This is a genomic window from Pseudomonas sp. NY15372 (genome assembly GCF_048068215.1).
Lineage (GTDB): Bacteria > Pseudomonadota > Gammaproteobacteria > Pseudomonadales > Pseudomonadaceae > Aquipseudomonas > Aquipseudomonas guariconensis_A.
The window spans coordinates 1-55,748 of the sequence record NZ_JBLUPY010000024.1 but is presented as its reverse complement, the minus strand read 5'-3'; the positions used below and the strand labels follow the sequence as shown (position 1 = coordinate 55,748).

Annotated in this window: 51 protein-coding genes and 1 riboswitch (1 of these 52 running past the window's edge); of the genes, 19 read left to right on the top strand and 32 right to left on the bottom strand. The window is 64.7% G+C overall.

All coding sequences use genetic code 11. The annotated features are described in order from the left end of the window. From cobT to ACNFG0_RS16335, 9 genes are all read right to left on the bottom strand, one after another. Positions 1–1,006, bottom strand: the 5' portion of a protein-coding gene (gene cobT / locus ACNFG0_RS16375) for a nicotinate-nucleotide--dimethylbenzimidazole phosphoribosyltransferase (protein WP_416765630.1). 50 nt of this gene lie to the left of the window's left edge; only the first 1,006 of its 1,056 coding nucleotides appear in the window; its start codon is at positions 1,004–1,006; its stop codon lies beyond the left edge, outside the window. Next, a complete protein-coding gene (gene cobU / locus ACNFG0_RS16370; RefSeq protein ID WP_196146272.1) occupies positions 1,003–1,524 on the bottom strand; it encodes a bifunctional adenosylcobinamide kinase/adenosylcobinamide-phosphate guanylyltransferase in 522 nt (173 codons plus the stop codon). Before cobU ends, cobT begins: the two co-directional genes overlap by 4 nt. 1 nt (position 1,525) lies before the next feature. Next, positions 1,526–2,980, bottom strand: a complete 1,455-nt coding sequence (locus ACNFG0_RS16365) for a cobyric acid synthase (protein WP_416765629.1) — start codon at positions 2,978–2,980, stop codon at positions 1,526–1,528. Next, positions 2,977–3,969: a threonine-phosphate decarboxylase CobD gene (gene cobD / locus ACNFG0_RS16360; RefSeq protein WP_416765628.1), complete on the bottom strand. Its 993-nt coding sequence runs from the start codon at positions 3,967–3,969 to the stop codon at positions 2,977–2,979. The genes ACNFG0_RS16365 and cobD overlap by 4 nt, the downstream gene beginning before the upstream one ends. Continuing rightward, positions 3,962–4,870, bottom strand: coding sequence for an adenosylcobinamide-phosphate synthase CbiB (cbiB, locus tag ACNFG0_RS16355; protein ID WP_416765627.1), 909 nt, complete (start codon positions 4,868–4,870; stop codon positions 3,962–3,964). The genes cobD and cbiB overlap by 8 nt, the downstream gene beginning before the upstream one ends. Next, entirely contained in the window at positions 4,867–5,517 is a 651-nt protein-coding gene (bluB, locus tag ACNFG0_RS16350) for a 5,6-dimethylbenzimidazole synthase (protein ID WP_196146268.1), read from the bottom strand. The genes cbiB and bluB overlap by 4 nt, the downstream gene beginning before the upstream one ends. Then, positions 5,514–6,809 (bottom strand): cobyrinate a,c-diamide synthase, encoded by a 1,296-nt coding sequence (locus ACNFG0_RS16345; RefSeq protein WP_416765626.1) that lies wholly within the window; start codon positions 6,807–6,809, stop codon positions 5,514–5,516. The genes bluB and ACNFG0_RS16345 overlap by 4 nt, the downstream gene beginning before the upstream one ends. Then, entirely contained in the window at positions 6,806–7,417 is a 612-nt protein-coding gene (gene cobO / locus ACNFG0_RS16340; RefSeq protein WP_196146266.1) for a cob(I)yrinic acid a,c-diamide adenosyltransferase, read from the bottom strand. The genes ACNFG0_RS16345 and cobO overlap by 4 nt, the downstream gene beginning before the upstream one ends. Before the next feature lie 120 nt (positions 7,418–7,537). After that, a riboswitch (cobalamin riboswitch) is annotated at positions 7,538–7,763 on the bottom strand. Further along, positions 7,764–10,349, bottom strand: coding sequence for a dermonecrotic toxin domain-containing protein (locus ACNFG0_RS16335; RefSeq protein WP_416765623.1), 2,586 nt, complete (start codon positions 10,347–10,349; stop codon positions 7,764–7,766). A 154-nt stretch (positions 10,350–10,503) separates the two neighbouring features. Between ACNFG0_RS16335 and ACNFG0_RS16330 the strand changes: the two genes are divergently transcribed. Then, on the top strand, positions 10,504–11,811 hold the full coding sequence (locus tag ACNFG0_RS16330) for a PQQ-dependent sugar dehydrogenase (protein ID WP_416765634.1): 1,308 nt from the start codon (positions 10,504–10,506) through the stop codon (positions 11,809–11,811). A 408-nt stretch (positions 11,812–12,219) separates the two neighbouring features. Here the strand turns inward: ACNFG0_RS16330 and ACNFG0_RS16325 are convergent, their stop codons facing one another. The 5 genes from ACNFG0_RS16325 to ACNFG0_RS16305 form a co-directional block, all read right to left on the bottom strand. Further along, complete coding sequence (locus tag ACNFG0_RS16325) at positions 12,220–12,756, bottom strand: C40 family peptidase (RefSeq protein ID WP_196146263.1); 537 nt, start codon at positions 12,754–12,756, stop codon at positions 12,220–12,222. A gap of 139 nt (positions 12,757–12,895) precedes the next feature. Continuing rightward, the gene (locus ACNFG0_RS16320; protein WP_196146262.1) at positions 12,896–13,534 is read right to left on the bottom strand and encodes a C40 family peptidase; all 639 of its coding nucleotides are present in this window, start codon (positions 13,532–13,534) and stop codon (positions 12,896–12,898) included. A gap of 127 nt (positions 13,535–13,661) precedes the next feature. Beyond that, positions 13,662–14,366, bottom strand: coding sequence for a DnaA regulatory inactivator Hda (gene hda, locus ACNFG0_RS16315; RefSeq protein ID WP_084858700.1), 705 nt, complete (start codon positions 14,364–14,366; stop codon positions 13,662–13,664). A 182-nt stretch (positions 14,367–14,548) separates the two neighbouring features. Next, entirely contained in the window at positions 14,549–15,622 is a 1,074-nt protein-coding gene (locus ACNFG0_RS16310) for an AI-2E family transporter (RefSeq protein ID WP_196146261.1), read from the bottom strand. A 12-nt stretch (positions 15,623–15,634) separates the two neighbouring features. Next, complete coding sequence (locus tag ACNFG0_RS16305; RefSeq protein WP_416765620.1) at positions 15,635–16,693, bottom strand: DUF2066 domain-containing protein; 1,059 nt, start codon at positions 16,691–16,693, stop codon at positions 15,635–15,637. A gap of 341 nt (positions 16,694–17,034) precedes the next feature. Here ACNFG0_RS16305 and purM point away from each other — a divergent pair, with 341 nt between their 5' ends. The 4 genes from purM (at position 17,035) to ACNFG0_RS16285 (ending at position 19,933) form a co-directional block, all read left to right on the top strand. Further along, positions 17,035–18,093: a phosphoribosylformylglycinamidine cyclo-ligase gene (gene purM / locus ACNFG0_RS16300; protein ID WP_196146259.1), complete on the top strand. Its 1,059-nt coding sequence runs from the start codon at positions 17,035–17,037 to the stop codon at positions 18,091–18,093. Continuing rightward, the gene (purN, locus tag ACNFG0_RS16295) at positions 18,093–18,746 is read left to right on the top strand and encodes a phosphoribosylglycinamide formyltransferase (RefSeq protein WP_196146258.1); all 654 of its coding nucleotides are present in this window, start codon (positions 18,093–18,095) and stop codon (positions 18,744–18,746) included. The genes purM and purN overlap by 1 nt, the downstream gene beginning before the upstream one ends. Before the next feature lie 8 nt (positions 18,747–18,754). Continuing rightward, entirely contained in the window at positions 18,755–19,465 is a 711-nt protein-coding gene (locus tag ACNFG0_RS16290; protein WP_196146257.1) for a DUF3108 domain-containing protein, read from the top strand. A gap of 285 nt (positions 19,466–19,750) precedes the next feature. Further along, positions 19,751–19,933, top strand: a complete 183-nt coding sequence (locus ACNFG0_RS16285; protein WP_196146256.1) for a hypothetical protein — start codon at positions 19,751–19,753, stop codon at positions 19,931–19,933. Between the two features lie 91 nt (positions 19,934–20,024). Here ACNFG0_RS16285 and ACNFG0_RS16280 read toward each other — a convergent pair whose 3' ends face one another. The 7 genes from ACNFG0_RS16280 to ACNFG0_RS16250 all read right to left on the bottom strand — a co-directional run bounded on the left by ACNFG0_RS16280 (position 20,025) and on the right by ACNFG0_RS16250 (position 28,328). Continuing rightward, the gene (locus ACNFG0_RS16280; protein ID WP_196146255.1) at positions 20,025–20,564 is read right to left on the bottom strand and encodes a DUF2058 domain-containing protein; all 540 of its coding nucleotides are present in this window, start codon (positions 20,562–20,564) and stop codon (positions 20,025–20,027) included. Positions 20,565–20,588: 24 nt separating this feature from the next. After that, positions 20,589–21,422: a nucleoside triphosphate pyrophosphohydrolase gene (mazG, locus tag ACNFG0_RS16275; protein WP_196146254.1), complete on the bottom strand. Its 834-nt coding sequence runs from the start codon at positions 21,420–21,422 to the stop codon at positions 20,589–20,591. Positions 21,423–21,542: 120 nt separating this feature from the next. Further along, positions 21,543–23,783 carry a GTP diphosphokinase gene (gene relA / locus ACNFG0_RS16270; protein WP_084858691.1) on the bottom strand — a complete coding sequence of 747 codons (2,241 nt, stop codon included), beginning with the start codon at positions 23,781–23,783 and terminating at the stop codon, positions 21,543–21,545. Between the two features lie 97 nt (positions 23,784–23,880). After that, a complete protein-coding gene (rlmD, locus tag ACNFG0_RS16265) occupies positions 23,881–25,239 on the bottom strand; it encodes a 23S rRNA (uracil(1939)-C(5))-methyltransferase RlmD (protein WP_416765617.1) in 1,359 nt (452 codons plus the stop codon). Continuing rightward, positions 25,239–26,138: a cysteine synthase CysM gene (cysM, locus tag ACNFG0_RS16260; RefSeq protein WP_416765632.1), complete on the bottom strand. Its 900-nt coding sequence runs from the start codon at positions 26,136–26,138 to the stop codon at positions 25,239–25,241. Before cysM ends, rlmD begins: the two co-directional genes overlap by 1 nt. A gap of 94 nt (positions 26,139–26,232) precedes the next feature. After that, entirely contained in the window at positions 26,233–27,609 is a 1,377-nt protein-coding gene (locus ACNFG0_RS16255; RefSeq protein ID WP_416765615.1) for a histidine kinase sensor domain-containing protein, read from the bottom strand. A gap of 2 nt (positions 27,610–27,611) precedes the next feature. Next, the gene (locus ACNFG0_RS16250; protein WP_416765614.1) at positions 27,612–28,328 is read right to left on the bottom strand and encodes a response regulator transcription factor; all 717 of its coding nucleotides are present in this window, start codon (positions 28,326–28,328) and stop codon (positions 27,612–27,614) included. Between the two features lie 239 nt (positions 28,329–28,567). Between ACNFG0_RS16250 and ACNFG0_RS16245 the strand changes: the two genes are divergently transcribed. From ACNFG0_RS16245 to ACNFG0_RS16230, 4 genes are all read left to right on the top strand, one after another. Beyond that, the gene (locus tag ACNFG0_RS16245) at positions 28,568–31,324 is read left to right on the top strand and encodes a response regulator (RefSeq protein ID WP_416765612.1); all 2,757 of its coding nucleotides are present in this window, start codon (positions 28,568–28,570) and stop codon (positions 31,322–31,324) included. A 111-nt stretch (positions 31,325–31,435) separates the two neighbouring features. Then, on the top strand, positions 31,436–32,425 hold the full coding sequence (locus ACNFG0_RS16240; protein ID WP_196156073.1) for a 2-hydroxyacid dehydrogenase: 990 nt from the start codon (positions 31,436–31,438) through the stop codon (positions 32,423–32,425). Positions 32,426–32,456: 31 nt separating this feature from the next. Continuing rightward, positions 32,457–32,894 carry a hypothetical protein gene (locus ACNFG0_RS16235; protein WP_416765610.1) on the top strand — a complete coding sequence of 146 codons (438 nt, stop codon included), beginning with the start codon at positions 32,457–32,459 and terminating at the stop codon, positions 32,892–32,894. Then, a complete protein-coding gene (locus tag ACNFG0_RS16230; RefSeq protein ID WP_196146247.1) occupies positions 32,891–33,295 on the top strand; it encodes an META domain-containing protein in 405 nt (134 codons plus the stop codon). The genes ACNFG0_RS16235 and ACNFG0_RS16230 overlap by 4 nt, the downstream gene beginning before the upstream one ends. Positions 33,296–33,447: 152 nt before the next feature. On the opposite strand, the gene ACNFG0_RS16225 is transcribed toward ACNFG0_RS16230, so the two are convergent. After that, positions 33,448–33,915 (bottom strand): TlpA disulfide reductase family protein, encoded by a 468-nt coding sequence (locus ACNFG0_RS16225; protein WP_196146246.1) that lies wholly within the window; start codon positions 33,913–33,915, stop codon positions 33,448–33,450. 85 nt (positions 33,916–34,000) lie between these two features. On the opposite strand from ACNFG0_RS16225, the gene arsC reads away from it, so the two are divergent. From arsC to ACNFG0_RS16210, 3 genes are read left to right on the top strand one after another with little or no spacing between them, the layout of a single operon-like run. Next, on the top strand, positions 34,001–34,354 hold the full coding sequence (gene arsC, locus ACNFG0_RS16220; RefSeq protein ID WP_416765608.1) for an arsenate reductase (glutaredoxin): 354 nt from the start codon (positions 34,001–34,003) through the stop codon (positions 34,352–34,354). After that, on the top strand, positions 34,351–34,956 hold the full coding sequence (gene wrbA, locus ACNFG0_RS16215; RefSeq protein ID WP_196146244.1) for an NAD(P)H:quinone oxidoreductase: 606 nt from the start codon (positions 34,351–34,353) through the stop codon (positions 34,954–34,956). Before arsC ends, wrbA begins: the two co-directional genes overlap by 4 nt. Continuing rightward, positions 34,949–35,362, top strand: coding sequence for a DUF2069 domain-containing protein (locus tag ACNFG0_RS16210; protein WP_196146243.1), 414 nt, complete (start codon positions 34,949–34,951; stop codon positions 35,360–35,362). The genes wrbA and ACNFG0_RS16210 overlap by 8 nt, the downstream gene beginning before the upstream one ends. Before the next feature lie 111 nt (positions 35,363–35,473). Here the strand turns inward: ACNFG0_RS16210 and ACNFG0_RS16205 are convergent, their stop codons facing one another. Both ACNFG0_RS16205 and ttcA read right to left on the bottom strand, forming a co-directional pair. Then, entirely contained in the window at positions 35,474–36,145 is a 672-nt protein-coding gene (locus ACNFG0_RS16205) for a DNA-3-methyladenine glycosylase I (protein ID WP_196156077.1), read from the bottom strand. 4 nt (positions 36,146–36,149) lie between these two features. Continuing rightward, positions 36,150–36,974, bottom strand: a complete 825-nt coding sequence (gene ttcA, locus ACNFG0_RS16200) for a tRNA 2-thiocytidine(32) synthetase TtcA (RefSeq protein ID WP_196146241.1) — start codon at positions 36,972–36,974, stop codon at positions 36,150–36,152. A gap of 254 nt (positions 36,975–37,228) precedes the next feature. On the opposite strand from ttcA, the gene ACNFG0_RS16195 reads away from it, so the two are divergent. Continuing rightward, positions 37,229–37,828 (top strand): Yip1 family protein, encoded by a 600-nt coding sequence (locus ACNFG0_RS16195; RefSeq protein WP_070091748.1) that lies wholly within the window; start codon positions 37,229–37,231, stop codon positions 37,826–37,828. A 128-nt stretch (positions 37,829–37,956) separates the two neighbouring features. After that, positions 37,957–38,451, top strand: coding sequence for a SprT family zinc-dependent metalloprotease (locus tag ACNFG0_RS16190; protein ID WP_196146240.1), 495 nt, complete (start codon positions 37,957–37,959; stop codon positions 38,449–38,451). A gap of 260 nt (positions 38,452–38,711) precedes the next feature. On the opposite strand, the gene ACNFG0_RS16185 is transcribed toward ACNFG0_RS16190, so the two are convergent. The 4 genes from ACNFG0_RS16185 to ACNFG0_RS16170 all read right to left on the bottom strand — a co-directional run bounded on the left by ACNFG0_RS16185 (position 38,712) and on the right by ACNFG0_RS16170 (position 43,167). Continuing rightward, positions 38,712–40,034 carry a dicarboxylate/amino acid:cation symporter gene (locus tag ACNFG0_RS16185; protein ID WP_196146239.1) on the bottom strand — a complete coding sequence of 441 codons (1,323 nt, stop codon included), beginning with the start codon at positions 40,032–40,034 and terminating at the stop codon, positions 38,712–38,714. A 376-nt stretch (positions 40,035–40,410) separates the two neighbouring features. Beyond that, positions 40,411–41,757 (bottom strand): ATP-binding protein, encoded by a 1,347-nt coding sequence (locus ACNFG0_RS16180; protein WP_196167311.1) that lies wholly within the window; start codon positions 41,755–41,757, stop codon positions 40,411–40,413. Further along, positions 41,754–42,431: a response regulator gene (locus ACNFG0_RS16175; protein ID WP_416765605.1), complete on the bottom strand. Its 678-nt coding sequence runs from the start codon at positions 42,429–42,431 to the stop codon at positions 41,754–41,756. Before ACNFG0_RS16175 ends, ACNFG0_RS16180 begins: the two co-directional genes overlap by 4 nt. A 133-nt stretch (positions 42,432–42,564) precedes the next feature. Continuing rightward, positions 42,565–43,167, bottom strand: coding sequence for a hypothetical protein (locus tag ACNFG0_RS16170; protein WP_416765604.1), 603 nt, complete (start codon positions 43,165–43,167; stop codon positions 42,565–42,567). Between the two features lie 134 nt (positions 43,168–43,301). Here ACNFG0_RS16170 and ACNFG0_RS16165 point away from each other — a divergent pair, with 134 nt between their 5' ends. Both ACNFG0_RS16165 and ACNFG0_RS16160 read left to right on the top strand, forming a co-directional pair. Continuing rightward, positions 43,302–44,093, top strand: a complete 792-nt coding sequence (locus ACNFG0_RS16165) for a dienelactone hydrolase family protein (protein ID WP_416765603.1) — start codon at positions 43,302–43,304, stop codon at positions 44,091–44,093. Positions 44,094–44,151: 58 nt separating this feature from the next. Then, positions 44,152–44,853, top strand: a complete 702-nt coding sequence (locus ACNFG0_RS16160; RefSeq protein ID WP_416765601.1) for a 4'-phosphopantetheinyl transferase family protein — start codon at positions 44,152–44,154, stop codon at positions 44,851–44,853. 3 nt (positions 44,854–44,856) lie between these two features. Here the strand turns inward: ACNFG0_RS16160 and ACNFG0_RS16155 are convergent, their stop codons facing one another. Both ACNFG0_RS16155 and ACNFG0_RS16150 read right to left on the bottom strand, forming a co-directional pair. Next, the gene (locus ACNFG0_RS16155; protein WP_416765600.1) at positions 44,857–46,461 is read right to left on the bottom strand and encodes an ATP-binding protein; all 1,605 of its coding nucleotides are present in this window, start codon (positions 46,459–46,461) and stop codon (positions 44,857–44,859) included. After that, on the bottom strand, positions 46,458–47,171 hold the full coding sequence (locus ACNFG0_RS16150) for a response regulator (RefSeq protein ID WP_416765598.1): 714 nt from the start codon (positions 47,169–47,171) through the stop codon (positions 46,458–46,460). The genes ACNFG0_RS16155 and ACNFG0_RS16150 overlap by 4 nt, the downstream gene beginning before the upstream one ends. Before the next feature lie 683 nt (positions 47,172–47,854). Between ACNFG0_RS16150 and ACNFG0_RS16145 the strand changes: the two genes are divergently transcribed. From ACNFG0_RS16145 to ACNFG0_RS16135, 3 genes are all read left to right on the top strand, one after another. Then, positions 47,855–50,734, top strand: coding sequence for a ribonucleoside-diphosphate reductase subunit alpha (locus tag ACNFG0_RS16145; protein ID WP_196146231.1), 2,880 nt, complete (start codon positions 47,855–47,857; stop codon positions 50,732–50,734). A 162-nt stretch (positions 50,735–50,896) separates the two neighbouring features. Then, positions 50,897–51,031 (top strand): hypothetical protein, encoded by a 135-nt coding sequence (locus ACNFG0_RS16140; RefSeq protein ID WP_268867039.1) that lies wholly within the window; start codon positions 50,897–50,899, stop codon positions 51,029–51,031. A 555-nt stretch (positions 51,032–51,586) separates the two neighbouring features. Then, complete coding sequence (locus ACNFG0_RS16135; RefSeq protein ID WP_084858667.1) at positions 51,587–52,840, top strand: ribonucleotide-diphosphate reductase subunit beta; 1,254 nt, start codon at positions 51,587–51,589, stop codon at positions 52,838–52,840. A gap of 172 nt (positions 52,841–53,012) precedes the next feature. Here the strand turns inward: ACNFG0_RS16135 and ACNFG0_RS16130 are convergent, their stop codons facing one another. Beyond that, positions 53,013–53,564 carry a UPF0149 family protein gene (locus tag ACNFG0_RS16130; protein ID WP_416765596.1) on the bottom strand — a complete coding sequence of 184 codons (552 nt, stop codon included), beginning with the start codon at positions 53,562–53,564 and terminating at the stop codon, positions 53,013–53,015. A gap of 140 nt (positions 53,565–53,704) precedes the next feature. Further along, entirely contained in the window at positions 53,705–55,348 is a 1,644-nt protein-coding gene (locus ACNFG0_RS16125; protein ID WP_196146229.1) for an acetolactate synthase large subunit, read from the bottom strand. Between the last annotated feature and the right edge of the window lie 400 nt (positions 55,349–55,748).

Sequence of the window (55,748 nt, the reverse complement as noted above, 5' to 3'; positions counted from 1 at the left end):
CGTGCAGGGCACAGGCCAGGCGCATCAACGGGACCGCCAGCGCGGCCCCGCTGCCTTCGCCCAGGCGCAGGCCCAGGGCCAGCAGCGGGCTCGCCTCCAGTGCTTCGAGCACTGCCCGGTGGCCGGGCTCCGCGCCCTGATGGGCGAACAGCAGCCAAGGGCGGCACTGGGGATTCAGGTGCACAGCCACCAGGGCGGCGACGCTGCAGATGAAGCCATCCACGAGCACGGCCACCCCCTGTTGCGCGCAGGCCAGGTAGGCACCTGCCAAAGCGGCGATCTCGAAGCCGCCGACACAGCCCAGCGCCTGCAACGGGTCGTCGGCGCGCAGCCCGTGCAGCACCAGGGCACGCTCGATCACCTCGGCCTTGTGGCGCACGCCGACCGGGTCCAGGCCAGTGCCCGGGCCGCTCAGCTCACGGGCCTGACAGCCGAGCAGGATACTGGCCACGGCCGCGGCCGCGGTGGTATTGCCGATGCCCATTTCGCCACCGATGAACAGCCGGGCACCTTGTTCGGCCGCACGCTGGGCGCTGTCACGCCCGGCGCCGAGGGCTGCCTGCAGCTGTGCGTCGGTCATCGCCGGCTGGCGGGCGAAGTTGGCGGTACCGGCGCCCAGGCGCAGATGATGTACGCCTGGCAATGCCAGGCCAAGATCGATCGTACCCAGGTCGACCACTTCCAGGCTGGCGCCCAGCTCGCGCGCCAGCACACTGATCGCCGCGCCACCGCCGACGAAGTTGTGCAGCATCTGCCCGGTCACGGCCTGGGGATAGGCCGAGATGCCCTCCTCCACCACGCCATGGTCACCGGCGAAGATCGCGATGGCGACCTGCTCGAGGGATGGCCGTTCACAGCCCTGCAAGCCGGCCAGATGCACGGCCAGGCCTTCCAGCTGGCCAAGCGAGCCCGCCGGCTTGGTCAACTGTCGCTGGCGGGCACGCGCCTGCTCCATGGCAGCGGTATCGAACGGTTGGCAGGGGGCGCGCCACCAGGGTTGGTTCATAGGGCAGGTCCTTTGAGCATGAGAGGTAGGCCGGCGACCGTCAGCACCACACGTTCGCAGCGCTCGGCCACGGCCTGGTGCAGCCAGCCGGCCAGGTCGACATAGCGGCGGGTCAGCTCGCCCATGGGCACCACGCCCAGGCCGGTTTCGTTGCTGACCAGGATGAGGGTGCCGGGCAGGGTCTGCAGGCAGTCGAGCAGTGCATCGCGCTCCTGGGCCAGGCGCTGGTCGTCTTCGAGCATCAGCAGATTGGTCAGCCACAGGGTCAGGCAATCCACCAGCAGGCAGCGGCCGGTATCGGCGTGCGCGCGCAGCACCGCGGCCAGGGCCAGGGGCTCCTCGAGCAGCCCCCATTCGGCGGGGCGGCGCTGGCGGTGCAACTGCACACGTTCGTTCATCTCGCCATCCAGCGGCTGGCTGGTGGCGATGTAGGTGACCGGCAGGCCGCTGGCCACGGCCAACTGTTCGGCCAGGCGGCTCTTGCCGGAGCGGGCACCGCCGAGGATCAGGTTGCGCATGTCAGGCGACTCCACACAGTTCACGCAGGCGCGTGGTGTCCAGGTGGCGTTCCACCAGGTCGGCCAGGCGCTCGATGTCCCGTTCGCGCAGGGCTTCGTAGTCGATGACCTGGGCATCGTCCAACCCGGCCCAACGCAGCAGCGCGGCGCACGAGTGGCTGCCTTCGAACAGGCCGTGCAGATAGGTGGCGAGGATCTGGCCGTCGGCACTGATCGCGCCATCGCAGCGGCCATCGGCCAGCTGAACCGCCGGGCGTTCCAGGGCTGGGCCACGGGTGACGCCGGCATGGATTTCATAGCCGCTGACCGCAGCCTGCTCCAGGCCCAGGGTGCCGCAGACGTTACGCAACTGCTTTTCGGCCTCCAGCACGGTGGCGTAGTCCAGCAGCCCCAGCCCAGGGCTGGAGCCGGCCTCCCCTTCCAGGCCGAGCGGGTCGTGCACCTGCTGGCCGAGCATCTGCAGGCCGCCGCAGATGCCGATCAGCTTGCCACCGTAGCGCAGGTGCCGGGCAATGGCGGCGTCCCAGCCACGCGCGCGCAGTTGCGCCAGGTCGCCGCGCACGCTCTTGGAGCCCGGCAGGATGATCAGGTCGGCCGGCGGGATCGGCTGGCCTGGGCCGATGAACTGCAGGTCGACCTGCGGATGCAGGCGCAACGGGTCGAAGTCCGTATGGTTGCTGATGCGCGGCAGCACCGGCACGATCACCTTGAGCAAGCGCCCCTGCTGGGTTGCCTGGCGTACATCGATGGCATCCTCGGCTTCCAGGTGCAGGTCGGTGACGTAGGGCAGCACGCCCAGCACCGGTTTGCCGGTGCGCTGTTCCAGCCAATCCAGGCCCGGTTGCAGCAAGGCGATGTCGCCGCGGAAACGGTTGATGACGAAGCCCTTGACTCGCGCCTGCTCGCTCGGCGACAGCAGTTCGAGGGTGCCGACCAGGTGGGCGAAGACCCCACCACGGTTGATGTCGGCCACCAGGATCACCGGGCAGTCCACCGCCTCGGCGAAGCCCATGTTGGCGATATCGCCGGCACGCAGGTTGATTTCCGCCGGCGAGCCCGCGCCCTCGACCATCACCACCGGGTAGGCGGCGCTGAGGCGCTGATGGGAAGCCAGCACAGCCTGCATGGCGATAGCCTTGTAGTCGTGGTAGGCCACGGCATTCATGCAGGTCACTGCACGGCCGTGGACGATCACCTGCGCCCCAGTGTCGCTGTTGGGCTTGAGCAGCACCGGGTTCATGTCGGTGTGCGGCGCCAGCCGGCAGGCCTGGGCCTGCACCGCCTGGGCGCGGCCAATCTCGCCGCCGTCGGCGGTCACCGCGCTGTTGAGCGCCATGTTCTGCGGCTTGAACGGCACCACACCGATACCCTGGCGCAACAGCCAACGGCACAGGGCGGTGACCAGCGTACTCTTGCCGGCATCGGAGGTGGTGCCTTGCACCATGAGCGTGGTCATGCCGATTCCTTCTGGTAGTCCGCCAGGGCCTGACGCAGGCGCTGCTCATCCGCAGCGCTGGCAGGCAGGCCAAGGCGCACGGCCGCTGGCTGCTCGAACAGACGCACCAGGATGCCGCGGTGGGCGAGAAAATGCTGCAGGTGCGCGGCCCGCTCGCTGCGCACGTACTGGAACAGGTCGCAGCCGCCAAGGGGCGAGAGGCCAGCGTCGACCAGCAATGCAGCCAGGCGTTGGCTGGCCTGGGCGCAGCGGGCGATTTGCAGCGCATGCGCCGCGCCGTCGCGGAAACAGGCCTGCCCTAGCACCCGGGTGGGCCCGCTGATGGTCCAGGGCCCAAGCAGGTCGGCCAGACGCTGCAACAATGCTTGCTCGGCCATCACGAAGCCCAGGCGCACGCCGGCCAGGCCGAAGAATTTGCCAAACGAGCGCAGCACGATCAGCCCAGGGCGCGTGGCGCACTCGACCACGCTGTGGGCGGGCGTGTTGTCCATGAAGGCCTCATCGACCACCAGCCAGCCGCCACGCCGCGCCAGCCGGCCATGCCAGTCGAGCAGGCGTTCGCGCTCGATGCGCCGCCCCGTGGGGTTGTTGGGGTTGACCAGCACCAGCACATCCAGGCTGTCGAGCCTCTGCTCGACCTGCGCTTCGTCCAGTTCGACCAATGAATGCCCTGCCCGTCGCCAGGCATGGGGATGCTCGGCATAGCACGGCCAGAGCACGCCGACCCGCCCGGCCGGGCGCAGGCAGGGTAAGGCCTGGATCGCCGCCTGGGAGCCGGCGACCGGCAACAGTTCAGCCGCGCCGTAATAGGCGCGCGCAGCCTGCTCCAGGCCGTCCTCGATCTCCGGCAGGCGCGCCCAAGCGTCCAGCGGGATCGGCGGGATTGCATAGGGCCAGGGGGCGATACCGCTGGAGAGGTCGAGCCAATGTTCGCGGGCGATGCCGTATCGGCGCACCGCACGCAGCAGGCGACCACCGTGTTCAAGCATTCCAGTAGGCTCCCAGGCAGATCAGCAACAGCCATAGCCACACGCCCCGCTGGACCAGGCTCCAGCCCCGCTCGATGGCGTCGACATCGGCCATGGGGCCTTCGCCCAGGCGCGGGCGCTCATGCAACTCGCCGTGGTACACCGCGGGGCCACCCAGTTCGACGCCCAGGGCGCCGGCACCGGCAGCCATCACCGGGCCGGCGTTGGGGCTGTCCCACAGCGGCGCCTGGTTGCGCCAGCAGGCCAGGGCCAGGCGGGTCTTGCCCAACAGCGCATAGGTGAGTGCCACCAACCGGGCGGGCAGGTAGTTGAGCACATCGTCAATCCGTGCCGCAGCCCAACCGAAGCGCTCGAACCGTGCATTACGATAACCCCACATGGCATCGAGGGTATTGCTCAGACGGTACAGCACCACCCCGGGCGCACCGGCCACGACGAACCAGAACAAGGCGGCGAACACCGCGTCGCTGCCGTTCTCCAGCACCGACTCAGTGGCCGCGCGCGCCACGGCGGGCTCGTCCAGCTCGCGGGTTTCGCGGCTGACCAGGTAACCCACGCGCCGGCGTGCCTCGCCCAGGTCACCACGGCGCAAGGCCTCGGCCACCGGCAGCACGTGCTCGCCCAGGCTGCGCAGGCCCAGGGCGCAATACAGCGCCAGCACATCCACCAGCCAGCCGATACCCGGCAGCCAGGAAAGGATCAGCGCCAGCAATGTCAGCGGCACCACGGCCAGGAACCAGGCGCTGACGCCGTGGCTGCGCCAGCCCCGCCCGCCCGCATTTAAGCGCTGTTCCAGGCGCGAGGCGAAGTTGCCGAAGGCCACCAGCGGGTGCCAGCGCCTCGGTTCACCCAGCAAGGCATCCAGGGCCACCCCGGCCACGGTCAGCAAGGCCACGCTCATCGGCGTTCTCCCCATTGGTTCTCGAAGAGCATTTCGCTCAAAGGCTGCTCCTGCGCCCACTGCTCCAGCACCAGCATCGGCGCCGGGTAGAACTCGACCACCGGGCCCAGGCACAGCACCGCCACCGGCTTGGCGCCCGCCGGCATGCCCAGCAGCAGGCCCAAGGCCTGGGGGTCGAACAACGACACCCAGCCCATGCCCAGGCCTTCCGCGCGGGCCGCCAGCCACAGGTTCTGGATGGCGCAAGCCAGGGAGGCCAGGTCCATTTCCGGCAAGGTCCGCCGGCCGAAAACGTGGGCTTCGCGGTGGTCCATCAGCGCGGCCACCAGCACTTCGGCGCAGTCCTGGATGCCTTCGACCTTGAGCTTCATGAATTCATCGGAGCGCTGGCCCAGGGCCTGGGCGGTACGCTGGCGCTCCTGCTCCACCAGCGCCTGGATACGCTCACGCAGGGTTCGTTCGCTGATGCGAATGAAGCGCCACGGCTGCATCAGGCCGACGCTAGGGGCCTGGTGGGCCGCCGCCAGCAGACGGGCAAGCAACTCGGGCGCCACCTCGCCGCCGGCGAAATGGCGCATGTCGCGACGCTCACCGATGGCCCGGTAAACCGCGGCGCGCTCGGCATCGGAGAAGGCGTGCTCGCTCATGGTCGCAACAGCGCCGCCGCCGCGTCGGGGTTGGAGGGGAAATAGAAGTGCACGTAGGACGCGGTCAGGCGGCCGATGCGATACACCGCCTCGTTGCCGCGCCCGCCGTTGGGGCTCTGCCCGCGGGCGATCGGCTCTAACGCCGTGGTGGTCAGCGAATGATGGTAGGTATGGCCGCGCAGGGTGCCTTCGGGCAGCTCCACCGCTTGCAGCGCCAGGGCTGCCAGGCGCTTTTGCATCACCGCCTCGCCCGGCAGCAGGCCGAGCAGTTCGGCCCGCTCGCCGGCCACGTCGGTCAGGGCGTCGAGCAGGTAGAGCATGCCGCCACATTCGGCCAGCACGGGTTTGCCCTGGGCGTGGTGGGCGCGGATCGCCTCCAGCATCGGGGCGTTGCCGGCCAGAGCACGGTGGTGCAGCTCCGGGTAGCCGCCGGGCAGGTAGAGGCTGTCGACGGGCGGCAGCTCAGCATCATGGACCGGCGAGAAGAACACCAGCTGCGCGCCCTGTCTGCGCAGCAGATCGAGGTTGGCCCCATAGGTAAAGGCGAATGCTTCGTCCCGGGCGACGCCGATGCGCACACCGGCCAAACTCGCGGCGCTGGCCGCCGACACAGGTGCGTCGAACGCCACCGGTGGCGGCAAGGTGGCGTCACAGCTGGCCCCCAGGGCATCGGCGGCAGCGTCCAGGCGCATGTCCAGGTCGTTGAGTTCGCTGGCCTGGACCAGCCCCAGGTGGCGGCTGGGCAACTCGATGCCGCGCTCACGGGACAAGCCGCCGTACCAGCGCAGGCCCTCGCTCAGGCTGCCTTCGAGCAATTGTGCGTGGCGCAGGCTGCCGACCCGGTTGGCCAGCACCCCGGCAAAGGGCAGGTCGGCCTGGTAGCGCGCCAAGCCCAGGGCCAAGGCGCCGAAGGTCTGGGCCATGGCCGTGCCGTCGATCACCGCCAGCACCGGCACGCCGAAATGACGTGCCAGGTCAGCGCTGGACGGAGTGCCGTCGAACAGTCCCATGACCCCTTCGATCAGGATCAGGTCGGCCTCGCCCGCCGCCTCCCAGAGCAGGCGCCGGCTTTCCTCGGCACCGATCATCCACAGGTCGAGCTGGTACACCGGCGCGCCGCTGGCGCGTTCGAGGATCATCGGGTCGAGGAAGTCCGGCCCGCACTTGAAAACCCGAACCTTGCGGCCCAGGTTGCGATGCAGACGCGCCAGGGCAGCGGTGACCGTAGTCTTGCCCTGGCCGGAAGCCGGTGCTGCGATCAGCACCGCCGGGCAATGCCGGGGTTGGCTCATAGCTCCACGCCCTTCTGCGCGCGGATACCGGCCTGGAAGGCATGCTTGACCACGCCCATCTCGGTGACGGTGTCGGCCAGCTCGATCATTTCCGGCTTGGCGGCACGGCCGGTGACGATCACGTGCTGCATCGGCGGGCGCGCCTGGATGTCGGCCAGTACCTGGTCGAGGTCGAGGTAACCGTGCTTGAGGGCGATGTTCAGTTCATCGAGCACCACGAACTGCACCGAAGGGTCCTGCAGCATCTGGCGCGAAACTGCCCAGGCGGCTTCGGCGGCGGCGATGTCACGCTGGCGGTCCTGGGTTTCCCATGTGAAGCCCTCGCCCATCACGTGATAGCGCACCTGTTCAGGGAAGCGGCGGAAGAACAGCTCTTCGCCGGTGCTGTTACGCCCCTTGATGAACTGCACCACGCCACACTGCATGCCGTGGCCCAGGGCACGGGCGAGCATGCCGAAGGCCGAGCTGCTCTTGCCCTTGCCGTTGCCGGTAAGCACCAGCAGCAGGCCGCATTCGTTGGGGGCATTGGCGATACGCTCGTCGATGATCGCCTTCTTGCGCTGCATACGCGCCAGGTGACGCTCGTCGCGTTCGGTGGTTTCGCTCATCAGGGTTCTCCGCAGGCTGTCGCCGCGCACAGGGCGAGGACAGGTCGATAGGCAGGCAGCCGGAGAACGCGCAGGAGCCGTGGCAGACGCGCCACAGTGCACCGCGCATCACCCTCCGTGATGCCGTTGGCAGTGACAGGCCGGTCTCCGGGCTCGTGAGCAGGGCCTTGGGCCCGTGGACCGCGCGCCTTCCCGGGTGCATGCACCCAGTGGCCCTGCGCGGCCTTTGACTCACCTACCGTTGCGGGGGCAGCGCCGGAATCGCGCCTTCGCTGGCGCCCACCGGCTTCCCAGTTTCACCCTGCCCAGCGTTGGCTGGCAGGGCACCTGAAACACGTCGCGAAGGTTAGAGGGTTGGACCGGGAGCGTCAAATGATGCAGGGGCTGTCGACAAAGGAAAGAAGCGATCCACCAGGTGAGGCGCGCCCAAACGCTCGACATAGGCGCTTCTGTCGAACGACTCACCGCTGCGCAAGTCATACACCGCGCCGCTTCGAGGCTTGCTCACCTGGTTGAGCCTGACCTTGACGAATCGGTAATCGACGCCGATGACCTCGGTGATTTCATCGATCTGGAAGTACGCCCCTGGCAGGAAAAGGGTCTCGACTTCATATTTATGCGCAGAGAACGGCCCGATCTGTTTGCCACTGTGGTAGCGGCCAGCCGGCAGCTCGAACACCACGGAGGTATCGTCGAAAACCCCTTCCAGGCCCCGGGTCGAAAGCTTGTCCGGATCGGCCGAAAATTTACGAATGATGTAGGGGTTTTCAGTGAAGGACGTCAGGTCGGTATTGACCAGAATGTCACCTGTATTGAAGCGCCCACTGCGAAAGTGCACACCACTGGTACCGCGCTCACCGCAACCACCCCGGTACAGAGGCACCTGGGCGTCGGCGGGTAGCTGCTCCAGGGAGTCGGCCAGCTTGTCCAGATAGCTGACCTCGTCGGCATAGTCGAAATGCCGCTGCCCCTGGCGCAGGTAATCATTGATGGCGTCATCCGCGGTGTAGATATCGATCAGGTGGTTTCTGAAAAGGCCATCGTGTTTGTAGGTATAGGTAGCGGCGCCATGGTCGTCGATGTAGTCGAACCCTTCATCGTCTACCAACGGTTCGGCGTCGCTCGCAAGTTCAGGTATGCCGGCCTGCTCGAGCAGATGTTCCTGGCGCGCCAAGGCGGCGTCCGACAAGGTCTCGCTGCGCTGTTCATCGGTGAGCATGTACTCATCCCAAAAGGCCGACGACTGCTGGGCAAGCCCGTCTCCTGGCGCGCCCGCCGCCAGGCGAGGCGCGCCCAGCAACTCCCATTCCCCCGCATCGTTCAGGCGTACAGGGCGTATCGGCCCGAAGGCGAACGGGTTGTCGGGGGGCACGATGAGCCAGGTTTTCAACTCGGTGCCATAGCGCACGCGATACGGCAGGCCCTGCAGTTCGATCCAGCATCCTCCCGTGGCATCGAGGCGGATGCCACGCAGCGCCTGGCTGCCTTGTTGCAGGCCATCCAGGATGTCATTAGCCTCCTGGGCTTCGAGCAAGCCCTGGGGCTGCGCAACTGGCTGCCAGCTGCCCAGCGACACGTCCGTTTCATGGAACGGCGCTCGGTAGGCCAAAGCGGCATGGCTGGCGCCGAAGCCGAGCTCGATCATGTTCAATGCGGCGAAAATCGAATCGACGATGGCGGCGCGCAAGGCCCCTTGCCGCGCCATACGGCTGCGTGCATGGGTAGCCGCATCCACGTCCAGCCAGAGCTTGGTCACCGACGCCGCCAGCAGTGCCAGGCTGATACCGGGCGACAATGGCACCAGCAAAGCGCCAACTTTGATGAAGGCCGCGAGATAACCGGTGAGCATGGCCTTGCGCAATTGCCGGTTGTCGACCATCAGCTGGGCGTTGTGGCGCATGTCGCTTCTGGCATCTTCCTGCAATTGGGAAAACAGCTGACTGTTGCCCGCCGTACTGGATTGCTGGAGCAGTTTCAGGGCCGCAGCATCGCTCGGGCTGTTGGCGAGCTGCTGCAGGGCATCCGCGGCCGCCTCGCGCCCATCGCCCAGATGCTCGTCGAAGATCACCGCCGCCCTCAATCGTCGCATGCCCTCGGCAGTGCCCGCCCAACCACGCAACCAGTGCGCCATGGCCTGCTCGGAGGCGAACCCGCGCAAGGCCTGCTCGTCGTAGGGCATGTATAGCCACACGCGCCCGCCGGTAGGGCGCAGGATATACAGGCAAGCTCTACCCACGCGCGGGCGATAGACGGTGATGGTGACCTCCCCCTCCCCGGCTACCTGGCGCAGCTCCTCCAGCGTCGGGGTTCGCCCGGAGCGCGCGAGCACGCTCGAGACGAGGGCGCGCACTTGCGGGGCATCCTGCGCTGTGATCCTTCCGTCCTGCTCGGCCTCCTTGCATTGGGCCAGCAGGCTGATCTTGGCCAGCACCCGGAAATCGTCGGCGCGCGCTCTCCAGAACCTCTCGATGTCGTCACGCACGACCTGGGCGAAGTCCAGTTTCCAAAAGTCCTTCTGGACATCCCGGGCGAGCATGGGCACTTCGTTGCGCTCGTCGAACCGCTGCGCATGCGGGCCCTGGGAATAGAATCCGCCATACAGGTCCAGTTCGTCCGTGGCGTCTTGAAAGCCCACATCGAAGCGCTCGATCATCAGCTCGGTGAAGCGCTGAGACTTGATGGGGCGTTGGTAATGAGCCCAACCCGTGAAGCTCCGACTGCTGGACGCCGCATCGGTGAACTGGTGCCACCAGACCTGGTCCGGATCCCAGTCCTTGCCGGTATGACGCCGCAGGACCTGTTCGGCGTGACGCTGGGCGAGTCGATAGGGGTCGGGGAAATGGTCCAGGAAATCGTCAGTCAGCCGTGTCAGCGCGCGCCCGGTATCGAGTACTTGGAGGTTGTGCAGCAATGTCTGTTGGATGTTGCGCATGGGAAGAAGGCCCTGGTGATCTAGAGCCCGCCATGGTTGCCAATGCCCCATTCGGCCGGTGGTAGATAGATCTGCACGCAGCGAATGAACCTACTCCAACGCATCCGACTCTCAATTTTCACAAGCTCCGCTGAGGATTCTGAGCATGGACAGGATGCGAACTTCGATACTGCTGGCCCTGGTCTTGAGCCTCGGCGCCTGCGGCGAGTCCGCTCGCCTGGATGTGAGCGATGGCAGCGGCCCTTCGCCGCAACTGCCGGAGCCGCGCAAGACGCTGCTCCCCACCATCAATATCGCGCCCGCGACCGGCTGGCCGGAAGGTGCCACGCCAAAGTCGGCGACCGGTACGCAAGTCGTTGCCTTTGCCAGGCAGCTGGACCACCCGCGCTGGCTGTATGTACTGCCCAATGGCGATGTGCTGGTAGCCGAGACCAATGCCCCACCCAAGCCTGAGGATGGCAAGGGGATTCGCGGCTGGGTGATGCGCAAGGTCATGGAGCGCGCCGGCGCTGGCGTGCCCAGTGCCAATCGCATCACCCTGCTGCGCGACGCCGATCACGATGGTGTGGCAGAGATTCGGACGACGTTCATCGAAGGGCTCAATTCGCCGTTCGGCATGGCGTTGGTGGGCAAGGACCTGTATGTCGCCAATACCGATCGGTTGCTGCGTTTTCATTATGAGCCGGGCGCCATGCAGCTACGCCAGGAAGGCCGCAAGGTGATAGACCTGCCTGGGGGTCCGCTGAATCACCATTGGACCAAGAACGTGATCGCCAGCCGTAACGGCAAGAAGTTGTATGTCACGGTCGGTTCCAACAGCAACGTGGGCGAGAACGGGCTGGACAAGGAGCAGGGCCGGGCGGCGATCTGGGAGGTCGACCCGGCCAATGGCGAACATCGGATCTTCGCGTCGGGCCTGCGCAACCCCAACGGGTTGGCCTGGGAACCGCGCACGGGCGTGTTGTGGACGGCCGTCAACGAGCGTGACGAGATCGGTAGCGACCTGGTGCCGGACTACATCACATCGGTCAAGGATGGAGGGTTCTATGGCTGGCCGTACAGCTACTACGGGCAGCATGTGGACTTGCGGGTCGAGCCGCAGGACCCGGCGAAGGTCGCACAGGCCATCGTGCCGGATTATGCGGTGGGGCCGCATACGGCGTCGCTTGGGCTTGAGTTCGCCCAGCCGGGGGGGCTGCCGGCGCCGTTCGAGCAGGGGGCATTCGTGGGGCAGCATGGGTCTTGGAATCGCAAGCCGCACAGTGGGTACAAGGTGATTTTCGTGCCGTTCAATGATGAGGGGAGGCCTGCCGGGAAGCCGGTGGATGTGTTGACGGGGTTTGTGGATGGTGAGGGGAAGGCGATGGGGAGGCCAGTGGGGGTGGTCAATGATGGGCGGGGTGGGGTTTTGGTGGCGGATGATGTGGGGGATGTGGTTTGGCGGGTTAGTCGGGGGTCTTGAGGGTTTGGGTTTGGTTTTTTGGATCGTGCGGGGTTCGTTTTTTGGTGGTGGCGCCACTAACGCTTTTCGCCTTTACGGCGACCTACTTTTGCACGCGGGCAAAAGTAGGCAAAAACCGCTGGCTCCTGCATCCGGCCCCGACGCTGCGCGCCGGGGTTCCCTCGCTCCGGCATTGCTCCCGGTGGGGCGCGGCGAAAAATAGACTGAATTGGTTGGCTGTTCTGGCCTAATCGCGGGACAAGCCCGCTCCCACAAGGACGGCGCGGGCGCAAGAATTGCGCGGTCCCCCTGTAGGAGCGGGCTTGTCCCGCGATTGGCCCGTGAGTTCACCGCCAATCTCACTCACCAGCCCAGGCGCCATCCGATACTTGCGCCAATTTCAACAGTTGCTGGCCCCAGAACCAAACCTCAGGGATTTTGCGCCAGGTGCCCTGCCGACAACACCCGCTTGGCCTGCAGGTAAGCCCGCGCCCAGTAGCTGTTGGACAGATAATCCAACCGCACCGTCCCGCCGCTGGACGGCGCATGCACGAACCGCCCCTCCCCCACGTAGATCCCCGCATGGCTGACCTGCGACCCACCGCCTGTGGCAAAGAACACTAGGTCACCCGACTGCAACGCATTGATATCCACGTTAGGCGCGCGCATCACGATCATCTCCCGCGTCGAACGCGGCAGCTTGATTCCCGCCGCGTCCCGGTACACATAGCCGATCAACCCGCTGCAATCGAACCCCGAGTCCGGCGTGTTGCCACCCCAGCGGTAAGGCGTGCCCACCAAGCCGATGGCGCGGAACAACACATCCTCCGCCACTGGGGAAAAAGCAGGTTGCTGGTTGAAGGTCACCACCGGCTTGGCCACCGGTGCAGGCGCCGGAGCTCGGCTGGAGCAGGCCGCGAGCAGTGCCGCCAGGGAAAGGAATGCGAAGCGCGCCAACATCGCCATGGTCAGAACATCCTGTCTGGAACCGTCCGGCCGCAGCCGAAGCCAAAAGAGTTGAGGAATTAGATTAGACGCTTTCTATAAATGCGCACGGCGGCGAGCTTTTCAGCATCGCCGCCGCGGAGGGTACAGCATTTTGATATCAGTTGCGCGAGATCGTGGTCGGTGCCATGGCCAGGGCGCGTTTGGCCTCGATGAACGTCTTGCTCCAGTAGCGATCGCCCAGACTGTCGATGCGCACGCCACCGCTGCGGCGGCTGCTGGAGTGGATGAACTGGTTGTCACCCAGATAGATGCCGGCATGGCTCACACGGCCACGGCCATTGGTGCTGAAGAACAGCAGGTCGCCTGGCTTGAGTTTATTGCGGGCAACCTTTGGTGCGTCGACGTTGATCATCTCGCGGGTCGAACGCGGCAGTTTCATTCCCGCTTCCTCACGGAACAGGTAGCCGATGAAACCACTGCAATCGAAACCGGACTTCTCCGAGGTACCGCCGTAACGGTAACGGGTGCCGATCAGCGACATGCCACGCTCCAGGATACTGTCGGCCAGGGCCGGCAGCTCATAGGGCTTGCTGTTGCTGGAAAAGGCTTCCAGGTCTTCTTCAGTGGCCAGCGGCGCTTCACCGAAAACGGAAGAGGCAGATGGCTTGATCAGCTCGGCGGTATGCGCCGCGAGCGATTGTTGATCCTGTGGCTGGGAAACAGGGCCTTGGGAGGCGCAGCCAAAAAGCAGGGTCACGAGTGCAAGTGGCACGAGGGGTGCGAAGCGCGTCAGCATGGGCACGACCGTGTCTGTAATCCTTTAGAAGGGGGAAACTATGCCCTCTATCATGGCCATTTGCAAATTTTATCGAAAAAAATGTGACTTTTCTGTTTTCAGGCTCTGGGGCGCTGTTTTCAGGGGGTTACCAACCCAGGGTTTCCTTGAGGAACGGGATGGTCAGCTTGCGCTGCGCTTGAAGGGAAGCCTGGTCGAGACGCTCGAGCAGGTCGAACAGCGCACTCATGCTGCGAGCGCCACGGGTGAGGATGAAATGGCCGACCTCATCGGTCAGGTGCAGCCCGCGACGTGAAGCGCGCAGTTGCAGGGCGCGCAGCTTGTCTTCATCGGACAGGCCGCGCATCTGGAAGATCAACGCCAGGGTCAGGCGCGACTTGAGGTCGGGCAATTTGATCGGCAACTCGCGCGGTGAGCTGGACGCCGCCAGCAACAGCCGCCGGCCACTGTCGCGCAGGCGGTTGAACAAGTGGAACATGGCCTCTTCCCAATCGGCCTTGCCGGCGATCACGTGCAGATCGTCGATGCACACCAGTTCGTATTGCTCCAGGTAATCGAGCAACGTCACGCCACGGTCGAGCAATTGGGCCAGGGGCAGGTAGACGGCTGGTTCGCCCAGTTGCTGGAAACGGTGGGTAGCGGCCTGGAGCAGGTGCGTGCGGCCAACACCCTGCTTGCCCCATAGGTAGATGAGGCTCTCGGTCCAGCCGGCGTCGGCTTCGCAAAGCCGCTCGACGTAACCCAATGCCGCGGCATTGGCGCCCGGATAGTAGTTGATGAAGGTGGCGTCATCGCGCAGACGCACACCCAGGGGCAACTGGATCGGTTTCATGCTGGCGGGCGGTCGCGAGGACCACAGGGGGCCTTTGGTGAACAGTGTGCAAAGTCTATACCCGCAACGCGGGCGGCACAATCTGTGAGGGTAATAGGGCAAGTAAAATCAATGGGTTGCATGATGTTCTGGCCTTGCCGGCACGGTTGCATGGCAAGGGCCGCGACGCGGCCCCTACTCTTCTAAAGCTTCGGGTCGATATCCCCGGCATACATGTCCGATTCCTTGTAGAGGTCATGCACATGCCGCAGCAATACCATGATCACCGCAGCCACCGGCAAGGCCAGCAGCACACCCGTGAAGCCGAACAGCTCGCCACCGGCCAGGATCGCGAAGATCACCGCCACCGGGTGCAGGCCAATGCGGTCGCCCACCAGCAATGGCGTCAGCACCATACCTTCGAGCGCCTGGCCGACCATGAACACCGCGACGATGCCGAGCATGGCATAAGGATCGCCGCCGAACTGGAACAGGCCCGCGATCAATGCCGCGCCGATGCCGATGATGAACCCCATATACGGCACGATGGCCGCAAGCCCGGCCAACAGGCCGATCAGCAGCCCCAGCTCCAGGCCCACCAGCATCAGCCCACCTGCATAGATCAAGCCGAGCGCCAGCATCACCAGCAACTGGCCGCGAACGAAGGCGCCCAGCACCTCATGGCACTCCCCCGCCAGGCCCATGACCTGGGTTTCGCGATTGCGTGGCAAGAGGCTGCGCAGCTTGGCCATCATCAGATCCCAATCGCGCAGCAAATAGAAACCTACCACCGGAATCAGCACCAGGTTGGCCAGCCAGGCGAGCAAGGCCAGCCCCGAGGCCGTGGCCTGGGACACCACCACACCGACGATGTCAGTGGTTTGGCCCATGTGCGCGCCGATGGCGGCCTTGATCTTGTCGAACTTCCAGAAGCCATCGGCCAGGCCCAACCGGCCCTGCACCCAGGGCAGCGCCACATGCTGCAGCCAATCGAGCATCTGCGGGGCCAGTTCGTACAAGCGCACCAGCTGTTTGGCCAGCATCGGTACCAACACCAGCAGCAGGGCCAGGAACAGCAAGGCGAACAGGCTGAACACCACCACCACGCCCCAGGTCCGCGACAGGCCCAGGCGCTCCAGGCGATCGACGAGGGGGTCGGCGAGGTAGGCAAGCAGGATGCCGACCAGGAACGGCGACAGGATGTTATGCAGGCAATAGAGCAGCACGGCGACCAGCAACGCCACACCCAGCCACGCCCAACGGCGCATATCGATCATGCGTGGCACTCCTTACCAGCGAAAGCGCAGGCCGTCGAACGGCTTGGGCGCCGCCGGCTGGGGCGTGCCCGGTGGCTGCGACGCCGCGGTAGCATCGGGCTGCGGCGCAGGCGCCTGCTCAGGCGGCAGCTCCTGGAGCTTGGCCAGGCCCAGCTGGGCGCGCAGTTGCTCGCGGTTGCCAGTGACGCTGTAGGTCAAGGTATCGCCTTCAGCCTGGCGCAGGCGTGGGCCGTAGGGCTCGAGCACGCGGCTGAGCTCGGCATAGCGCGGCAGGTTCATGCCCTGCACCTGGAGCTGCAACTGGCTGCTGGCACCCGGGCGGGTGACGTAGCGCGGTGCCAGGCGGCTGCTGACCGCCAGCATCACCGCATCGGCCAGGGCAGCCTGGTCGGCTGCCTCGACGTTGCCTTGCTCGCGCTGGTCACCCAGCCACAGTTGCCACTTACCCTGCCACTTGCCGTCCGTTTCCTGGGCATGCACCGCCAGCATGGCATCGGCGTTATAACGCTCGGACGCCTCACGCAAGGGGGCCGGGTCGTTGCCCTCCAATTGCTGGGCATTGGCCACCAATTGTTCTTGCAGGTCGCCCAGCGGCAAACGCAGCGGCAGGCCTCGGTGCTGGGCGGCACGTCGCAACGGCCCGGCGGCGGACTGCCCGTCGCCTACCAGGTTGCTGCCTTCGACGCTGTCGTTCAGCCACCAGCCGAGGACCGACGGCCGGTTGCTGCCCCACAGGGCAAGGCCGGCCTGGCGCAGGGCGCGTTCGGTACTGCCAGGGTCGAATTCCACCACCAAGGCCTCGGGCGGACCTGCCTCAGTGCCTACCTGGTTGATGATTTGCTGCGGGTCCTTGCGCAATGCTGCAAGGCCCGGGCTCTGGGCTGCCTTGGGGTCGCCGGTCAGGCGCAGTACCAGGGTGTCCAGAGCCTTGCTGGTGGCCTGGGCGCGTGCTTCGCTACCCTGCCCGTCGATAGGCTCACGGACCTGGTAGAGCCCGGAGACGGTTTCGGCCTGTGCAACGGCACTGCCCACGACCAGGCAAGCGACCGCCAGGTGATTGAGAAAACGCATGAAGGATTCCTGTCCAGATGTCCAAGGGGCGTCGGATACCCAATGTGCCGGTTTGACCCCGGCACGGCGAAAACGCTCCGCCGCGCCAGCCGATTCGGCCCGCCGCCTTTCCTATTACCTTATACAGGCACCGGCCCGGCAACCAGTCACAGCCTGTGAAAGGATGTTTTTTGCCAGATTCACGCCCTGCCCGTCGGCCTGAGGATGGCCGCTGCCCGGCAACCCTGATAAAATCGCGCGCCTTCGCAGACCAGTGACGTACAGGCAGCCGCCGCCCTTCGAGCCGGCCTTGGCCGTCGCGGTCGTTTTCCCGAATCCCTCCCTCCTAAAGGCCTGGATCAATGAGCAAGCAACCCTCCCTGAGCTACAAGGACGCCGGTGTAGACATCGACGCCGGCGAAGCACTGGTCGAACGCATCAAGGGCGTGGCCAAGCGCACCGCACGCCCTGAAGTCATGGGTGGCCTGGGCGGCTTCGGCGCCCTCTGCGAGATCCCGGCCGGCTACAAGCAGCCGGTTCTGGTCTCCGGCACCGACGGCGTGGGCACCAAGCTGCGCCTGGCGCTGAACCTGAACAAGCACGACAGCATCGGCCAGGACCTGGTGGCCATGTGCGTCAACGACCTGGTGGTCTGCGGTGCCGAGCCGCTGTTCTTCCTCGACTACTACGCCACCGGCAAGCTCAACGTCGACGTGGCCGCCACCGTGGTCACCGGCATCGGCGCCGGCTGTGAGCTGGCAGGCTGCTCCCTGGTCGGTGGTGAAACCGCCGAAATGCCAGGCATGTACGAGGGCGAGGACTACGACCTGGCCGGCTTCTGCGTCGGCGTGGTGGAAAAGGCCGAGATCATCGACGGCTCCAAGGTCGCCACCGGTGATGCCCTGATCGCCCTGCCCTCCTCCGGCCCGCACTCCAACGGCTACTCGCTGATCCGCAAGATTCTCGAAGTGTCCGGTACCGACATCGAGAACACCCAGCTCGACGGCAAGCCGCTGGCCGACCTGCTGATGGCGCCGACCCGCATCTACGTCAAGCCGCTGCTCAAGCTGATCAAGGACACCGGTGCGGTCAAGGCCATGGCCCACATCACCGGCGGCGGCCTGCTGGACAACATCCCGCGCGTGCTGCCCGACAATGCCCAGGCCGTGATCGACGTGGCTAGCTGGCAGCGCCCGGCGGTGTTCGACTTCCTGCAGGAGAAAGGCAACGTCGACGAGCACGAGATGCATCGCGTCCTGAACTGCGGCGTCGGCATGGTCATCTGCGTCGCGCAAGACAAGGTCGACAGCGCCCTGCAGGTGCTGCGTGACGCTGGCGAGCAGCCATGGGTCATCGGCCGCATCGCCGAGGCACCCGCCGGTGCCGCCCAGGTCGAGCTGCAGAACCTCAAGGCGCACTGATGCCAAGCAAGACCTGTAATGTCGTGGTACTGCTGTCGGGCTCCGGCAGCAACCTGCAAGCGCTGATCGACGCCAACCGTGGCGACGATAGCCCTGTGCGCATTCGCGGCGTGATTTCCAATCGCGCCGACGCCTACGGCCTGCAGCGGGCCCAGGCGGCCGGTATCGAAACCGCCGTGCTGGCCCACGGTGGCTTCGAGGGCCGCGAAGCCTTCGATACAGCGCTGATGGCGCTGATCGACGGCTTCGAGCCGGACCTGGTGGTGCTCGCCGGTTTCATGCGTATCCTCAGTGGCGGGTTCGTCCGCCACTACCAGGGCCGCCTGCTCAACATCCACCCGTCACTGTTGCCCAAGTACAAAGGGCTGCACACCCATCAGCGGGCGCTGGAAGCGGGCGACGCGGAACATGGTTGCAGCGTACACTTCGTCACCGAGGAACTCGATGGCGGCCCCTTGGTCGTACAGGCAGTGGTACCGGTTGAGCCAGGCGATACACCCGACAGCCTGGCCCAGCGTGTTCATCGCCAGGAACACCAGATCTACCCGCTGGCGGTGCGCTGGTTCGCCGAAGGACGCTTGTGCCTGGGCGAACAGGGTGCATTACTGGATGGCCAGCCCTTGGCGGCCAGCGGTCACTTGATTCGACCCTAGGAGAATTTATGCGTCGTGCCCTGCTCTTGGCTCTCGCCGTGCTCGCCCTGCCGCTCCAGGCAGCTGATCTGAAGCCTTTCTCGGCCAGCTATACCGCCGACTGGAAGCAGCTGCCCATGAGTGGCACTGCCGAGCGCAGCCTGGAAAAGAACGCCAACGGTACCTGGAACCTTAATTTCAAGGCTTCCATGATGATCGCCAGCCTGACCGAGCAAAGCACTCTGCGCCTGGACAACGACACCCTGCTGCCACAGAAGTACCACTTCGAACGTGGCGGCTTGGGCAAAGCGAAGAAGGTCGACCTGACCTTCGACTGGGACAGCAAGAAGATCACCGGTTCCGACCGTGGCGATGCCGTCAGCCTGCCACTCAACCGTGGTGTGCTGGACAAATCTTCTTACCAACTGGCCCTGCAGCATGACGTGGCCGCAGGCAAGAAGAGCATGACCTACCAGGTGGTCGATGGCGACGAGATCGACACCTACGACTTCCGCGTGCTCGGCACCGAGAAGGTCACCACCAAGACCGGCCAGGTCGATGCCGTGAAGGTCGAGCGCGTGCGCGACCCGAGCCAGAGCAAGCGCATCACCGAGCTGTGGTTCGCCAAGGACTGGGACTACCTGCTGGTACAGCTGCGCCAGGTCGAGACCGATGGCAAGGAGTATGTGATCGTGCTGCAGGACGGTACGGTCGATGGCAAGTCGGTGAAGGGTAACTGATCACCGCTGCCTGCAATGCCCGAAGCCCCGCTTGATGCGGGGCTTCTTTTTGCCTGGAATCTGTTCGCGGCCTGGGCCGCCCCAATCGCGGGGCAAGCCCGCTCCCACAGGCTACCGCCGCTTCCTAGGACTGCGGCAAACCTTGGGAGCGGGCTTGTCCCGCGATTGGGCCAGGCCTGGATGAAACTTGTTTCATCGTCGTTTTAATTTACTTAGCCTGCTAACAAACTCTATAAAAGAGACCTGCGACACGTTGCCGCAGCCAATCGAAAGTGGAGTTTAACGATGACAGTCCAAGTAACCGAACGCGACGAATCGAAAATGTCCCACGAAAGCCAGGCCCACGGCCTGCGGATCTGGGACGTGCACCAGCAAGGCGAACTGGTGGGCATGTTCCACTCCGAGCAGGAGGCCCAGCAGTATCGCAGCGAGCTGGAGTGCCTGGAAAACCAGCGTAGTACGCAGTGAACCCCAGTACACAGTGGGGCCGCTTCGCGGCCCTATCGCGGCACAAGGCCGCTCCTACAGGGATCGTGCGAGTCCTGTAGGAGCGAGCCAATTACCACATGAGGTCGTCAGGAATCTTGTAAGCGGCGTACGGATCGTCCTCGTCCGCTTCCTCGACATGGGTATTGAGCAGCAGGATGCGATGCGGGTCGCGCTCCTGGATCTTCACCGCGGCTTCACGCGGGATCACCTCGTAGCCGCCGCCGAAGGAGACGATCGCCAAGGCGCCGTTGCTGAGCTTGCTGCGCATCAGGGCGTTGACGGCAATGCGCTTGACCTTCTTGTCGTCGACGAAGTTGTAGTAGTCCTCGGTGTTGAGCTTGGGCAAGCGGGTCGCTTCGATCAATTGCTTGATTTGCGCGGCACGGGCCTTCTGCTCGGCCTTTTCCTGCAGCTGGCGGTTCAGCTCCTGGTCTTTTTTGGCCTTCTCGGCCATGGCTTCCTTGGCCTGACGCTGCTGGGTGTCGTCGACCTCGACCTGGCCCTTGTGCTCCAGGCGTTTCTGTTTCTTCTCGGCTTTGTTGACCTGCTTGACCTGTTTCTGGTTGACCAGACCGGCCTTGAGCAATTGGTCGCGAAGGGAAAGGCTCATGTATTCACTCACTTATGCAACAGCTCAGCCGCAGCTGGGCAGGTTCTTTTCCTGACGCTTGGCTTCGCCCCACAGGGCGTCCAGTTCATCAAGGGTACAATCTTCGATCGGGCGGCCACTGTCACGCAATGCCTGTTCGATGAAGCGGAAACGTCGTTCGAACTTGCGGTTGGCCCGGCGCAGGGCGTTTTCCGGGTCATGCTTGAGGTGTCGAGCGAGGTTGACGGTGGCGAACAGCAGGTCACCGATTTCGTCCTCCAGGGCATCACCATCGCCGTCGGCCATGGCCTGCAGCACTTCATCGAGCTCTTCCCGGACTTTGTCCAACACCGGCAAGGCGTCAGGCCAGTCGAAACCGACGGTGGCCGCGCGCTTTTGCAGCTTGGCCGCGCGCGACAGGGCTGGCAATGCCGCCGGCACGTCGTCGAGCAGCGACAACTGCTCGGGCTCGCTCTTCTCGGCGCGCTCCTGGGCCTTGATCTCTTCCCAGCGTGACTTGACCTGGGCCTCGCTCAGGCGGGGGGTATCCAAGGGTGCGTACAGGTCACCGGTGGGGAAGACATGCGGGTGCCGGCGGACCAGCTTGCGGGTGATGCTGTCGACCACGCCATCGAAGGCGAAGCGCCCTTCTTCTCGGGCCAGCTGGCTGTAGTAGACCACCTGGAACAGCAGGTCGCCCAACTCGCCCTGCAAGTGTTCGAAGTCGCCGCGTTCGATGGTATCGGCGACCTCGTAGGCCTCCTCGAGGGTGTGCGGGACGATGCTCGCGTAGTTCTGCTTCAGGTCCCACGGGCAGCCGTGTTGCGGGTCGCGCAGGCGGGCCATGAGGTGCAGCAGGTCGTCGAGGGTGTAGGTCATGTCAGTCGGTTCCTGGGCGAGGGCTTCGCCCTCGATCGCCGGCAGCCGGCTCCCACCGGGTATCAGGCTATTGTGTGGGAGCCGGCTTGCCGGCGATGGGCCGCACAGCGACCCCGGTGTTCAAGGGGTGCGATTACGCCGCGTCTCGATGATGTTCGGCAACTGCGAGATCCGCCCCAGCAGGCGCCCGAGGGCATCCAGCCCGGGGATTTCGATGGTCAGCGACATCAAGGCGGTGTTGTCTTCCTTGTTCGAGCGGGTGTTGACCGCCAGTACGTTGATCTTCTCGTTGAGCAGTACCTGAGACACGTCGCGCAGCAACCCCGGGCGGTCGTAGGCACGGATGATGATGTCGACCGGGTAGGTCTGCACCGGGATCGGCCCCCAGCTGACCTGGATCATCCGCTCCGGCTCCTTGCCGGCCAGCTGCAGCACCGAGGCACAGTCCTGGCGGTGGATACTCACGCCTCGGCCCTGGGTGATGTAGCCGACGATGGCATCGCCCGGCAGCGGCTGGCAGCAGCCGGCCATCTGCGTGAGCAGGTTGCCGACGCCCTGGATCTGGATGTCGCCACGCTTGCCGGAACGGGTGCCGCTGGCCTTGCGCGGGATCAGCTCGATCTGCTCGTTGCGCTCGGGCTCGAGCAGCTGCTGGGCGGCGTTGACCATGTGGGCCAGGCGCAGGTCGCCAGCGCCCAGGGCGGCGAACATGTCCTCGGCGGTCTTGACGTTGGCCTTCTCGGCCAGGCGCTCGAAGTCGACCTGGGGCAGGCCCAGGCGGCTCAGCTCGCGCTCGAGCAAGGTCTTGCCGGCGGCGACGTTCTGGTCGCGGGCCTGCAGTTTGAACCAATGGACGATCTTGGCCCGCGCCCGAGACGTGGTGACATAGCCCAGGTTGGAGTTCAGCCAGTCGCGGCTCGGGCTGCCGTGCTTACTGGTGATGATCTCCACCTGCTCGCCGGTCTGCAGGCTGTAGTTCAGCGGCACGATGCGCCCGTTGATCTTGGCGCCACGGCAGTTGTGACCGATCTCGGTGTGCACGCGGTAGGCAAAGTCCAGCGGCGTGGCGCCCTTGGGCAGGTCGATGGCATGGCCGTCGGGGGTGAACACATAGACCCGGTCCGGCTCGATATCGACCCGCAACTGCTCGGCCAGCCCGCCGATGTCGCCCAGCTCTTCGTGCCACTCGAGCACCTGGCGCAGCCAGGAAATCTTCTCTTCGTAGTGGTTGGAGCTGGACTTGACGTCGGTGCCCTTGTAGCGCCAGTGGGCACAGACGCCCAGCTCGGCCTCCTCGTGCATGGCGTGGGTGCGGATCTGCACCTCCAGCACCTTGCCCTCCGGGCCGATCACTGCGGTGTGCAACGAGCGGTAGCCGTTCTCCTTGGGGTTGGCGATGTAGTCGTCGAACTCCTTGGGGATGTGCCGCCAGAGGGTATGGACGATACCGAGCGCGGTGTAGCAGTCGCGGATCTCCGGGACCAATACCCGTACCGCACGCACGTCATAGATCTGGCTGAACTCCAGGCCCTTGCGCTGCATCTTGCGCCAGATGGAATAGATATGTTTCGCCCGGCCGCTGATGTCGGCATTGACGCCGGTGGCCAGCAGCTCGTTCTGCAGCTGGTTCATCACGTCGGTGATGAAGCGCTCGCGGTCGAGGCGGCGCTCGTGCAGAAGCTTGGCGATCTGCTTGTACTGATCGGGTTCGAGGTAGCGGAAGGATAAGTCCTCCAGCTCCCACTTGATGTGACCGATGCCCAGGCGGTGGGCGAGCGGTGCATAGATGTCGAACACCTCGCGTGCCACGCGCAGGCGTTTTTCGTCATCGGCGGCCTTGACCGCACGGATGGCGCAGGTACGTTCGGCCAGCTTGATCAGGGCGACGCGAACGTCGTCGACCATGGCCACCAGCATCTTGCGCAGATTCTCCACCTGGGCCTGGGAGCCGAGCACCAGCGACTGGCGCGGGCTGAGGCTGGCGCTGATCGCCGCCATGCGCAGCACACCGTCGATCAGCTTGGAGACCACCGGGCCGAACCGCTGGCCGACCTCGGCCAGGGTCACCTTGCCTTCGCGCACCGAGCGGTAGATCACCGCCGCCACGAGGGAGTCCTGGTCGAGCTTGAGGTCCGCGAGGATTTCGGCGATCTCGAGGCCGGCCTGGAAGCTGGACGTGCCATCGGCCCAGGAATGCTTGGCCGGGTTGCCCTTCTTCTCGACCTCCTGGGCGAAATCGCAGGCCTCCTTGAGCGCCTTGCGGTCCAGCGCCGAGTCGACGCTCACCACATGATCCAGCCATGCTTCGAGATTGATACTACCGTCGGTATTGACCGGCTGGTGCACTCTCACCTGTACCATCTTTCTTTTACCTTTCCATACAGCGCACCCCACGGATGCGCTGGCAATCACCGTACGACGCCCAGTCCCTGGACACCGCACCAAGGGGCCAGCCTGGCTAGCCCGCTTCGAATAACGCCATGGCCTCGACATGCGCCGTCTGAGGAAACATGTCGAGAATCCCGGCCCTTGTTAACCGGTACCCCTGCCCTACCAGCACCTGGGCGTCTCGCGCCAGCGTGGCCGGGTTGCAGGACACATAGACCAACCGCCTGGCCTTCAGGCGTGCGATGTTTTGCACCACCTCGAAGGCACCGTCGCGCGGTGGATCCAAGAGTACCGCAGAAAAGCCCTCGGCGGCCCATCCGGCGCCGTCCAAAGGCTGAGATAAATCGGCCTGAAAAAAGCGTGCATTATGCACTTTGTTGGCCTGGGCGTTGGCCGCCGCCCGCTCGACCATGGCCTGGACACCTTCCACCGCCACCACTTCACGGGCCTGCCGGGCCAACGGCAGAGCGAAGTTGCCCAGGCCGCAGAACAGGTCCAGCACCCGCTCCTCGGGCTGCGGCGCAAGCCATGCCAGGGCCTGCTCGATCATCGCCGTGTTGACCTGAGCGTTGACCTGCACGAAATCCCCCGGCCGCCAGGCAAGTTCCAGCCCCCAGGGTTCGAGGGCAAAGCCCAGCGCCTGGCCTGCCCGTACCGGCGCCGGCTCGCCTTCGCCCTGCAGCCACAACTGGGCACCGACTTCTTCGCAGAAGGCCTCCAGGCGCGCCAGGTCATCTGCCGGCAACGGCGCCACATGCCGCACCAGAACCGCCTCGGCGGTACCGCTGAACAGCTCGACATGCCCCAGCGCCTGAGGTTTTCCCAGACTGCGCAGCACACCCGGCAAACGGCGGAAGATCGTTTGCAAGGGCTGTACCAGGACCAGGCATTCGTCTATGGCGACGATATCCTGGCTGGCCTCGGCGCGAAAACCTACCTCCAGCTGGCGTGCCTTGGGGTCCCAACGCACCGCGACCCGCGCCCGCCGCCGGTAGCCGAATTCAGGCCCCACCAGCGGTTCGGCCCAGTGTTCGGGCTGCACGCCTGCCACGCGCTGCAGCTGCTCAGCCAGCAAACGCTGCTTGAGCGCCAGCTGCCCCTCGTGGGGCAGGTGTTGCAGGTTGCAACCCCCACAGCGGGCGTAATACCGGCAAGGTGCCTCGCGCCGTTCGGAGCTGGCCTGCAGCACCCGCTCCAGGCGCGCCTCGACCACTTTGCCGCGTGCACCGAGCACCCGGGCTTCGACAGCCTCGCCCGCCAGGGCACCGCTGACGAACCAGGTACGCCCTTCCAGAAAGGCGATGCCCCGGCCGTCACCGGCCAGACGTTCGATGTCCAGGCGTTGTTTCTTGCCTACCGGCACCTGGGGCGCGCGGTTGCCGCCGGCCGGTTGGAAACGCAGGCCGCCGTTGCTTTTCTTTCTGGACATCAGGTTGCGTCGAACAGGCCGGTGGACAGGTAACGGTCGCCACGGTCGCAGATGATCGCCACCATGACCGCATTTTCGACCTCGCGAGACAGGCGCAGCATGGCCGCGACCGCACCACCGGAGGACACACCACAGAAAATGCCCTCTTCACGGGCCAGACGGCGGGTAGTCTGCTCGGCTTCTTCCTGGGACATGTCGACCACGCGGTCGACACGGGTCGCATCGAAGATCTTCGGCAGGTATTCCTCGGGCCAGCGACGGATACCGGGGATGGCCGAGCCTTCCATCGGTTGCAGGCCGACGATCTGCACCGCCGGGTTCTGCTCCTTGAGGTACTGCGAGCAGCCCATGATTGTGCCAGTGGTGCCCATGGAGCTGATGAAGTGGGTGATGCTGCCCTGGGTCTGCTGCCAGATCTCCGGGCCTGTGCTGGTGTAATGGGCGATCGGGTTGTCGCCATTGGCGAACTGGTCGAGCACCAGGCCACGGCCTTCGGCCTGCAGTTTGTCGGCCAGGTCGCGGGCGCCCTCCATGCCCTCCTCCTTGCTGACCAGGAGCAGTTCGGCGCCATAGGCGGTCATCGCCGCCTTGCGCTCGGCGGTGGCGTTGTCGGGCATGATCAGGATCATCTTGTAGCCCTTGATCGCCGCCGCCATGGCCAGGGCGATGCCGGTGTTGCCGGAGGTGGCCTCGATCAGGGTGTCGCCCGGCTTGATCTGGCCGCGCAGCTCGGCGCGGGTGATCATCGACAGCGCCGGGCGGTCCTTCACGGAGCCTGCCGGATTGTTGCCTTCGAGCTTGAGCAGGAGGGTGTTGCTGGTGGCACCTGCGATGCGCTGCAGGCGAACCAGGGGCGTATTGCCGACGCAATCGGCGATGGTTGGGTACTGCAAGGTCATGGCGTAGTTCACAATCCGGACGGCAGGGGCGACTATCATACCGGCAAACGTTTCCTCGCCATATCACGCAATCTGTAGTCGCTATAGCTACAAGCTATAAGACGACGCGCCGCCCCGTGTAGGGGGACGGCGCCGTGGCGGGCAAGCGCATGCACAGGCGCAGGCCCTGCTTTCCGTTCTCAGCCCACAACGTCCCGCCCTGGCGCTGGATCGCGCTGCGGGCGATGCTCAGTCCGAGGCCGAAACCTCCATCGCCCGGGCGGGAGCCGTCCAGGCGCGAGAACGGGGCGAAGATGCGCTCCAGGTCTGCTTCGGCCACTCCACCCCCCTGGTCTTCCAGGAAGATGCGCCAATACCCGCCCTCGCGCTGGCCTCCCAAGCGTACCAGCCCTTGTTCGGGGGAGTGGCGGATCGCGTTGCGCAGCATGTTCTCCAGAGCCTGGGCCAAATAGTTGAGATTGCCTTGCACCCAGCAGTCGACGGGCAGTTCGCAGCGCAACCGCGCCGGTGACCAGCCGCTTTCGTAGCAGGCGTCTTCGGCCAGCATGTCCCACAGGGCCTGGAGCTGGATCGGCTCGAGGTTCATCGGCGTGCGCTCGGCGTCCTGCCACGCCAGTTGCAGGGTGTTCTCCACCAACTGCTGCATGCAGTCCACTTCACGCCCTACACGCTCGGCCAGGCGCTGCCGGTCAGTTTCCCCGTCACAGGCCACGCGTAGGCGGCTGAGCGGTGTACGCATTTCGTGGGACAGGTCGCGCAGCATCTGCTGCTGCATGGCCACGGTGCCCTGTAGGCGCTCGGCCATCTGGTCGAAGGCCCGGGCCAGCTCGCCCAGTTCGTCGTGGCGGCCGATGGTGCGCGAGTCCAGGCGCGCCGAGAGTTGGTCGGCGCGCCAGGCATTGGCCTGCTCGCGCAACTGGTTCAACGGCACGATCAGCATGCGGTACAGACCCACGCACAGCAGCAAGGTGAACAGGCCCGGGATGACGCCGTTGGTCAGCACCTGCCAGAACAGTCGGTAGCGGCCGGGGTTGAGGCGCTCCGGCAGCTCTATCACCAGCATGCCCTGCTCCGGCGCGCCGGGGAACGGCAGGCGCAGCCAGGGCTGGGTGACGCTGCGGCGGCTCATGGGCCAGTCGACACCGCGCAGGTGCGTCAGTTGCTGGACCTCTTCAACGGACAGGCTGGCGCTGCCCAACGGCCTGAGCTCTGCATCGAGCACGCCAACCCAGCCCGCGCCCTGTTCGCGCATCCGGGCCAGCCACTGGTCGACGCCGGAGCGGCCGCCTTCGCGCCAGGCACGCTCGGCTTCGCCGGCCCAGGCCAGCAGTTCTTCGCGGGCCGACGCGTCGAGGTAGGCATTGCGGGTTTCCATGTGCCGGCCCCAGGTGTAGCTCAGGCCGATCATCAGCAAGCAGAAGCCCACTAGAAGAATGGAGAGTCTCCAGAACAACGAGTGGCGGTCGAGCACCGTCAGTCCGCCTCACCGGCGCAGAGCATGTAGCCCTTGCCCCAGACCGTGCGGATCTGCCGCTCGTGGTAGCCGATCACCTTGAGCTTGCGGCGGATCTGGCTGACGTGCATGTCCAGGCTGCGGTCGTGGCGCGAATAGCCTCGCTGCAGCACCTGCTGGTAAAGGAACGGTTTGCTCAACACTTCGTCCTGGCTGCGGTTGAGGGTATCGAGCAGGCGGTATTCACTGGGCGTCAGCCCGGCCCACAGACCATCGAGCCAGACGTCGCAGGCGCCGTCATCGAAGCGCAGCTGCCCGTTGGCCACCTCGCGCGAACCCTGGTGACGCCGCTCGAGGGCGACGCGCCGCAGGATCGCCTCGATGCGCACACGCAGTTCGGCCATGCTGAAGGGTTTGGGCAAGTAGTCGTCGGCACCGCGCTGGAAACCGGTAATGCGGTCGGCCTCGGCCCCCAGGGCCGACATCAGGATCACCGGGGTGGCGCTGTGCCTGCGCAATTGGGCCAGTGCATCCAGGCCATTGAGGCCGGGCAGCAGGATGTCCATCAGGACCACATCGAACACTTGGCGACCGGCGGCCTTCAGGCCCTCAAGGCCGTTGCGGCACCAGGTCACCTGGAAGCCGTCACGCTGCAGCTCCTCGTTCAGGTAGGCGCCAAGTACAGGGTCGTCCTCGATGACGAGAATGGAGGACTGGTTAACAGCTACGGGATTCATTGGCTTGTGACATTGATTCTCAGTTGCGCAATTATTGGCCATGCTAGCGCACCAAGGCAACCGGGTTTCGACCGGTGACGGCTTTTGGCCACCCTTGCCGGAGCTGCATTTGCATTGAATGAGGGCCCTGGCTGCATTAAACAGATACAAATAAGTGCATCAGGCCGCCTACCGGGGTAACGTTCGGCCTGGGGCCGTCCCTATGATGACGGCATGCAAGCACATGACAGGAGACAGATGTGCTCGATCGCTTGGGAATCAGAAGCCGGGTCCTGCTGTTGGCCCTGCTGCCCGCCGGCCTGATGGCGCTGGTGCTGGGGAGTTATTTCACCTGGCTGCAGCAGAACGAGCTGCGCACCCAGCTGTTCCAGCGCGGCAAGATGCTCGCCGAACAGTTGGCCCCGCTGGCGGCGCCAGCCCTCGCCCACCCGGCCCAAGCCCAGCTCGAACGGATCGCCGCCCAGGCCTTGGAGCAAACCGACGTGCGCGCCGTGGCATTCCTCGCCCCAGACCGCACGCGCCTGGCCCATGCCGGCCCCAGCATGCTCAACCTGGCCCCCACCGGTGGCACCGGCACCCAGTTGCTGCAGCGCACCGGCAACGATGCCACCCGTTACCTCATGCCGGTGTTCGGCCATCACCGCGACCTGGCCACCGAGGCCGTGCCCGCCGAGGCCGAGCGCCTGCTGGGCTGGGTGGAAATCGAGCTGTCCCACGACGGCACCTTGCTGCGCGGCTACCGCAGCCTGTTCACCAGCGTGCTGCTGATCCTAGGCTGCCTGGCGCTTACCGTACTGCTCGCCTTGCGCATGAGCCGCACCATCAACGACCCGATCAACCGCATCAAGCACGCCGTCACCCAACTGAAGGACGGCAACCTGGAAGAGCGCCTGCCGGCGATGGGCAGCCACGAGTTGGACGAGCTCGCCGCCGGCATCAACCGCATGGCCGAGACCCTGCACAATGCCCATGAAGAGCTGCAGCACAGCATCGACCAGGCCACCGAGGACGTGCGCCAGAACCTGGAAACCATCGAGATCCAGAACATCGAGCTGGACATGGCGCGCAAGGAGGCCCTGGAGGCCAGCCGTATCAAGTCCGAATTCCTGGCCAATATGAGCCATGAGATCCGCACGCCGCTCAATGGCATCCTCGGCTTTACCCACCTGCTGCAACGCAGCGAGCTGACGCCGCGCCAGCTCGACTACCTGAACACCATCGAAAAGTCCGCCGACAACCTGTTGGGGATCATCAACGAGATCCTCGACTTCTCCAAGATCGAGGCAGGCAAGCTGGTGCTCGACAGCATCCCCTTCAACCTGCGCGACCTGATCCAGGACACCCTGACCATCCTCGCGCCGGCCGCCCATGCCAAGCAGCTGGAGCTGCTCAGCCTGGTCTATCGCGACACGCCCCTGTCGCTGGTCGGTGACCCGCTGCGGCTCAAGCAGATCCTCACCAACCTGGTGAGCAACGCGATCAAGTTCACCCGCGAAGGTACCATCGTGGTGCGGGCCATGCTCGAGGACGAGCAGGAAGACAACGTGCAGCTTCGCATCAGTGTGCAGGACACCGGCATCGGCCTGTCGCCCCAGGACGTGCGCACCCTGTTCCAGGCCTTCAGCCAGGCCGACAACTCGTTGTCGCGCCAACCCGGCGGCACCGGCCTTGGGTTGGTGATTTCCAAGCGTCTGATCGAACAGATGGGCGGTGAGATCGGCGTCGACAGCACGCCGGGCGAAGGCTCGCAGTTCTGGATCAGCCTGAGCCTGCCCCGGGCCCATGACGATGCCGGGGAGCAGCCCTTGCAGCCGCTGCTCGGCCGCCGCGCGGCTATCGTCGATGGTCACGAGCTGGCACGCCAGGCGCTGGAGCATCAACTGGAGGACTGTGGCCTGAACGTCAGCCTGTTCGCCTCCTTCGACCAACTGCTGCAAGGCGTCCAGGCGGCCGCCCAGGCAGGCCAGCCGTTCGACTTCGCCGTGCTCGGGGCCAACCTGGGCAGCCTCTCGCCAGAGCAGCTTGGCCACTACCACCAGCAACTGGAACGCCTCGACTGCCTGTGCGTAGTGCTGTGTCCGACCACCGAACACGCGCTGTACCACCCCTACCTGCCCAACGGCCATGGCCAGTTGCTGTCCAAGCCGGCCTGCACGCGCAAGCTGCGCCGCCTGCTGCTGGAACTGGTGCAGCCGCGCCGGCCGCTGGCCGAGCCGCGCGGCGCTGGCAACCCGCGGGCGCCGAAGATCCTCTGCGTGGACGACAACCCGGCCAACCTGTTGCTGGTGCAGACCTTGCTCGAAGGCCTGGGCGCCGACGTGCTGGCGCTGGACAACGGCTTCGCGGCGGTGCAGGCCGTGCAGAGCGAGCCCTTCGACCTGGTGCTGATGGATGTGCAGATGCCCGGCATGGACGGCCGCGCCTGCACCGAGCAAATTCGCCTCTGGGAAGCCAGCCAGAGCGGCAACCCGCTGCCTATCGTCGCCCTCACCGCCCACGCCATGGCCAACGAGAAACGCGCCCTGCTGCACAGCGGCATGGACGACTACCTGACCAAGCCGATCAGCGAGCGTCAACTGGCCCAGGTGGTGATGAAGTGGACCGGGCTGAGCCTGGCCCCGCAGCAACAGGAACGCGGTGACGAGCGCCTGCCCGACAGCACCGAGCTGAAGGTGCTCGACCCTGACGAAGGGCTGCGCCTGGCAGCGGGCAAGCCGGACCTGGCCGCCGACATGCTGGCCATGCTGTTGGCTTCGCTGGAGACCGACCGCGACTCGATCCGCAACGCCCGCGAGCGCGGCGACCGCATGGCGATGATCGAGCGGGTGCACCGGCTCAATGGCGCCTCGCGCTACTGTGGCGTGCCTCAACTGCGTGCCGCCTGCCAGCGCAGCGAGACCCTGCTCAAGCAGGACAGCCCCCAGGCCCAGCAGGCCCTGGATGAGCTGGAACGAGCCATTACCCGGCTGGCGGCCCAGGCGCGACTGAGCGCCTGAACTCAGGGCCCGATCCCAGGCAAGGGCCTTATCCAAAAGGCCGCCCTGGATCAACGCCCATGGTCTCCAACTGGCTACACTGGGCGCAACACGAAACCTAGAGGTGCCCCCATGCGCGTCCTGTTGTTCAGCAGCCAGCACTATGACCAGGAAAGCTTCGACCGGGCTGCTGGAAACCACGGCCTGGAGCTGCATTACCAGTCAGCCCGCCTGACCTTGGATACCGCCCCGCTGGCCGACAACTTCGCGGTGGTCTGTGCCTTCATCAATGACGAGTTGGACGCGCCAGTGCTCGAACGCCTGGCCGCGGGCGGTACTCGGCTGATCGCCCTGCGCTCGGCCGGCTACAACCATGTCGACCTGGCCACCGCCCGGCGCCTGGGCCTGGCGGTGGTGCGGGTGCCCGCCTATTCCCCCCACGCCGTGGCCGAACATGCCGTGGCCTTGATCCTGGCGCTCAACCGCCGCCTGCACCGGGCCTACAACCGCACCCGCGAAGGTGACTTCACCCTGCACGGGTTGACGGGCTTCGACCTGCACGGCAAGACCGTGGGGGTGATCGGCACCGGCCAGATCGGCGAGGCCTTCGCCCGCATCATGGCAGGGTTCGGCTGCCAACTGCTCGCCTACGACCCGACGCCCAACCCGGCGCTGCTGGCCCTGGGTGCGCGTTACCTGGCACTGCCCGAACTGCTGCGCCAAGCGCGGATCATCAGCCTGCACTGCCCGCTGACCGAGCAGACTCGCCACCTGATCAATGCGCAAAGCCTGGCACACCTGCAACCCGGCGCCATGCTGATCAACACCGGGCGCGGCGCGCTGGTCGACACCCCGGCCCTGATCGACGCGCTCAAGAGCGGCCAGCTGGGCTACCTGGGCCTGGACGTCTACGAAGAGGAGGCTCAGCTGTTCTTCGAGGACCGCTCCGACCTGCCGCTGCAAGATGACGTGCTGGCCCGGCTGCTGACCTTCCCCAACGTGATCGTCACCGCGCACCAGGCGTTTCTCACCCGCGAAGCCCTGGATGCCATCGCCGCCACCACCCTGGACAATATCGTCCGCTGGGCGGCAGGCGATGCGCAGAATCTGGTCATGGGTTAGTGCTAGGATACGCGGCAATTCTGGAGGACCCATGGTCGAACACGATTTCCGCTACACCCTATTCAACCCGCAACACACGCTGATCGAATGCCGCGCCCTGGTGCCCGGCCGCTACCAAGTGACCGGCAACGGTGGCTCGATGCACAAGGACGATGTCCTGCTGGTGACGCTCAAGGGCAGCAAGGATTTGTCCATGCGCCTGACCGTGGAAAGCGTGCGCCACCTGATCAACCCTCGCGGCCAGTGGGTCGCCGTGGCCAGCGGCCCGGTGTTCAACGAACTGGAGATCCTCACCTGGCAGGTCAAGTGCGACGCATGCCAGGCCGAGCTGGACTTCGAGTTCGCCGTGGACGCCAAGCTCGGCAAGAAGGCTCGCCAGCCGGCCGCCAGCGCCCGTATCGCCGAACTGGGCTGGAGCAGCCAGGGCGAACGGCACCTGTGCCCCGCTTGCCAGGAGAGCGCGCAGTGAAACACCTGTTGAGCGCCGTGCTGGCTGCCAGCGCACTGGTGGGTTGTGCTTCCGAGCCTTCGCCCTTGCAGCAGGAGCGCGGCTATGTGCTGGAATGGATCGGCGAACGCCCGTTGATCGACTATAGCCACCTGACCCTGATTCTGGGCGAGGATGGCCGCGCCTATGGCAATGCCGGCTGCAACCACTGGTTCGCGCCCTATACCCTGGAAGGCGATCGCATCAGCTTCGGCAAAGTCGGCAAGACCCGCAAACTGTGCGCACCGGCGCTGATGGACCAGGAAAAACGCTTCCTGCAGGCACTGGAGACCGTGCAACGCTGGGACGTCTCGCCGATCGAGCAGATCCGCTTCTGGCCGGCCGAGGGCAAGCCGCTGCGGTTCTGGCCTGAGGAAGGCTGAAACAAGGGGGGCGCTTGGGACTGCTACACAGCCCATCGCCGGCAAGCCGGCTCCCACAGGGACAGTGCTGTCCTCAAGGCTGACGCGTTACTTGTGGGAGCCGGCTTGCCGGCGATGGGCGTGCAGCGCCCCGCGTCCTGAACTGACAGCCATTAAGCGCCGCCCTTGAGCGCCTTGATCTTGGCTTGCAGCCCTTCGAGCGTCTGCTCGCCCATCAACTGTTCACGCACCTTGCCCTGGTCGTCGATGATGTAGGTCACCGGCAGCGCCTCGCTGCGCGGCAGCTCGTAGCGCTCGGCCGGGTCCTGGGCGAGCACGGTGAAGGCGATGCCGAGGGTTTCGGCCGCCTGCTTGAGGTCCTGCCCCTGCAGCCCGTCGAAGTTCACCCCCACCACCTTGATGCCCTGGGCTTCCCACTGCTTGGCCGCTGCATTGAGTTCGGGGATTTCCGTACGGCACGGGCCGCACCACTCGGCCCAGTAGTTGAGCACTACCCAGTGCCCGTCGATCTGCTCGGCCTTTACCGTATTACCGTGCTGGTCCACGCCGTAATCCGCACCGCAACCGCCGAGCAACAGGCTCGCGGTGATGGCCAATAGGGCTGCCAAACGCCTTGCCATGGGTCAATCCTTCTAGAAGATTCAAGCAAACTACACAGTCGCTGCGGTTAGAATAGCCGCCACACCCAGCTGGATGCGACCCGTCATGACTGATCTGACCCTCTATCATAACCCGCGCTGCTCGAAATCCCGCGGCGCCCTGGAACTGCTCGAAGCGCGCGGCCTGGCCCCGGCCATCGTGCGCTACCTGGAAACCCCGCCGGACACCGCCACGCTCAAGGCTCTGCTCGGCAAGCTGGGCATCGCCCCACGCCAACTGCTGCGCACCGGCGAGGACGAATACAAGGCCCTGGACCTGGCCAACCCAGCACTGACCGACGCGCAACTGATCGAGGCCATGGCCCAGCACCCAAAACTGATCGAACGGCCGATCCTGGTCGTCGGCGACAAGGCCGTGATCGGCCGTCCGCCTGAGAAAGTGCTGGAGATCCTGCCGTGAGCGAGCCCTACGTCCTGGTCCTCTACTACAGTCGCCATGGTTCGACCAGCGAGATGGCCCGGCACATCGCCCGAGGCGTCGAGATGGCCGGCCTGGAGGCGCGCCTGCGCACCGTGCCGGCGATCTCCACCGAGTGCGAAGCCGTGGCGCCGGACATCCCGGCCAGTGGCGCACTCTATGCCACCCTCGACGACCTGCGCCATTGCTCAGGCCTGGCCCTGGGCAGCCCGACCCGCTTCGGCAACATGGCCGCGCCGCTGAAGTACTTCCTCGACGGCACCAGCAGCCTGTGGTTGGGCGGCGAACTGGTCGGCAAGCCGGCAGCGGTGTTCACCTCCACCGCCAGCCTGCACGGCGGCCAGGAAACCACCCTGCTGTCGATGATGCTGCCACTGATGCACCACGGCATGCTGGTGCTGGGCCTGCCCTACAGCGAGTCGGCGCTGCTCGAGACCCGCGGCGGCGGTACGCCCTATGGCGCCAGCCACCATGCCGGGGCCGACGGCAAGCGCGAGCTGGACCCGCACGAAATCGCCCTGTGCCGTGCCCTCGGCCAACGCCTGGCGAATACCGCCAAGGCACTGGGGGGCGAACGTGGCTAAAAAGCCGAAGGTGTTGCCGCCGCTGGAATGGCTGGCACCGCGCCTGCGCCTGGCCCGGGCATCGAGCCTGGCGTTCTTCTTCGGCCTGATCGCCCTGCTGGTGGTGAACAATCTGTGGTTCGCCGACCTGCACGGGGCGCGGGTCGAGGTGATCCTGGCGATCGAACTGGTGCCGCTGCTCGTGCTGCTGCCTGGCATGCTGATGGGCGGCGCCCGGGCCCATGCCTGGACCTGCTTCGTGGTGAATCTCTATTTCATCAAGGGCGTGCTGGCAGCGTTCGACCCGGCGCGAGCGGTGTTCGGCTGGGTCGAGGTGTTGGTGAGCCTGGGGTTGTTCGTCAGTGCGCTGCTGTATGTGCGCTGGAAGTTCCAGCATGAGCGGCGCCTGGCGGGCGAAGGGCGTTGAGGCATCTGGGCTGCTGCGCAGCCCAATCGCGGGACAAGCCCGCTCTCATAGAACAACGCATAACTATTTGATTTTGCAGACCCTGTGGGAGCGGGCTTGCCCCGCACGGTCTCAATGGTTGACGGTATGCGCCAACATCACCGACAACTGGCACAGCGGTCGCCCGCTTTCTGCATGCCACTGGTTGAAGGCCTGTTGCACCAATGCCAGGTCGCGCTGGCTGGTCGGCGGCTTGTCGATCACTTTCTGCGCAATCAACGCCGCGCTCATGTCATCGGTGGGGATGAAAGTGTCCTTGCCGACCATGCGCAGGAAGCGTGGCGCAGAGAGTCCACCCAGCTGGTTGCCATGCTTGGCCAGGTACTTCCACAACCCGACGATGTCGGTCACCGGCCAGTCGGCGATGAATGCGCCGAAACTGCCGTGCGCCTTCTCGATATCGAGAATCATCTGTGCATTGCGCGGCACGCTCTTGAGCTTGCCCAGATGGCGGATGATCCGTTCGTCCTGCATCAGCCGCTCCAGATGCTCGGCGCCCATCAGCACCACCTTCTGCGGCTCGAAGCCGAAGAACACCTGCTCGAACGCCGGCCACTTGGCGTCCACCAGGCTGTGCTTGAGCCCGGCGCGGAACACGCGCAGGGCCAGCGTCGACAGGTAGCGGTCATCGCCGATGTCGCGCAGCTGGGCTGAGGTGCGCGGCTGCGGCAGGAACGCTTCGAGGGCTTGGGCGGAGCCGAAGCGGTTCAGGCAGTACTCATGCAGCCACTGGTAGTCGCGCATGGGCTCAGATGTTCAGCACGTCGAGAAAGCGCGGGGTGGCGTTCTCGTCGATCTTCAGGCTGGTGAAGTCGAACAGGTTGCGGTCAGCCAGCTGCGACGGCGCCACGTTCTGCAGGGCACGGAAGATGCTCTCGGTACGGCCGGGGTGCTTGCGCTCCCATTCCACCAGCATGTCTTTGACCACCTGGCGCTGCAGGTTTTCCTGGGAGCCACACAGGTTGCACGGGATGATCGGGAATGCCTTCATGTCCGAGTAGGCCTGGATGTCCTTCTCGCTGCAGTAGGCCAGCGGGCGAATGACCACGTTGCGGCCGTCGTCGGCGCGCAGCTTCGGCGGCATGCCCTTGAGCGAGCCGTTGAAGAACATGTTGAGGAAGAAGGTCTCGACGATGTCGTCGCGATGGTGCCCCAGGGCCATCTTGGTCGCGCCGATCTCGTCGGCGAAGGTGTAGAGCGTGCCGCGACGCAGGCGCGAGCACAGCGAGCAGGTGGTCTTGCCTTCGGGGATCAGTTCCTTGACCACCGAGTAGGTGTCCTTCTCGACGATGTGGTACTCGATGCCCAGGGTCTCGAGGTAGGCCGGCAGCACGTGCTCGGGGAAGCCCGGCTGCTTTTGGTCCATGTTCACCGCGACGATCTCGAACGTGATCGGCGCCACCTTCTGCAGGTGCAACAGAACGTCGAGCATGGTGTAGCTGTCCTTGCCGCCGGACAGGCAGACCATGACCTTGTCGCCATCCTCGATCATGTTGTAGTCGGTGATGGCTTCGCCGGCGAGACGACGCAGGCGTTTTTGCAGTTTGTTCTGGTTGACCGAGAGGGTGCCCATAGCGCTTGGATCCGCGAGGTGTGACAAAAGCGGGCTATTTTACGCACAAACCGAGCACAGGCGTAGGCCATTCCGATAAAGAATCAAGGGCGCGCCTGACAGCGCAATTTGCTCTAAAAAGCCGGTTTTTTGCTGGCAACGGCTTCCTATACTGCCTGATAAGGCCACACGACCGCTTGCATCGGTGTCCAGGGCCTCGGGCCGCAAGCGCTCCATTTGGGGGGCGTTTGACAACGACGATAGGAGTGACCGGCATGATCCATCACGTTCTGGGGCTGTTTACCCACCCTGACCAGGAGTGGAAGGAGATCCGTGGCGAGGACGAAAGCATCAGCCACATGTACCTGACCCATACGCTGATACTGGCAGCGATCCCTGCCGTGTCGGCCTTCATCGGCACCACCCAGGTCGGCTGGGTCATCGGCGATCGACCGGCGGTGATGCTGACCATGGAAAGCGCGCTATGGATGAGCATCATGTCCTACCTGGCGATGCTCGCCGGGGTCGCGGTCATGGGCGCCTTCATCCATTGGATGGCCCGCACCTACGATGCCACGCCGTCCATGGCACAGTGCGTGGCCTTTGCCACCTATACCGCCACCCCGCTGTTCATCGGCGGCCTGGCGGCGCTCTACCCGCACCTCTGGCTAGGCATGCTGGTGGGCACGGCGGCCATCTGCTACACGGTCTACCTGCTCTACGTCGGCTTGCCGACCTTCATGAACATCCCCACCGACGAAGGCTTCCTGTTCTCCAGCTCCGTGCTGGCGGTGGGCCTGGTGGTGCTGGTGGCGATCATGGCCGCCACGGTGATCATCTGGGGGCTGGGTGTGGGGCCTGTCTATACCAACTAGATCCACCGCGACACGGGAGCATCACCTGGGGCCGCCATCGAGGCGGCCCCAGGCTGTGCGCTGACCGGTGGCTCGGCAGGCACGGAGCGCTTGCGGCATAATGGCCCGGCCAGGAGAACCACCCCGCCATGCCCGAGCTGCTCAAACAACGCGTCGAAACCTGTTACCAGCAAGCCGAAGCCTTCTTCAAACGCCCCTTCCCCCGCCCGGAAGTCAGCTTCAAGCTGCGCGGCCAGAAGGCCGGTGTCGCCCATCTGCACGAGAACCTGCTGCGCTTCAACCTGCAGCTGTACCGCGAGAACCAGGAAGACTTCCTGCGCCAGACCGTGGCCCATGAGGTCGCGCACCTGGTCGCGCACCAGTTGTTCGGCGACCGTATCCAGGCCCATGGCGAGGAATGGCAGTTGATCATGCGCGGGGTCTACGAGCTGCCACCCAATCGTTGCCACAACTATGAGGTTCAGCGGCGGGTGGTGACGCGCTACATCTACCGTTGCCCGTGCCCGGAAAGCGATTTCCCGTTCACGGCCCAGCGGCACAAGCTGGTGCGCCAGGGGCGACGCTACTTGTGCCGGCGGTGCAGGGAGATTTTAGTGTACAGCGGCGAAACCCGCGTCGAATGAAGTACCGCTATCGCGGGACAAGCCCGCTCCCACAGGTGCCCCGCTGCTCTGTCATTCAGCGAGGGACCTGTGGGAGCGGGCTTGCCCCGCGATAGGGCCGGCACAGACACCATAGGCATAAAGAAGGTTAATGCCTGTGGGTCGCTGCGCGCCCATCGCCGGCAAGCCGGCTCCCACAAGGACAGTGCTGCCCTCAAGGCTGACACGTCACTTGTGGGAGCCGGCTTGCCGGCGATGGGCTGCATAGCAGCCCTAATGAATCAACGCGCCGGGCCTTCGGCCACACCCAGGTCGTCGACCGGGCGGGCGTCGGCCAGCGGCGCGCCGCCGGAGGCCAGCTCGGCCTGCAGCTGGTCGGTATCCAGTTCATTGACCCACTTGGCCACGACCACGGTGGCCACGGCGTTGCCGATCAGGTTGGTCAGGGCTCGGGCTTCGGACATGAAGCGGTCGATACCCAGGATCAGCGCCAAGCCCGCAACCGGCAGGTGGCCCACCGCCGACAAGGTGGCAGCCAACACGATGAACCCGGAACCGGTGACGCCTGCAGCGCCCTTGGAGGCAATCAGCAGCACCAGCAGCAGGGTGATCTGGTGGGTGATATCCATGGTGGTGTCGGTCGCCTGGGCGATGAACACCGCGGCCATGGTCAGGTAGATCGAGGTGCCGTCCAGGTTGAACGAGTAGCCGGTCGGGATCACCAGGCCCACCACGGACTTCTTGGCACCCAGGCGCTCCATCTTGGCCAGCATGCGTGGCAGCGCCGACTCCGAGGAGGATGTGCCGAGCACGATCATCAGCTCTTCACGGATGTAGCGGATCAGCTTGAGTACGCTGAAGCCGTGGAAGCGGCAGATGCTGCCCAGCACCACCAGAATGAACAGCAGGCAGGTGACATAGAAGCAGATCATCAGGTAGCTCAGCTGCACCAGCGAGCCCACGCCGTACTGGCCGATGGTGAAGGCCATGGCGCCGAAGGCACCGACCGGAGCCAGCTTCATGATCATGTTGATGATGTTGAACATCACATGGGCGAAGCGGTCGATCAGGTCCAGCACCGGCTTGCCGTAGCTGCCCAGGCGGTGCAGGGCGAAGCCGAACAGCACGGAGAACATCAGCACCTGCAGGATGTCGCCATTGGCGAAGGCGCCGACCACGGTGTTGGGGATGATGTTGAGCAGGAAGCCGACGGTGGTCTGCTGTGCGCCGGCGGCGGCATAGGCGGCCACACTGCTGGCATTCAGAGTGCTGACGTCGACGTGCATGCCGGCGCCCGGCTGGACCACGTTGACCACCACCAGGCCGATGATCAGGGCGATGGTGGAGACGATTTCGAAGTACAGGAGCGCGTAGCCGCCGGTCTTGCCGACCGACTTCATGCTCTGCATGCCAGCGATGCCGCTGACGACGGTGCAGAAGATGATCGGGGCGATGACCATCTTGATCAGTTTGACGAATCCGTCACCCAGAGGTTTGAGGGCGACGCCGGTTTCCGGGTAGTAGTGACCGAGCAGGATACCGATGGTGATGGCGACCAACACCTGGATATACAGCGATTTGTACAGCGGCTGACGTGTCGTCATGGCTCATTTTCCTCAAGTGTGCCAGGCCCACCCTTCCCAGGGTGTCGGGGCACCTAAAGCGCGAACCCTCCTGCACCTGGAGGGATTTGTCGTTGTGGTCGAGCTGCCTGGGCAGGCCGATGCCAGGTTAATAGCAAGGCCGATGCCAATGTGCTCACAATGGGTGCAAGGCCCGTGTTTCAGGGCTTTTCTTGCCCAAAGGTTGGGCAGTCACGCAGGAGGGAGTTGGCGGATTTCCGCCCGCAGGCAGGCTTGGAACGAGGGAGATGGCGGGAATCCGCCCGGCTGGTGTTGAGTTCATCGCGGGACCAGCCCGCTCAGGGGCACTGTCAACCTTGGGAGCGGGGGCCGGCTCGCCCCGCGATGCTGACAACGCTCAGTCCAGGTGGAAGACGATTCGAAAGGCCGCGCCGCCCAAGGGCGAGTCGTCCAGGCTCAGCTCGGCGTCGTAGCTGTCGATGATGTCCTTGACCACCGCAAGACCAATGCCCTGCCCTGGGTGCTGGCGATCGAGCCGCTCGCCACGCTGCAGAATGCGTTCGCGCTGGTCGGCCGGCACTCCGGGGCCATCGTCCTCGACGCACAGCGCCAGTTGCCCAGGTGCCTGCTGCAAGCTCACCCGCACCTGGCCGAGGCTCAAGCGGTAGGCGTTTTCCAGCAGGTTGCCGAACAACTCCAGCGCAGCGCCCTGCTCCATCGGCAGCCAGGCACGCTCGGGAACGTCCAAAGTGACCGCCACGCGCTTGTCGCGGTAGACCTTGTCCAACGTGCTGCACAGGCTGTCGAGCACCGGCCGCAGTTGCACCCGGTGACGCACCAGGCCGCTCTTGCGCAGGCTGGCACGCTGCAGCTGGTAATCGATCTGCTGGCTCATTCGCTCGATCTGGCTTTGCAGCACCCGCGCCTGCTCGCGCTCGCTGTTGCCCTGCCCGAGGCTTTCGCCGACCCCTTGCAGCACCGCAAGCGGGGTCTTGAGGCTGTGCGCCAGGTCATCCAGCGAGTCGCGATAACGTTGGCGCTGCTCGCGCTCACTGCGCAGCAGGCGGTTGAGCGAGCCGGTCAGGCGCAGCAGCTCGCGGGGGTGTTCGCGGCTCAGGCCATCGCGCGCGCCCGCCTCCACTTCGTCCAGCTCCACGCTCAGCCGGCGCAGCGAGCGCAGCCCCCAGGTCAGGCCGGCCCAGAGCAACAGCATGAGCACCAGCAATGCGGCACCAAAGCCCAGGTAGAGTTTTTCCTGCAGGCCATCGAGGGTGTGCTGGTAGTCGCGCACCGGTTGCAGGGCGACGATGCTGTAGGCCGCGCTCTTGCCGCCGAGCAGCTTGATCTCCACGTCGTAGACGAAGTATTCCTCGCCATCGTCCTGGCGGATGCGGTCGAACTCGTTACCGCGCCCGTCATAGCGCGGGTGGTAGTTGATGTGTTGCTCGGAGGTGGCGCGTGAGCGCCATACCAGGTTGCCGTCACGGTCGAAGATATAGCCGCGCAAGCCGGTATAGGGCAGGTTGTAGCGCTCGTCAGGCAGCAGCTCGGGCATCTGCAACTGGCCATGCTCGATGCGCGCCGCGGAAATCAAGGTGGTGACATCCGAAGCCAGGCGCTGCTCGATCGACTCCTGCAAGGCCAGGCTGAAGGCCTTCTGCAAGGCCGGCAGCAGCGCCAGCATGAACAGCAGGGCCAGCAGCGCCGCCGCCAGCATCAGGCGCAGGCGCAGCGAACGGATCATCGGCAGCGCTCGGTGAACAGGTAGCCCAGGCCGCGCACCGTATCGATGGGCTTGAAGCCTCGGTCGCCCTCGAGCTTGCGCCGCAGGCGGCCGACCAGCACTTCGATGACGTTGGGGTCGCGCTCTTCGTCATCGGGGTAGAGCTGTTCCATCAGCCGGTCCTTGGCCACCACCTGCTGGTGATGACGCATGAGGTATTCGAGGATGCGGTATTCGTAGGCGGTCAGGGCCAGGGGGTGCTCATCCAGCGTCGCCTGCTTGCGGTTGAGGTCCAGCACCAGCGGGCCGGCGGCGATGGTCCACTGGGTGAAGCCGCTGGAACGTCGTAGCAAGGCGTTGAGACGCGCCTCCAGTTCCTCGAACTGGAATGGCTTGACCACATAGTCGTCGGCGCCGGCGGCCAGGCCCTCGACCTTGTCCTGCCAGTTGCCGCGCGCGGTGAGGATCAGGATCGGGAGACGCTTGCCCTGGCTGCGCAGCTGGCGGATCAGGTCCAGCCCGCTCATGCCCGGCAGGCCCAGGTCGACCACGGCCAAATCGTGGTTGTATTGCTCGGCCTGGTACAGCGCTTCCTCGGCATTGGCCACCGCCTCGACCACGTGCCCGCTTTCGCTCAGGCGCGTGTACAGGTGATGACGCAGCAGCGCTTCGTCCTCGACCACCAGCAATTTCATGTCACTCTCCTTGCTTCATTGCCTGTCAGCCCCTATCGCAAGACAAGCCCGCCCCCACAGGTCTTGTGAGAGCGGGCTTGCCCCGCGATAGGGCCGGCACAGCATACCAGTGAATGTCCGGCCCCCTGCCAGATCAGAAGCTGTAGTTAGCCGACAGGTAAGTCTGGGCGCTGCTGGTCAGGCGCAGGGCGCCGGCCTTGGCTGCGCCGTGCCCGGCCAGCTCGGTGCTGGCATTGCTGCGCAGGTAACGGTAGCCCAGCTCCACCGAGGCATTGTCGGTGATTTGCTGCAGCACGCCGGCCTGCAGGCCCACGGCGTAACCCAGGTCGGTGTCGCGGCTGTAGCCGGTGGATTCCTGGGTCAGCTTGGTCAGGCCCAGGCTGGCGCCACCGAACAGTTTGGTGGTATCGCCTACCGGCAGGAACCGGTCATAGCTGCCGAGCAGGTTTTCCTGGCGCAGCTTGATGCCGCTGTGGTCACCCGAGACGTTGTCGTAGGTCATGTAGTAGCGGGCGTCGTCGTTGATCTTGCCCAGGCGCACGCCCCAGGTACCGTCCTTGCCGATGATGCCGTCGGTATTCAGGTGCTCGGTATTGCGTTGCAGCAAGCCGGACTTGCGTACTTTATCGCTGGTCTGGCCGTAGGTCAGGCTGGCGAAGGTGTCGTCGGCGGCCTGGGCGGTGAGGCTGGCGGCGCAAACGGCCATGGCGACCATCAGGGTGTTGAGTGCTTTCATGGGTTTGGTACTCCAGTTGGATGCGTTGTTTCGGTCTGGGGGCTAGAGTAGGGAGGACGCCCTGAACCGCCGCTGAACCCTGGCTGAACCCTGGCTGAACGAGCCCGCCCTTTACCGAAAAGGAGGTACCGACCATGCGTTCCCTGCTTGCCCTGGCCTTGTTATGCAGCACCACCCTCGCGCAGGCGGCTGTGCAGACCCGTGAAATCCCTTACCAGGATGCCGAAGGCCAGCGCCTGGTGGGCTACTACGCCTATGACGATGCCCTCGATGGCAAGCGCCCGGGTATCGTCGTGGTGCATGAATGGTGGGGCCTGAACGACTATGCCAAGCGCCGTGCCCGGGACCTCGCCGCCCTCGGCTACAGCGCCCTGGCCATCGACATGTATGGCAATGGCAAGAACACCGAGCATCCCCAGGACGCCCAGGCCTTCATGGCGACCGCGATGAAAGACCCCAAGGCGGCCGCCAAGCGTTTCGATGCCGGCCTTGAACTGCTCCAGCTACAGCCTTACACCGACAAGGACAAGCTCGGCGCCGTCGGCTACTGCTTCGGTGGCAAGGTCGTGCTCGATGCCGCACGGCGCGGCGAGCCTCTTGCCGGCGTGGTGAGCTTCCATGGCGCACTGGCCACCCAGACGCCTGCCACACCCGGCAGCGTCAAGGCCAAGGTGCTGGTCGAGCACGGCGCGGCCGACAGCATGGTCACCGAGCAGCAGGTGGAAGCATTCAAGAAGGAAATGGATGCGGCGGGGGCCAGTTTCGAGTTCGTCAGCATTCCAGGGGCCAAGCATGGGTTCACCAACCCCGATGCCGATCGCTTGAGCCATGGCGGGCATGGTGGGCCGGATATCGGCTACAGCAAGGCGGCCGACGAGAGTTCGTGGGCGGATATGCAGGCGTTTTTCCAAAAAGTGTTCGATTGAGGATTACCGGGGCCGCGTCGCGGCCCCAAAATGACCGAGCGCTGGCACAATAGCCGCCATGACCAGACTTCCTACCTGCTGCACCCCACCCCAGCACCACTGGCCCCTGCCCCGCCCAGTCCCAGGCGCGGTGCTGGTCAGTTGTACCTTCGACCCCAGCCGCCTGGCCGTGGACGACTTCCAGCGCGCCGATGTCGAGCAGAGCGCCAGCCTGCAACGCTCGGTGGCCAAGCGCCAGGCCGAATACCTGGCCGGCCGAGTCTGCGCCCGCACCGCGCTGCAGCAACTGGACGGGCGTGACTACGTGCCGGGTACCCATGAAGACCGCTCGCCGATCTGGCCGACCGGCATCCACGGCTCGATCACCCATGGCAAGGGCTGGGCGGCGGCGGTGGTGGCCGCCGACGGCGATATTCAGGGCCTGGGCCTGGACCAGGAGACCCTGCTCGATGACGCGCGCGCCGACCGGCTGGCGGGGGAAATCCTCACCCCGCCGGAGCTGCAGCGCCTGGATCGCAACCAGCTCGGCCTGGCCGTTACCTTGACCTTCTCGCTCAAGGAAAGCCTGTTCAAGGCGCTCTACCCCCTGACCCGGCAACGTTTCTATTTCGAACACGCTGAACTGCTGGAATGGTCCAACGACGGGCAGGCCCGGCTGCGCCTGCTTACCGACTTGTCGGCTCAGTGGCGCAGTGGTCGAGAGCTCGAAGGCCAGTTCAGCGTTCGCGATGGCGCCTTGCTCAGCCTGATCAGCGTATAGGGTTCAGGATAGCGCCCGGGTGCTGGGCCAGCTAAGACTGAAACACGCCCCGCCCAGCGTCTGGCTGCGCCCCACCATCGCCCGCCCGCCATGCCAGTAGATGATCCGGCGCACGATCGACAGGCCCAGGCCATGTCCGCCGGAGGCGCGGGTGCGGCTGTCGTCCAGGCGGGTGAACGGGGTGAAGATGCGATCCCACACGCCCTCGGGGATCCCTGGCCCGTCGTCCTCGACATCGATCCGGCAGTGCTCCTGCCCCAACTGGTAGCTCAGCCGCACTTCGCTTTCGGCGTGACGCATAGCGTTGCCCACCAGGTTCTGCAAGGCGCGATGCAGGTAGCGTGGCTCGGCCTCGACCCAGGCGCCGCCCGCCTGGCCACCCTGGCATGCGCCACGCACCACCTTGACCTCGGCGCGCAGGGGCGAGAGTTCCTGGATCACCCGCGCCAGCAAGGCATCGAGGTCCACCGCCTGGAACTTCAGCGCCGGCGTGCCCTGTTCCAGGCGGGCGTAGGTCAGCATCTCGTCGACCAGTTTGTCCAGGTCCTGGATGTCGCTGTCCATGCCGGCCAGGTGCTTGGCCCTGGCCTGCTCGGTGTCAGCGCTCTCGATCATCTCCAGGCCGAAGCGCAGGCGCGCCACGGGGGTACGCAACTCGTGGGACACGGCCCTGACCAGCTCGCGCTGCATGGTCAATGACCGCTGCAGGTGCTCGGCCATGCCGTTGAAGGCTTCGGCCAGACGCCCCACCGAGTCGGCATCGCCGGCCGGCACGCGGGTGTCCAGGCTGCCCTGGGCCAGGCGCGTGGCGGCGACTTCGAGCCCCGACAGGCGCCGCTCCAGCTGACGCACCAGCAGGTAGACCACCAGGCCGATCAGGCACAGGCCAAGGAAGGCAATGAGGATCAACAATTGTGGCGGATACGGGTTGAGCTGGTACAGCGGCCCGATCTCCAGCACCCAGGGCGACCCGGTCAACCCTGAGAAGACGCGCATCGAGTCGCCATCCTTGCCCAGCGCCATCACCGTGTCGCCTTCCTCCACCCGCCGCCGCTGGTCATCGTCCAGGCCGACCCGCTCCAGGCGTTGCAAGGCGACATTGAAACCGAAGCCTTTGCTTTCCTTCAGCTCGGCCAGGCGCCGTTGCTGCTCGGTCACCGGGTAGCGCACCAGCTCGTCCGCCAGCAGGTAGAGGGTGGCGCGAGCAAGCTGTTCGCTGACCTGCTTGACCTCGGCCACCAGCAACTGTTCTTCGTTGCCGATCTGGCGCAGCACCTGCACCGCATGGGGGCCGGTTTTTTCCACCACCACCAGCCCACGTCGCAGTCGCGCGCGCTGGCTGCCGTCGAGGGTGAAAGCCGATGCTGGCTGCACGTCCAACGGCACGCCGAGCAAACGTTCCCAGATCAACAGCGAGCGCTTGCGCTCCACCGGGTCCTGCACGGCCAGGTTGTCGGCCATCAGGCTGAACGTGCCCTGGGCCAACCGCTCGCGGTGCTGCTCGGCTCGCACCTGGTTGACCAGGTGCAGGCTGAGCACGCCGAGTATCGCCACCAGCACCAGCACGGCCAGCATGCCGCCATAGATGCGCAGGAAGATCGAATTCATGGCACCGCGGCCTGGGCGGCCTCGCCGACGAACAGGTAACCCTTGCTGCGCAAGGTTTTGATCAAGCGGGGGTGGATCGGATCGTCACCGATCTTGGGGCGGATCTTTGATATGCGCACATCGATGGAGCGGTCCTGGCCGTCGTAGCCCACGCCGCGCAGGGAGGTGAAGATCTCCTCGCGCGACAACACCCGGCCAGCGTGGCTGGCGAGCAGCCAGAGCAGGTCGAACTCGGCGCTGGTCAGGTCGATCGCCTGCTCGCCCAGCCAGGCTTCGCGCAGGCGGCTGTCGATACGCAAGGCGCCGAAGACCAGTTCCTGGCGCTTGGCTTCCGGTGCCTCGCTGCGCCGCAACAGGGCGGTGATCCGCGCCAGCAGCACGCGTGGGCGCACGGGCTTGCAGACATAGTCGTCTGCGCCCATGTCCAGGCCCTGCACCTGGTCGAGCTCGTCGCTGCGGGCGGTAAGCATGAGGATCGGGCCTGCGTACAGGCCACGCACGCGCCGGCAGATGCTCAGGCCGTCTTCGCCGGGCAGCATCAGGTCGAGGATCACCAGGTCTGGCTGGCTGTCGATGATGCGCCGCGCGGCCCGGCCACCATCACCTTCCACCGCGACCTCGTAACCGTTGGCCTGCAGGTATTCGGCAGTGAGCTCGGCCAGGCGCTGGTCGTCCTCGACGATCAAAATCCGGTTGCTGGGCTGGTCCATGAATCGCCTTTGCTGTTTATTCTTGTTCTGGAGCTGCCGGTGGGTTGGCGGTGCCGCGTAACCAAAAGGCAACAATGCCTGCCGATACTACGTGCCGCACCCCGCCCTGCCAACCATGCCAAGCCGCCTGTCGCAGGGCCTGGATCGAAGCGTGTTTCGTGATAGGGTTCGCACCCGAAAAAATCCGCGATAGGGCATCAGGACGCAGAAAAAAAGTGAAGGCCAGCTAGGACAAGGCCTACAGCGCATACCCACGGATCACACACAAAGTACGCACAAGTTATCCACAGATGCCCGCCTTGCAAAGCCCCCAAGACCGCATTATCTTGTATCCCCATCGCAGCGAACCACTAGATATTGGGTTTGGCCCATTATCGCCAACACCAGTCGGCACAGAAATTCAAGCGATTTTTCTGGCCGAACTAAACGTGGTTTCACCAGCAAACCGCTCCAGCGGAAGCATTGAGAGCAACAGCTTTGGCCCCAGCGCCAAGAGCATTTGACTTCGGCCAGGGAGCGGCAGGTTATTGCCCCTTATTCCTGAGTCTGTCCCGAAGTCGGTATACCCGAGCGGGCGGACGCGCGTGCATGTGCGTCCCCCGCTCTGGCCACCAGGCTAGTGGATGGAACGGTGGGCGCCCAAAAGGCGCCTGAACATATAGAAACTGTGGAGACACCCACCCATGCAAACCGACACAACTCGCGAGAACCCGCAGGCGAAGGTGCCGCAGGCCGCCGATTCGAACCAGGATCTGGCTGCTACCGCTCCGGGCCAACTGCGCGTGATCAAGCGCAACGGCACTGTCGTTCCCTACACCGACGACAAGATCACCGTTGCCATCACCAAGGCGTTCCTCGCAGTTGAAGGCGGCACGGCCGCTGCCTCGTCGCGCATCCATGACACCGTCGCACGCCTGACCGAGCAGGTCACGGCGACCTTCAAGCGTCGCATGCCGTCGGGTGGCACCATCCACATCGAAGAAATCCAGGACCAGGTCGAATTGGCCCTGATGCGCGCCGGCGAGCAGAAAGTCGCCCGCGACTACGTGATCTACCGCGAGCAACGTGCCAAGGAGCGCGCCACCCGCGCCCACACCGACGCTGTGGTCGAGCCGCACCCGAGCATCCGCATCACCCTGGCCGACGGCAGCCTGGCGCCGCTGGACATGGCGCGCCTGAACACCATCATCAGCGAAGCCTGCGAAGGCCTGGCCGAGGTCGACGGCGAGCTGATCCAGCGCGACACCCTGAAGAACCTGTACGACGGCGTGGCCATCAAGGACGTCAACACCGCCCTGGTAATGACCGCCCGTACCCTGGTCGAGCGCGAGCCGAACTACTCCTTCGTCACCGCCCGCCTGCTGATGGACACCCTGCGCGCCGAAGCGCTGGGCTTCCTGAACGTCGCCGACAGCGCCACCCACCACGAGATGGCCGAGCTGTATGCCAAGGCCCTGCCGGCCTACGTCGAGAAAGGCGTCGAGTTCGAGCTGCTGGACCCTGCGCTGAAGGGCTACGACCTGGAGCGCTTGGGCAAGGCCATCGACCACGAGCGTGACCAGCAATTCACCTACCTGGGCCTGCAGACCCTGTACGACCGCTACTTCATCCACAAGGATGGCGTGCGCTTCGAGCTGCCGCAGGTATTCTTCATGCGCGTGGCCATGGGCCTGGCACTGCAGGAGAAGGACAAGGAAGCCCGTGCGATCGAGTTCTACAACCTGCTGTCCTCGTTCGACTACATGGCCTCCACCCCGACCCTGTTCAACGCTGGCACCCTGCGTCCACAGCTGTCGAGCTGCTACCTGACCACCGTGCCGGACGACCTGTCGGGCATCTACAAGGCCATCCACGACAACGCCATGCTGTCGAAATTCGCCGGTGGCCTGGGCAACGACTGGACCCCTGTGCGCGCCCTGGGCTCGTACATCAAGGGCACCAACGGCAAGTCGCAGGGCGTCGTGCCGTTCCTGAAGGTGGTCAACGACACCGCCGTGGCGGTCAACCAGGGCGGCAAGCGCAAGGGCGCTGTCTGCGCCTACCTGGAAACCTGGCACCTGGACATCGAGGAATTCCTCGAGCTGCGCAAGAACACCGGTGACGACCGTCGTCGTACCCACGACATGAACACCGCCAACTGGATCCCGGACCTGTTCATGAAGCGCGTCTTCGACGACGGCAAGTGGACCCTGTTCTCGCCTTCGGAAGTGCCTGATCTGCACGATCTGACCGGCAAGGCCTTCGAAGAGCGCTACGAGTACTACGAAGCCCTGACCGAGTACAACAAGATCAAGGTGTTCAAGGTCGTCCAGGCCAAGGACCTGTGGCGCAAGATGCTGTCTATGCTGTTCGAGACCGGCCACCCGTGGCTGACCTTCAAGGACCCGTGCAACCTGCGTTCGCCGCAGCAACACGTGGGCGTTGTACACAGCTCGAACCTGTGCACCGAGATCACCCTGAACACCAACGCCGACGAAATCGCGGTGTGCAACCTGGGCTCGATCAACCTGCCGAACCACATCAATGACGGCAAGCTCGATACCGCCAAGCTGGCGCGTACCGTCAAGACCGCCGTGCGCATGCTCGACAACGTGATCGACATCAACTACTACTCGGTGCCCCAGGCGCAGAACTCGAACTTCAAGCACCGCCCGGTCGGCTTGGGCATCATGGGCTTCCAGGACGCGCTGTACCTGCAGCACATCCCGTACGGCTCGGACGCTGCAGTCGAGTTCGCCGACAAGTCGATGGAGGCCGTCAGCTACTACGCCATCCAGGCTTCCTGTGACCTGGCCGACGAGCGCGGCGCCTACCAGACCTTCGAAGGCTCGCTGTGGTCCAAGGGCATCCTGCCGCTGGACAGCCAGCAGATCCTGATCGAGGCCCGTGGCGCCAAGTACATCGACGTCAACCTGGAAGAGTCCCTGGACTGGGCCCCTGTCCGCGAGCGCGTCAAGAAAGGTATCCGCAACTCGAACATCATGGCCATCGCGCCGACCGCAACCATCGCCAACATCACCGGCGTGTCGCAGTCGATCGAGCCGACGTACCAGAACCTGTACGTCAAGTCGAACCTGTCGGGCGAGTTCACCGTGATCAACCCGTACCTGGTCCGCGACCTGAAGGCCCGCGGCCTGTGGGACTCGGTCATGATCAACGACCTGAAGTACTACGACGGCTCCGTCCAGCAGATCGAGCGCATCCCGCAAGAGTTGAAGGACCTGTACGCCACCGCGTTCGAAGTCGAGACCAAGTGGATCGTCGATGCCGCCTCCCGTCGCCAGAAGTGGATCGACCAGGCCCAGTCGCTGAACCTGTACATCGCCGGCGCCTCGGGCAAGAAGCTGGACGTGACCTACCGCATGGCCTGGTACCGTGGTCTGAAAACCACCTACTACCTCCGTGCCCTGGCTGCCACCAGCACCGAGAAGTCGACCATCAACACCGGCAAGCTCAACGCCGTTTCCAGCGGCGGCGACAGCGCCCCGGTCCAGGCAGCGGGCCCAGCCCCAGTGCCGAAGGCCTGCGCGATCGACGAGCCAGACTGCGAAGCCTGTCAGTAACACCCCATGCCGCAAGGGCGCCTTCGGGCGCCCTTTGCGGCATTTTTGTATCCGCGTCATCGAGAGGTCGTGCCCCCTGCACACCTCGTTCGCCAAGGGATAAAACAGCCAGACCCGGTGCTACCCGGCGCCGGGCCTCTATCCCAACAAGGAAGGCAATCGATGGCTCGGAAGAAAACAGCAGTACGCAAGATAGGCCGCAACGCCGAAACCGGCCGTTTCACCACGGTCGAAGAGGCGCGCCAGCATCCAAAGACGCACATCGTCGAAACACTGCGTCAACGGTGTAGCCAGTGAAATAGCGGCCAATCGCCGGCAACCCGGCTCCCACAGGTACGGTGTAAAGGCTGCACCTGTGGAAGCCGGCTCGTCGGCGATTGGCCGCCAACCTGCCTTTTGCCAAAACACCATATCCTGTGCCAACAAAATTAAACTGGCACAACATATAGGTTAGAGCTACACTTTCCCTCCGTAGAAAACGACACGAAATTCGTGAACGGAAACGCGCATTCACCGGTCGAAAAAATACAACCGTCCGCATGCTGCACGTCCCGATCCCTAGCGGATTCCGTTATAATTCGCCCCCCTCGAAAAAGGGTTCAGACAATGATCCGCTGCCTGACACAAGCCAACGTCAAGCGCTTGGCCGGCCCGCATTTCATGTCGTTGCACTACACAATTCGCATGCCCTGGCCCCTCCTCCGGGGGTTGGCCAGGCATGAACATATTCAGATGTAAACGAGAGTCAGCCTCTCGAGCTGTCCTATCGCCGTAACGGCCTTGCGTACAGGCATCACTTTCTTAAAATCCAACCGGTTGCCCCGCGCAACCCTCTAGCAGGAGCCAGGAACCATGCTGAGCTGGGACGAATTCGACAAGGAAGACGGCGAAGTCGCCGCCAAAGGCAACGCCGCTGCACAAGGCAACGCTGCTGCCGCCACCCTCGACAAGCTGGACAGCGCCGGCGACGCCGCCGCCCAGGAAGCCCGCGTAGCGACCGCCGACGACTCCGACGCCGTCAAGCGCGCCAAGGCTGCCCTGAACGAACTCGACATCGCCGAAGGCCTGGCCGAACTGGAAGGCTCTTCCGCTCGCGTGCGCGTCGACGAGAAGCGCATGATCAACTGCCGCGCCGACCTCAACCAGCTGGTGCCGTTCAAGTACGACTGGGCCTGGCAGAAGTACCTCGACGGCTGCGCCAACCACTGGATGCCGCAAGAGGTCAACATGACCGCCGACATCGCCCTGTGGAAGAGCATGGACGGCCTGACCGAGGACGAGCGCCGCATCGTGATGCGCAACCTCGGCTTCTTCTCCACCGCCGACTCCCTGGTGGCCAACAACCTGGCCCTGGCCGTGTACCGCCTGATCACCAACCCCGAATGCCGCCAGTACATCCTGCGCCAGGCGTTCGAAGAGGCGATCCACACTCACGCCTACCAGTACTGCATCGAGTCGCTGGGCATGGATGAAGGCGAGATCTTCAACATGTACCACGAGATCCCATCGGTCGCGAAGAAAGCCGCCTGGGGCCTGAAGTACACCCGCGCCATCTCCGACCCGGAATTCAACACCGGTACCGTCGAGACCGACAAGGAGCTGCTGCGCAACCTGATCGCCTACTACTGCGTCCTGGAAGGCATCTTCTTCTACTGCGGCTTCACCCAGATCCTGTCCATGGGCCGCCGCAACAAGATGACCGGCGTCGCCGAGCAGTTCCAGTACATCCTGCGTGACGAGTCCATGCACCTGAACTTCGGCATCGACGTGATCAACCAGATCAAGATCGAGAACCCACACCTGTGGGACGCCGCGATGAAGGAAGAAGCGACTCAGATGATCCTGCAGGGTACCCAGCTGGAGATCGAATACGCCCGCGACACCATGCCACGCGGTGTACTGGGCATGAACGCGGCGATGATGGAGGACTACCTCAAGTTCATCGCCAACCGCCGCCTGACCCAGATCGGCCTGAAGGAAGAGTACCCAGGAACGACCAACCCGTTCCCATGGATGAGCGAGATCATGGACTTGAAGAAGGAGAAGAACTTCTTCGAGACTCGGGTTATCGAGTATCAGACCGGTGGGGCGTTGAGCTGGGACTGATTGTCCGAGCCCGTCATGAAGAAGGCTGCCATTTGGCAGCCTTTTTTGTTTCCTTGTGGAAAGTATCCATCGTGAGACTGCTGGGGCTGCTACGCAGCCCATCGCGGCACAAGGCCGCTCCTACAGGGAACGGTGACGTCTGTGGGAGCATGGAAATACCGGCCTTATCGCGTCAGTTTCGCTGCTTGAAATACCGATACAGGCTACGCGCGGCCTCTACGACCTGAGGGACGCACGCTTGATGTTCGTCGAAGCTCATGGAGTCGAGCAGTTCGAAGTTGTCTTCCAGGCCATGCAACGAAATGGCCTTGAGCAGCCGGTCCTGTTCGGGCGGCAACTCGTCCCAGCCCGCGACCTGTGTGCCGCGCATGTAGCCGAAGCACCATTCTTCCAGAATGATCGCCGGGCCCTCCTCGCCTTCGCTCTCTTCGAACACCGGCTCGAAGTGGTCGAGATGCTCGGCCAACTCGTCAGCTCTTTGCTGGTAATAACGCAGCATCAAGGCGGTGTAGGCCTCTTCATCGGCCGGCTTCTTGAACTTGGGTACCTTGCCGCCAGAAATGGCCGGCAGCCATTGTTCGGGAAGGATGCTGATCGGGGAACTGGCCAGGGCAGTGAAGAAGCCATCGAGCTCGGCCAGGTTGAGCACGGAGAAGTCATTGCCGTAGGTGATCAGCAGGTCTTCCAGACGGTCGAATTCTTTATCGCTGAGCGCAGGGAACATGGGTTACGTCCAAAGGATATTTGGATGCACCCTAACACATGGGGGGATGGGTTGACTGGATAATGACAATCGCGGGCAAGCCCCACCAGGCCTGTGATGTACCTGTGGGAATAGGCCTGCCCGCGATCTGGGCTCAGGCGTTATACCGCCAGCGCGCGCTCACGCAGCTCCTGGTTGAGGATGCGGTCGTTTTCGCTGTAGTCCACTGGGCAGTCGATCACGTGCACGCCTGGGGTCTTGATGCAGTGCTCGAGCAGCGGCAGCAGGCCTTCGGCGCTTTCCACGCGGTGACCATTGGCACCGTAGGCTTCGGCGTATTTGACGAAGTCCGGGTTGCCGTAGTCCAGGCCGAAATCGGTGAAGCCCATGTTGGCCTGCTTCCAGCGGATCATGCCGTAACCGTCGTCACGCAGGATCACCACGGTGATGTGCATGCCCAGGCGAACCGCGGTTTCCAACTCCTGGCTATTCATCATGAAGCCGCCGTCGCCGCACACCGAGATCACCGGGCGGTCCGGGTAGACCAGGTGTGCCGCCATCGCCGACGGCAGACCTGCGCCCATGGTCGCCAAGGCGTTGTCCAGCAGCACGGTGTTGGGCTTGTGGGCCTTGTAGTTACGGGCGAACCAGATCTTGTAGATGCCGTTGTCCAGCGCGACGATGCCTTCGGACGGCAATACGCGGCGGATGTCGGCAACCAGGCGCTGCGGGTAGACTGGGAAGCGGTCGTCGTCCTTGCCTTCTGCGATCTGCGCTTCGTTGGCTTCGCGGATGGCCAGTAGGCGGGTGAAGTCCCAGTGCGAGGTGTCACCCAGGCCTTCAGCGATCTGCCAGACGGCGTTGGCGATGTCGCCGATCACTTCGATCTGCGGGAAGTACACGGCATCGACTTCGGCGGAGCGGAAGTTGACGTGGATGACTTCGGTACCGCCGCGCACCATGAAGAATGGCGGCTTCTCGATGACGTCGTGGCCGATGTTGATGATCAAGTCGGCCGCTTCGATGGCGCGGTGGACGAAATCACCGGACGACAGTGCAGCGTTGCCGAGGAAGCTAGGGTGGCGCTCGTCCACCACACCTTTACCCAGCTGGGTGGTGACGAACGGGATGCCGGTCTTGTCGATCAGTTGCTTGAGAACCTTGGCGGTCATCTTGCGGTTGGCACCGGCGCCGATTACCAGGATGGGGCTGCGGGCAGTGCGCAGTTTCTCGATGGCGGCTTCGATGGCCACGTGCTCGGCCAGCGGACGGCGGTGCAGGCTCGGCTGGATCGGCATGGCATCGGTCTGCTCGGCGGCGATGTCTTCCGGCAGCTCAAGGTGCACGGCACCCGGCTTTTCTTCTTCAGCCAGGCGGAAGGCTTCGCGCATACGGGCAGGGATGTTGTCGGCCGAGGCGAACTGGTGGGTGTACTTGGTGATGGGGTCCATCATGCCGCACACATCGATGATCTGGAAACGGCCCTGCTTGGACTTCTTGATCGGCTTCTGGCCGGTGATCATCATCATCGGCATGCCGCCCAGGTAGGCGTAGGCACTGGCGGTCACCAGGTTGGTGGCGCCGGGGCCCAGGGTCGACAGGCTGACACCGGTCTTGCCGGTCAGGCGGCCATAGGTGGCGGCCATGAAGCCTGCGGATTGCTCGTGACGGGTCAGGACCAGCTTGATCTTCGACTTGCGCAGGGATTCCAGCAGGTCGAGGTTCTCCTCGCCGGGAATGCCGAACACATACTCGACACCTTCGTTTTCCAGGCATTGCACAACGACATCGGCGGCCTTGGCCATCTTGCTTGCTACCTCAAATGATAGGACGGTGGTGAAGTCCAGGAATGCGCAGCACGGTACGCTGGCATCGCTATGTCCGCAGGTAAGGATCCGCGGAACCTAAGCCTTGACGTAGGCTGTATGCAGGAAAGTCACGTCAATTATCGGCATTAATTGTCGCAGCTGTTGGCGAGAAGATAAGCGGCGGATTGCGCAAAAGAGATTTGCTTAAGAGAAACACGGGCCCTGTAGGAGCGGCCTTGTGCCGCGAATCGGGCGCGCAGCGGCCGTAGACCCCGGGCGCGGTTATCAGACGCCGGAAAGACAAAACCCCTACCTGCTCGCGCAGATAGGGGTTTTGCGAAATGAATCTTGACGATGACCTACTCTCACATGGGGAAGCCCCACACTACCATCGGCG

Bases quoted from the DNA above. Each gene is read 5' to 3' on its own strand.
- cbiB (WP_416765627.1), bottom strand. From the start codon at position 4,870: ATGAGCGTGGCCTTGCTGACCGTGGCCGGGGTGGCCCTGGATGCCTTG.
- ACNFG0_RS16330 (WP_416765634.1), top strand. From the start codon at position 10,504: ATGCGAACTTCGATACTGCTGGCCCTGGTCTTGAGCCTCGGCGCCTGC.
- ACNFG0_RS16310 (WP_196146261.1), bottom strand. From the start codon at position 15,622: ATGATCGATATGCGCCGTTGGGCGTGGCTGGGTGTGGCGTTGCTGGTC.
- ACNFG0_RS16285 (WP_196146256.1), top strand. From the start codon at position 19,751: ATGACAGTCCAAGTAACCGAACGCGACGAATCGAAAATGTCCCACGAA.
- mazG (WP_196146254.1), bottom strand. From the start codon at position 21,422: ATGACCTACACCCTCGACGACCTGCTGCACCTCATGGCCCGCCTGCGC.
- ACNFG0_RS16250 (WP_416765614.1), bottom strand. From the start codon at position 28,328: ATGAATCCCGTAGCTGTTAACCAGTCCTCCATTCTCGTCATCGAGGAC.
- ACNFG0_RS16160 (WP_416765601.1), top strand. From the start codon at position 44,152: ATGACCAGACTTCCTACCTGCTGCACCCCACCCCAGCACCACTGGCCC.
- ACNFG0_RS16365 (WP_416765629.1), bottom strand. From the start codon at position 2,980: ATGACCACGCTCATGGTGCAAGGCACCACCTCCGATGCCGGCAAGAGT.
- arsC (WP_416765608.1), top strand. From the start codon at position 34,001: ATGACTGATCTGACCCTCTATCATAACCCGCGCTGCTCGAAATCCCGC.
- ACNFG0_RS16170 (WP_416765604.1), bottom strand. From the start codon at position 43,167: ATGAAAGCACTCAACACCCTGATGGTCGCCATGGCCGTTTGCGCCGCC.
- ACNFG0_RS16325 (WP_196146263.1), bottom strand. From the start codon at position 12,756: ATGGCGATGTTGGCGCGCTTCGCATTCCTTTCCCTGGCGGCACTGCTC.
- ACNFG0_RS16205 (WP_196156077.1), bottom strand. From the start codon at position 36,145: ATGCGCGACTACCAGTGGCTGCATGAGTACTGCCTGAACCGCTTCGGC.
- ACNFG0_RS16180 (WP_196167311.1), bottom strand. From the start codon at position 41,757: ATGATCCGTTCGCTGCGCCTGCGCCTGATGCTGGCGGCGGCGCTGCTG.
- ACNFG0_RS16290 (WP_196146257.1), top strand. From the start codon at position 18,755: ATGCGTCGTGCCCTGCTCTTGGCTCTCGCCGTGCTCGCCCTGCCGCTC.
- ACNFG0_RS16305 (WP_416765620.1), bottom strand. From the start codon at position 16,693: ATGCGTTTTCTCAATCACCTGGCGGTCGCTTGCCTGGTCGTGGGCAGT.
- cobU (WP_196146272.1), bottom strand. From the start codon at position 1,524: ATGCGCAACCTGATCCTCGGCGGTGCCCGCTCCGGCAAGAGCCGCCTG.
- ACNFG0_RS16185 (WP_196146239.1), bottom strand. From the start codon at position 40,034: ATGACGACACGTCAGCCGCTGTACAAATCGCTGTATATCCAGGTGTTG.
- cobO (WP_196146266.1), bottom strand. From the start codon at position 7,417: ATGAGCGAAACCACCGAACGCGACGAGCGTCACCTGGCGCGTATGCAG.
- ACNFG0_RS16320 (WP_196146262.1), bottom strand. From the start codon at position 13,534: ATGCTGACGCGCTTCGCACCCCTCGTGCCACTTGCACTCGTGACCCTG.
- ACNFG0_RS16130 (WP_416765596.1), bottom strand. From the start codon at position 53,564: ATGTTCCCTGCGCTCAGCGATAAAGAATTCGACCGTCTGGAAGACCTG.
- ACNFG0_RS16150 (WP_416765598.1), bottom strand. From the start codon at position 47,171: ATGGACCAGCCCAGCAACCGGATTTTGATCGTCGAGGACGACCAGCGC.
- ACNFG0_RS16225 (WP_196146246.1), bottom strand. From the start codon at position 33,915: ATGGCAAGGCGTTTGGCAGCCCTATTGGCCATCACCGCGAGCCTGTTG.
- hda (WP_084858700.1), bottom strand. From the start codon at position 14,366: ATGAAACCGATCCAGTTGCCCCTGGGTGTGCGTCTGCGCGATGACGCC.
- ACNFG0_RS16140 (WP_268867039.1), top strand. From the start codon at position 50,897: ATGGCTCGGAAGAAAACAGCAGTACGCAAGATAGGCCGCAACGCCGAA.
- ACNFG0_RS16155 (WP_416765600.1), bottom strand. From the start codon at position 46,461: ATGAATTCGATCTTCCTGCGCATCTATGGCGGCATGCTGGCCGTGCTG.
- ACNFG0_RS16335 (WP_416765623.1), bottom strand. From the start codon at position 10,349: ATGCGCAACATCCAACAGACATTGCTGCACAACCTCCAAGTACTCGAT.
- ACNFG0_RS16135 (WP_084858667.1), top strand. From the start codon at position 51,587: ATGCTGAGCTGGGACGAATTCGACAAGGAAGACGGCGAAGTCGCCGCC.
- ACNFG0_RS16145 (WP_196146231.1), top strand. From the start codon at position 47,855: ATGCAAACCGACACAACTCGCGAGAACCCGCAGGCGAAGGTGCCGCAG.
- rlmD (WP_416765617.1), bottom strand. From the start codon at position 25,239: ATGTCCAGAAAGAAAAGCAACGGCGGCCTGCGTTTCCAACCGGCCGGC.
- cysM (WP_416765632.1), bottom strand. From the start codon at position 26,138: ATGACCTTGCAGTACCCAACCATCGCCGATTGCGTCGGCAATACGCCC.
- ttcA (WP_196146241.1), bottom strand. From the start codon at position 36,974: ATGGGCACCCTCTCGGTCAACCAGAACAAACTGCAAAAACGCCTGCGT.
- ACNFG0_RS16175 (WP_416765605.1), bottom strand. From the start codon at position 42,431: ATGAAATTGCTGGTGGTCGAGGACGAAGCGCTGCTGCGTCATCACCTG.
- relA (WP_084858691.1), bottom strand. From the start codon at position 23,783: ATGGTACAGGTGAGAGTGCACCAGCCGGTCAATACCGACGGTAGTATC.
- ACNFG0_RS16195 (WP_070091748.1), top strand. From the start codon at position 37,229: ATGATCCATCACGTTCTGGGGCTGTTTACCCACCCTGACCAGGAGTGG.
- bluB (WP_196146268.1), bottom strand. From the start codon at position 5,517: ATGAGCGAGCACGCCTTCTCCGATGCCGAGCGCGCCGCGGTTTACCGG.
- cobD (WP_416765628.1), bottom strand. From the start codon at position 3,969: ATGCTTGAACACGGTGGTCGCCTGCTGCGTGCGGTGCGCCGATACGGC.
- ACNFG0_RS16165 (WP_416765603.1), top strand. From the start codon at position 43,302: ATGCGTTCCCTGCTTGCCCTGGCCTTGTTATGCAGCACCACCCTCGCG.
- purM (WP_196146259.1), top strand. From the start codon at position 17,035: ATGAGCAAGCAACCCTCCCTGAGCTACAAGGACGCCGGTGTAGACATC.
- purN (WP_196146258.1), top strand. From the start codon at position 18,093: ATGCCAAGCAAGACCTGTAATGTCGTGGTACTGCTGTCGGGCTCCGGC.
- ACNFG0_RS16235 (WP_416765610.1), top strand. From the start codon at position 32,457: ATGGTCGAACACGATTTCCGCTACACCCTATTCAACCCGCAACACACG.
- ACNFG0_RS16280 (WP_196146255.1), bottom strand. From the start codon at position 20,564: ATGAGCCTTTCCCTTCGCGACCAATTGCTCAAGGCCGGTCTGGTCAAC.
- ACNFG0_RS16125 (WP_196146229.1), bottom strand. From the start codon at position 55,348: ATGGCCAAGGCCGCCGATGTCGTTGTGCAATGCCTGGAAAACGAAGGT.
- ACNFG0_RS16190 (WP_196146240.1), top strand. From the start codon at position 37,957: ATGCCCGAGCTGCTCAAACAACGCGTCGAAACCTGTTACCAGCAAGCC.
- ACNFG0_RS16240 (WP_196156073.1), top strand. From the start codon at position 31,436: ATGCGCGTCCTGTTGTTCAGCAGCCAGCACTATGACCAGGAAAGCTTC.
- ACNFG0_RS16345 (WP_416765626.1), bottom strand. From the start codon at position 6,809: ATGAGCCAACCCCGGCATTGCCCGGCGGTGCTGATCGCAGCACCGGCT.